The sequence below is a fragment of the Streptosporangium amethystogenes subsp. fukuiense genome, assembly GCF_042665875.1.
Lineage (GTDB): Bacteria > Actinomycetota > Actinomycetes > Streptosporangiales > Streptosporangiaceae > Streptosporangium > Streptosporangium fukuiense.
Genome location: NZ_JBHTEE010000001.1, coordinates 2,516,321 through 2,573,991, shown reverse-complemented (window position 1 = coordinate 2,573,991; position 57,671 = coordinate 2,516,321). Strand labels below are relative to the sequence as shown.

Sequence of the window (57,671 nt, the reverse complement as noted above, 5' to 3'; positions counted from 1 at the left end):
CGCCAACTGGGGCATGGCCCCGCGCGACGTGGAACTGACCCGCCACCTGGTGGAGTGCAGCGAGGAGAACGGCTACCCGGTGATGGTCTCGATGGCCGCGGCCAAGAACAAACCCGACCGGATGGCCGAGATCACCGAGATCCTCGTGCGGGGAGGACTGCTGACCAGCCAGCCCATCTCCCTGCAGTCGATGAGCTCCAGGACCCTGGAGCTGGTCGACCGCTCGAACATCAAGCCCGCGACCTACACCGAGCTGCAGAGAACGCTCAGGGAGAAGCGCATCAGCTCCTACATCGAGCTGATCTGGCCGCTTCCCGGAGAGACCCTGGAGTCATACAAGGAGGGAATCGCAGAACTGTGCCGGCTCCGTGCCGACACGCTCATCGTCTATCCGCAACTCCTGCTGCACAACACCTCGATATATGCCAAACGGGAGCTTCTCGGAGTGCAGGTGGAACGCGTTCCCAGTGACGTCACGGAGGCCGACGTGGTAGTCGGCACCAACTGGGTCAGCCGCGCGGAGTGCGAGCGTGGCACATGGTTCTACTACGCCGTCCACTCGCTCTACAACCTACGCGGCCTGTATTACCTCGCCAATTATCTGGAGAGGTCCGGAACAAGGCGGCTGGAGGATTTCTTCACCGATGCCGCGACGTATTTCGAGAGCCGCACCGACACCGAGGTCGCCGGTTTCTTCCGCGATTCCGTGCAGAAACTCTGGAACTATGACTTCCATAATTTCGGGATGGTCGCGCACCTCGTCCTGCACTCGCACCGCGAGGAGTTCGACGGACTGCTCGTCGACTTCGCCCGCGGTCAGTCCTGGTGGCGGGACGCCGGTGCGCGGGCCGCGTTCGAACTCGACCTGCTGGCCAGGCCCTACATCTACCTGGCCAGGCCCAGGCCGCCGGGCTACGACTTCACCGAGCTGCGCGTCGAGCCGCACGGGAAGACGGCCTCGGTCGTCGACATGCCCGCCGACCTGGCCGCCCTCCTCATCGACCTCGACGTGACCGGCCTGGAGGTCGGCCGGGAGCCTCTCACCCGGCTGGTGCTCGATCACCCGCGCGGGCGGAAGCTGCCCTTCATGCCCGAGCGCAGCCTGGAGCACAACGCCTCCTACTGCCAGGGCATGGTGCTGCGGCTGCGGGAGTACCTGCCCACCTGGCGGCCGGAGTCCGAGGTCGCCGCGCTGCCGGGCCGCCGCTGAGCCGCCTCGGCCGGGCCGCGTAGGGTCCGCGCACGACGAGGGCCGTGAGGATCATCCTCACGGCCCTCGTCGTGCGCGGGCATCCCGCCCGGCGGGATGCCCGCGGGCTCAGACCCCGGCCTTCGCCTCGGCCTTGGCCGACGCACCGTCCACCGCCTCGGCGAAGTCGGCGAGCACGGGGTTCTCGAACAGCACCCTGATCGGCACGTTCACGGTGAACGTCTCCCGTACCCGGGTGATCACCTGCGCGGCCACCAGGGAGTGACCGCCGATCTCCAGGAAGTCGTCCTCCCGGGCGACTCGCCTGAGCTTCAGCACCTCGGCCCAGATCCCGGCGATCGTCTGCTCCGTCGGTGTCCGCGGCGCGTCGAAGTCGTCCTCGCCGCCCCCGTCGCCGTCCATGCCGCCCTGGCCGGGTTCCGGCAGTGCCTGGCGGTCCACCTTGCCCGAGGAGGTCAGCGGCATCGCGTCCAGCGTCAGGTAGGAGGCGGGCAGCATGTACGCGGGCAGCGAGCCCTGCAGGAACCGGTGCAGCTCGCCGGTCAGGCCGCTGCGGTCGGCGATGATCCTGGAGGCGTCGTCGAGCACGACGTAGGCGACCAGCCGGTCGTCACGCACGACGACCGCCGCCTCGCGGACGCCCGGGTAACGGGTGATCGCCGCCTCGATCTCGGCCGGTTCCACCCGGAAACCGCGGATCTTCACCTGCGCGTCGACCCGGCCCACGTACTGCAGCCGGCCGTCGGGCAGGTAGCGGGCCAGGTCACCGGTGCGGTAGAGCCGTGCCCCCGGAGGGCCGTACGGATCGGGCATGAACGACCGCGCGGTCATGCCGGGCCTGCCCCGGTAGCCGTGGGCCAGACCGGCGCCGCCGACGTACAGCTCCCCGGGCACACCGGCCGGGAGCGGGTTGAGCCAGCGGTCCATCACGTAGGTCCTGAAGTTGGCCAGTGGCCGGCCGATCGGCGGGGTGTACGCCGCGGCGGGGTCGCACGCGCCCATCGTGGCGCACACGGTCGTCTCCGTCGGCCCGTAGGCGTTGACGAACCTGCGACCCGGCCCCCAGGTCCGCACCAGCCCGGTCGGGCACTGCTCGCCCGCGACCACCATCAACCTGACCGTGCCCAGCTCGTCGCCCCTGAGCGTGCTGAGGAACGTCGGCGGGAAGGTGGCCGCGGTCACGCCCTGGTCGCTGATGACCTTCGCCGTCTCCTGCGGGGTCATGCCCGAGGGGTCCAGCACGCACAGCGCCGACCCGTTCAGCAGCGCCATCGTGATCTCCCAGATCGAGGCGTCGAAGCTGAGCGAGGCGAAGAGCGCCACCCGGTCGTCGGGCGTCAGGGAGAACTCCCGTGACAGGGCCGAGGCGAGGTTGCTCACGCCGCGGTGCGGCACCTCCACCCCCTTGGGGTGGCCGGTCGATCCCGAGGTGTAGATGAGGTAGGCGATGGCGTCGGGCGCGGGCGTCACGCCGGGGCCGGTGGCCGGCTCCTCCGCCTCGATCGCGCTCCACCCGGTGTCCAGCTCGACCGTGCGCACCCGGCCGCCGCGCACCCGGCCGGCGTGCTCGGCCACGGTCAGGACCAGCCCGGTTCCGCTGTCGTCCAGGATGTGGCCGAGCCGGTCGGGCGGCAGCGCCGGGTCCAGCGGCAGGTAGACGCCGCCGGACTTGACGGTGCCGAGGAAGGCGACGAGCGCCTCGGCCGAGCGGCCGGTCATCGAGCCGACGACCTGGCCCGGCCGTATCCCGTCGCGGATCAGCCGGTGGGCCACCCGGTTGGCGCGCTCGTCCAGCTCACGGTAGGTCAGCCGCCGCTCGCCGCAGAGCACCGCGAGCGCGTCGGGGGCGGCGGCGGCGCGCGCCTCGAACAGCGCACCGATGCTCGCCCCCTCGTCGAAGGGGGTCTCGGTACGGTTCCATTCGGCGACCACCAGCCGCAGTTGCTCGGCGTCCAGCAGGGACAGGCGCGAGATGGGCCGGGCGGGGTCGCTCACGGCGTCGGTCAGGAGCGTGACGTACTGCTCGGCCCTGGTCCTGGCGCCGGGCGCGTCGAACAGGTCGAGCGCGTAGCGCAGCTCGCCCTCCAGCGAGCCGGGTACCAGGACCAGCGCCAGATCCGAGGCCAGCGGGAAGCGGTCCGCCACCAGCTCCGAGGTTCGCACGCCGGGCAGTCGCAGCGCGCTCCAGGCCGGGGCGGCCTGGTCGAACTCCGCCTGGTAGAGCGGCCGCACGCCGCTGGAGGTGTCCAGCCGCAGTTCCTCGGCGAGCCGGTGCGCCGGGTAGGAGCCGTGCGCGGCCGCCCCGTCGAGCGCGTCACGCACCCGGGCGACGACGGTGGCGAACGACGGGTCGCCCGCGCAGCCGATCCGGATCGGGAACACCGGGGCGCGGCCGTCGCCGGGCACGGGTACGCCGACCACCACCTCGTCCTGTCCCGACCAGCGGCACAGCGCGACGGCCCAGGCGGCCAGGGTGACGGCCCGGGTGTCGGTGTCGGTGCGGGGGGTGGCCGCCTCGGCCTGCCCCGACCAGCGCGACAGCGCCATCGCCCGCGCGGCCTGGGTGACGGCCCCATTGACGGCCCCGGTGACGGCCCCGGTGACGGCTCTGTCACCGAGGCCGGCCTCGCGTGCGAGGGCCTCGGCCCGCGCGACTGTCTCCGGCGGGACGCCGAAGGTCACCCGGGCGCCCGTGAGGCCCGGCACGGCGGGCCGGCCGCGGTCGGCGGGCAGGTCGAGGGCGGGGGGCGTACCGTCGAGCCGGTCACGCCAGTAGGCGAGATCGGCGGCGTCGCCGGCCTCCGTGGAGGGCGCGGCGCGACCGTTCGAACCGGCCGCGGGGGAGGCGTCGCCGGCGGCGCGTCCGCCGGAGGACGCGCCGGGGGAGCCGTGGTCGCCTGCGGAGACGCCGCCGGACGTGTGCCCGTCGGGGGAGAGGCCGTCGCGGGCGGCGGGGGAGCCGATCGCGCTCTGGTAGGCCCGGGAGATCTCCCCGGCGAGACCGGTCAGGACGCGCTCGTCGGCCACCAGCCGGTGCGCCGTCAGGACGAGCGCGTGGTCGTCGTCGGCCAGCCGGGCCAGGGCGATCCGGAGCGGCGGCCCCGCTTCGAGGTCGAGACCGCGGTTGGCCTGCTCGGAGACCAGGCGCGCCAGCGACTCCTCGCGGCGGCCCGGTTCGTGCCTGCCCAGTTCCACCGGCCGGGGAACGGCGACGGGCACGGTCGCGGGCTCGGTTGCGGGCACGGGGCCACCCGGCGGTGCCGGCCGTAGGTCCTCGCGCGCCTCCAGCACGTCCTCCAGCGCGGCGGTCAGGGCCTTCTCGTCCAGCGGCCCGCGTAGCCGTGCGGCGAGGGTGACCTGGTCGGTGTGGTCACCGGCGGATTTCGCCCGGTAGGACCTCCACTCGCTCCGCTGGATCGGCGACATGTCCGGCATGGGGTGCTCCAATCAGTGCCCTGCGTGGTCGAGTTCGAGATGGACGGGGACGCGGTCGACGCCCCACATGAGGTTCGAGCGCAGCCGCTTGACCGGCCCGGTGAGTTCCATATGGGCCACCCGGCGGGTCAGCTCCTCCAGCAGCACGCGCAGTTCGAACCTGGCCAGCGCCGCGCCGATGCACAGGTGCCTGCCGAGGCCGAACGTGAGATGCCGGTTGGGGGTGCGGCCGACGTCGAAGCGGCGCGCGTCGGGGAAGGCGTCCTCGTCGCGGTTGACGGCCGGGTGCCACACGCTGACCCGCTCACCGGCCCGGATGATCTGTTCTCCGATCCTCGTGTCGCGCAGCGCGGTGCGCATCACGTTGAGGCTGGGGGCGGTCCAGCGCAGCACCTCCTCCACGGCGGTCGGGATGAGCGAGGGGTCCTCGCGCAGTCGCCGCCACTCGCCGGGGTTCTCCACCAGGGCGATGACGGCTCCCGCCGAGGCGTGCCTGGTCGTCTCGTTGCCTCCGGTGATGAGGCCGTTGATGTTGAGCAGGATCTCCTCGTCGGTGAGGGGCGTTCCGTCGATCCGGCCGCGGATCAGCACGCTGATCACGTCGTCGCCGAGGTCGCCGCGCCGTTCGGCCAGCAGGTCGGCGTAGTACGCGAAGATGTTGGCGTTCGCCTCGGCCTTCTCCGCGTCGGAGATGACGTCGTCGGAGGTGGCGGAGCCGAACGCGGTGCGCGTCCACTGGATCATCAGGTCCCAGTCGGCACGGGGCACGCCCAGCAGTTCGCAGATGACCGAGAGCGGTAGCCTGCCCGCCACCGTGTCGACGAAGTCGAAGGAGTCCCTGGGCGCGTTCTCCTCCAGCATCCCGCCCACCGTCTCGCGCATCGCGCCTTCGAGGCGGCGCACCACCCGGGGAGTGAGCGCGGGGTTCATCACGTCGCGCAACTGGCTGTGGCGGCCGTCGGTGACGATGAGCATCTTGCCCGCGGCGGCGCGGGCGGCGGCCTCGGTCTGCCCGACCTGCATTCCCCGCTCGGAGGTGAAATTCGTCTTGTCGAGATAGACGGCCACGCCGTCGGCGTATTTGGTGAACGCCCAGAAACTCGGCCCCGCCGGCCTGGAGTTCCAGAAAATCGGCCGATGCTCCTGCAGGTAATGCAGGACACCGAGGCCGGAGTCGGGTGCCGTGTAGATGTCCGGGTCGGCGAGATCCAGCTCGTTCAGGTCAACCGTCGTGTCCACTGTCATGTGGAATTCCTCCGTGCGTACACATCAAAGATGTCCGTGTTCCTCAGCAGGGGATCCTGGCCGATGTCGACCTGGAATCCACGGCCGGTGAGATCGTCGCGTACGGATGCCAGCCTGCCGTCGATGTCATGGACCTGCATGACGATTTGGTCGACCGCGTCCCAGTCATCGGGGGCGATTCCAGCCAGCACATCGCACTCGGCTTTCTCGACGTTGATTTTCAGCAGGCCGATACGGTGCACGCCCTCGGCGGCCATCACCTCTGAGATCGTCCGCACCCGGCACTCCTGCTCCTCGGTGACGTGCCTGCCCTCGGCCATGTCCGTCACGTCCTCGGGAGCGAACCCGCTGTTGGCCAGGAAAGTCCTGGTCACCTCCGCATCGTGGCCGACGTCCGTGTACATCCCGGACATCGCGGTGGTCTCCGGATAGACGGTGAGAGTCGCCGTTCCCGGGGTATGGGAGAGCGCGCAGTCGAACGCCTTGGCGTTCAGGCCGTGGGCGGCCAGATTCGCGCACAGCGCGTCGTAAAGCGGCCGGGCAGGCTCGAAGGCAAGAATTCGAGTGCCCGGACATTCCCAGTGAAACGCCAGCGCTGCGATTCCTATGTTAGCGCCCACGTCGAACACCGTCATTCCCGGCTCAAGGCGCACGTCGTGTCTGAAGTAACTTCTGTCGCCCACGATGCTGCGATACTGCAGGCTGGTCTCGGCGGGATTGAGCTGGAATACCACATGTCCGTCCGGCAGTGTCATCTGGCGTACCCGCTGATTGTTTTCCAGGATGCCTCTCCGCTGATTTCGCATATCATCACCCTTAACAAAAAGCTTATTCCAGTCAACCAGAGGTGAAACCCGACAGGGACGGAATGATCTTATGGACACGCAGAGAACGGAAGTCAGGGCGCCGACGGAAAAGCCGCCCTCGCTCTGGCGCAATCCCGACTTCAACCGGCTCTGGGCCGGTCAGTCGATCTCGGTCCTCGGCTCCGAGCTGACCACCCTGGCTTTGCCGCTGACCGCGATCCTCATGCTGCAGGCCAGCTCCCTCGAGGTCGGTCTGCTCAACACCATGCGCACGATCGCCGCGCTGCTGCTGACGCTGATCGCCGGTGTGCTCATCGACCGCTACCGGCGCAGACCCCTCATGGTCGGCGCCGACATCGGGCGGGCCGTGGTCGTGGCCCTGATCCCGATCACGGCCTTCGCCGGGTTCATGGACATGTGGGTGCTCTACGTGGTCGCCGTGGTGGTCGGTGGCCTCTCGGTGGTCTTCGAGATCGCCTACGCCGCCTACATGCCGACGCTGCTGAGCGAGGAGCAGCTGGTGGCCGGCAACAGCCGGATGGCGGCGACCGAGTCGGTGGGCGCCATCGCGGGCTCCAGCGCCGGAGGCGTGCTCATCGACCTGTTCCGGCCGGCGTACGTGATGCTGGGAGACGCGATCTCCTTCCTGGTCTCCGCCTTCGCCCTGTCGCGCATCCGTCACGTCGAGCCGCCCGTCGAGCGCCAGGACAGCGGCGGGCGCGGCGCCGTCGCGGCGATGCTCCACGACATCAAGCACGGCCTGAGGGTCACCTACCGCAACGCCTACGCCCGCCCGCTGATCCTCAACTCCGCCGGGGCGAACTTCGGGTCGATGATGATCCTGACCCTGTTCATCCTCTACGCGGCCAGGGAGCTCCAGCTGTCGGGCACCTGGATCGGCTTCATCTACGCGGTGGGCAGCATCGGCGGCGTCATCGGCGCCGTCTTCGCGGGCAAGCTGTTCGAGAAGCTCGGCTACGGGCGCGGCATCATGACCGCCCTGATCGCGTTCCGGGTGCTGTGCTTCACGCCGTTCGTGGCCGGTCCGCAGTGGCTGCAGATCACCCTGTTCTCGGTGATCTGGTTCGTCACGGTGTTCGGCGTGGTGGCCGGGAACATCGGCCAGCTCACGCTCTTCCAGTACGTGATCCCCAACCACCTGCGCGGCCGGGTCATCGGCGCGAGCCGCGCGGTCTACCTCGGCATCCTGCCGCTGGCCGCGATGCTGGCCGGGGTGCTGGGCGAGCTGATCGGGGTCAAGCCCGCCATCTACGCCGGTGCCGCGTTCCTGCTGCCCTGGATCATCCTGCTCTTCCTGTCGCCGGTGCCGAACCTGCGCAGGCTGGAGGACGCCGAGATCCTGCAGGACATCGAGGAGCCGGCAGCGGAGCCCGCGGGAGAGCCCGCCGGGAGGCCCGGCGGGCGCGAGGACACCTGAGGTCAACCCGGGACGCGCGCGGACATGCTCCGCGCGATCTCGTCGAGCAGGGCGGCGGGCGCCTGGAGGTAGCTCCAGTGCCCGCCGTCCAGCACGGTGTGGCGGGTCCGGCCGTAGAACTCCCAGCCGCCCATCTGCTCAGGGGGGATCTGCGTGTCCCCCGACCAGCCGATCGCGGTGATCGGGCACGGCAGCTCCACCGGGTCGGTCCGCTCGAAGCGGCCGTAGGCGGCCACGTCGGCGCGCATGACGCTCGCGGCCATCTCCACCAGTTCGGGCAGCGGCTCCGCGCCGCGGGCCCGCATGAGATCCGACACCAGCGCGCCCACCTGCTCCTCGTCGAGCCGCAGGATGCTCGGCCACGACGCCCGGTGCGGAGGGACCATCGAGGAGGCGAACAGGTGGCTGGGCAGCGGGCCGCCGCGTTCCATGAGCAGCAGTGTCGCCTCGTAGCCGATGAAGACGGTGCCGCAGTGGCTGATGAAGCCGAACGGCCGGTCCAGGTAGGGCTCCAGGCCCTTCAGCATCTCGGCGGCGACCTCCGCGTAGCTCTCGAACGACGGCTCGCGCAGCCGGTTCTCCCTGCCGGGCAACTGCACCGGGCACAGCTCGATCCCGTCCACCTCGGCCGGCCACCCGTGGTACATCGACGCCCCGGCACCCGGGTAGGGCAGGCACCACAGCCGCGCCCTCGCCTCGGGGTCGGGGGCGCGCAGCAGCCACGTGGGGCGGCTCCTTCTCCGCCTTCTCTCGGTCATCGTGTGCTTCCTTCCGCCCTGATGGTCTGGATGAGGGTCTCGGGCGTCGGTGCCCTGAGGAACTCGCGCAGCCGGATCCGCACGCCGTAGCGGTTCCCGACCGCCTCGACGAGACGGGTGGCCGACAGGGAGTCGCCGCCGGAGCGGATGAAGTGGTCGCCCAGCGCGCCGCGTGCGCCGAGCGCCCGCTCCCACAGCTCCAGCACTCCCGCCGTCACCGGGTCCGCGCTCCTCTCACGTCCGCGTGTGGCCTCCCCCCACGAGGGCGCGGGCAGGGCACGGCGGTCCACCTTGCCGGCCGCGTTCAGCGGCAGCCGCTCCAGTGCCGTCCAGGCGGTCGGAACCATCGGCTCGGGCAGCCGGGCCGAGGCGAAGGCGCGCAGTTCCCCGATCTCGAACCGGGCACCGTCCGCGGTACGGCTCGGAGCGCCGGCCTCCGGAGTGACGGGATGAACGACGTAGGCGCACAGCCGCAGGTCGCCGTCGGGGCCCGGCACGCCCGTGACCACGCACTCGCGCACTCCGGGGTGCCGGAGCAGCACGGCCTCCACCTCCGCGGGTTCCACCCGGTGGCCGCGGATCTTGACCTGCGCGTCGACGCGGCCGTGATGCTCCAGCCGCCCGTCAGGCCGTTCCCTGACCAGGTCACCGGTCCGGTAGACGCGGCCTCCCCCACCGGCGGGGTCGGGCAGGAAGCGCTCGGCGGTGTGGGCCGCCTCGCCCAGGTAGCCGCGGGCCAGCTCTGGGCCCGACACGAACAGCTCGCCGATCTCGCCCGCCGCGACCGGCCGCAGGTCCGAGGTCAGCACGCCTGCGCCGACCTCGGGCCAGGCGCGTCCGATGGGGGGACGGGCCCGCCTGGCGGCCTCGTCGGCGGTGGCCGAGGTGCAGCGGTCCTCCAGCGGTACCAGGCAGCTGGTCACGCCGTTGGCCTCGGCGGAGCCGTACTCCACCGCGACCTCGAAGGGCAGGTCGGGGGCGGGCCACACGCGCACCGCGTCGCTGCCGACCGTCATGAGCCGCAGCGACGTCTCCGCCGGCCACGGCAGGCCGTACAGCGGCTCGGCGAGCGGCATGTTCACGTACGCGCGGGTGATTCCCGAGGCGACCATCCAGTCACGCAGCTCGGAGGGTGAGCCCGAGGTCGCCGGGTCGGCGACGTGCACGCTCGCACCCGAGCAGAGATAGGGCCACAGTTCCACCACCGAGACCGACGAGGCCGGGGGAGCCAGCCAGCTGGAGCGGTCGGCGGGGGTGATGCGGTAGGCCTCGGTGTGGGTGGCGACCCGGTGGGCGATCGCCCGGTGGGTCACCCCGACGAGCTTGGGCCGCCCGGTCGACCCGGAGGTGTGCACCGCGTACGCGAGCTGGTCGGGGTGCGCGGGGATGCCTGGCCCTTCATTGGAGGGGGCGGCGCCCAGGGGGCCGTCGATCACCACGGGACAGTCGTCGAGCACCGGGGCGAGGCGGTCCTCGGGCCAGCCGGGGTCGAGCAGCACCGCCGTGCCGCCCGCCTTGCAGACGGCCAGCAGCGCGACGAGCAGCTCGGGGGAGCGGTCCAGCCGTAGCGGGACCGGCGTCTCGGGGCCGACGCCGCCGCGCAGGAGCGACCGGGCCAGGCCGTTGGCGCGGGCGTCGAGTTCCCGGTAGGTAAGCAGCACGGCCCCGGAGACCAGGGCCGTGCTGTCCGGCGCCTCGAGCGCCCGCCTCTCGAACAGGGTGTGGACGACGTCCACCTGTCCCTCCGTTCACCCGGCCTTGGCGTCGTGGACGCCGCGGACGGGGATCTCGCCGGTGGCGACCTGGTTGAGGATGAGCCTGGCCCACTCCTCCACGCTGCGGTTCATCCGGCGGGCCGCGTCACGCCACGACTGCTCCTGGTCGGCGGGCACGTCTATCTGGATCACGGCCTTCTGCCTGGCGGTCTCCGCGGTCCGGCCGGAGAGTGCGGCGGCACGGTGCGCCTTGATCTGGCTGCGAAGACGGTTGCGGGACCAGTTGAAGCGTTCCGCACGGTCCAACCAGAGCGTCTGCTCGTGCTCGGGGAGCGCGGCCACCTCCGCGTGGTGCTGGAGGCTGAGCCTGTCTCGCCGGCGGGATACCGGGAAACGCCGGGCGACCCAGGCGTAGTTGCGCAGGGTCTGGATGTCGAGGGAGCTCTCCTCGACCGCCCTCTTGTAGCGGTCGGTGTACTCGTTCTCGCCGTAGACCAGCCAGTCGCCGAGCCACCAGGCGGAGGAGTCGGCGATGAGGGAGATCTGGTGGCCGATCCGGCGCCAGGTGTCGAAGGGGAGGCTCACCGGGAGCTGGAGCCCGGTCCGCCGCGGCTTGGCGGACGCGTCCAGGGCGAGTTTGGAACCCTGGGAGGGGGTGGCGCGCGGGCTGGGGACGGGTGGTCTGTCATCACGTGGGGGCGGCGCCTGGCGGTTCGCCTCTCGGTTGGGGGAGAGCACCTGCATGCGACTTTTCCTCCGGATTTCTGTGCATGTGGAGTGAGTCAGGTCGGTACCTTACCCACGGTTTTCGGTAGCGCACTTTCGATCATGAGTAATTTCCAGATGTCCTTTCCGGGGTGCGACGGAAAGCTGGAACCGGGTCGATGACCAGCGGAATCTTCATTGTTCTTGGCGATTATTTTTGTTCTGTGATATGCGCGCCCAGGAAAAACGCGACCTCTCGGAAACGGAATTGGTTCATGACTTATCCAGGGTTTCGGTCCACTGATAAGCGCACGGTGCGTCATTTCGTGATCGCGTACGGTCTCGCCGTCGTGCTGCCCGCCGTGCTGGCGCTGCTGATGCTGGGGTTCGACGCGGGGACGGCCACCGGCCCCGTCCCGACGCCATCGGTGGGGGTGGGCCGGCAGCAGCAGGTGCCGGCCACGCCCCTGCTGCTGTTCTCCATCACCGTGGTCGTCGCGCTGGCCCATCTCGGCGGGGCCGTGCTGAGGCGGCTCGGCCAGCCCCGGGTGATCGGGGAGATGGCCGCCGGCATCGTGCTCGGCCCCTCCCTGCTCGGCGCCGTCTGGCCCGAGGCGTACCGCGTGCTGTTCCCCGGCGCCGTCATGCCCTACCTGAACCTGCTGGCCCAGTTCGGACTGGCCTTCTTCATGTTCCTGGTCGGGCTGGAGCTCCGCGGTGACCTGTTGCGCGGACGGGGTCGGATCGCACTGCTCTGCGGCCAGGCGAGCGTGGCCATCCCGTTCGCGCTCGGGGTCGCGCTGGCCCTGCTGATCTACGCGCCGCTGGCGGCCGCGCCCGTCGGGTTCCCGGTCTTCGCGTTGTTCGTCGGCGCCGCGCTGAGCGTCACCGCCTTCCCCGTGCTGGCACGGATCCTGCTGGAACGCGGGCTCTTCCACACCCCGACCGGGGCGCTGACCATCACCTGCGCCGCCATCGCCGACGTGACCGCGTGGTTGCTGCTGGCCGTGGCGATCACCATGGCCAGAGGCTCCTCACCCGCCGAGGCGCTGCGCACGCTCGGTCTCACCGCGGCCTTCGCCGCCGTCATGGTCGGGGTGGTACGGCCGCTGCTGGCCCGGCTGCTGCGCCGGGGGCTCTCCCAGGAGGCGACGCTGCCCGTCGTCATCGTGGGTCTGCTCGTCTCGGGGCTGCTGACCGAGCTGATCGGCATCCATCTGATCTTCGGCGCGTTCCTGTTCGGTGTCCTGTTCCCGCGCGACGGTGACGTGCGGCTGAGGCGGGTCCGCGAGCGCACGCAGGACTTCACCACGTCATTCCTGCTGCCGCCCTTCTTCGCCTTCGTCGGGCTCAACACCCAGATCGGGCTGCTCGGCCAGGAGGCGACGAGGTGGGGCTGGTGCCTGCTGATCCTCGCGGTCGCGGTGGCGGGCAAGATCGGCGGAGTGGCGGCCGCCGCCACGCCGCTGGGCGTGCCCTGGCGGGAGTCCGCGCGGCTCGGGGTGCTGATGAACTGCCGGGGCGTGACCGAGCTGGTGATCCTGAGCATCGGCCTCGGTCTCGGCATCATCACCCAGGCGCTCTTCACCATGCTGGTGATCGTCGCGCTGGTCTCCACCGCCGCGACCGCGCCCCTGCTGGAGTCGCTGGACCGCCGGGACGCACGGCGCGATCGGAAGGCGGGGGAAACGGCTGAAGCCAGGGTCCGCCGGTCCGCCTGAGCGGCCTTCAGGAGGCGCGGGGCAGCACCCGGGGCTCCGCGCCCAGCTCGCGCAGCTTGGCGCGGACCTCGCCGGGACTCTCCCCGGCGACGGTGAGCCGGGAGGTGGCGAACACCTCGCCGTCGGCGTCGGTGATCGGGGCGCCGCTGTAGGGGACCTCGCCGCTGAAGCGGGCGGCGCAGAGGTGGTCGCGAAGCTCGGGCCTGGCGTGCAGGGAGAAGATCGGCAGCCGGGTGGCCATCGCGGCCAGCCGCATGGTGCCCGACACCCGGGGGTTGATCTCCAGCAGGTGCACCTCGCCGGCCGGGGTCAGCAGGAACTCCGCCTCCAGGTAGCCGTGCGCCTCGGCCAGGTCGGCCAGCCGCTTGCCCACCGCCCGCAGCTTGCGGTCCCAGGTGCCGCCGAGCGCCGGGTCGGGACAGAGCCGCAGCCGCTGCCACGGCGGCACCAGGTCCTGGGTGGTCGGCCCCTTCCACACCGGCGGGAAGGTCGCCGTGCCGTGCTCGTCACGGTAGATCAGCACCGAGTACTCGACCCCGTCGACGTACAGCTCGCCCAGCTCGTTGGGGGCCAGACGGCACTCGTCCGCGCGGGCCAGCCGGGTGCCGACGCTCTGCGTCCCGTGCCGGTCCTTGATCACCACGGGGGTGTCGGGGCCGGCCTCGGGCAGCGGCTCACCGGCCCGCGCCCACGGTGGGGAGACCAGGCGGTAGCGGTCGAAGAACTCCTTCATCAGGATCTTGTCGCTGCCCAGCGAGGCGCAGAGCCGCGACTGGCACTCGGCCCGGTGGCCGAGCTCGCGGAGCCGGAACGCGAGCAACTGGTCGCGGCCGAGCGTCGCGTGGCTGGAATGGAAGATCACCGTCGCCCGCGGGGCCCGGCCGATCGCCTCCAGCAGCGGGGCCACGTCCACGCCGGCGTCCTCCCCGGTGAAGACGGTCCGGTCCCCGGGGGCGAGGTCGACGAAATGGCCGAACCAGCTCTCCAGGCTGGCGGGGGCGACGGCATGAATGACGGGAAACGTCTGTCGGCTCATTTGGATTACTCCGGAATCGACGCTGGAAACATGGGCGACGTTACGCGGTACGGGCCATCGAGAATGCGTCGCCGTAAGCCTCCAGATACGCGTCGACCAGCGGCGAATTCTGTTCCCAGAGGAAATTCACCGGCAGTTTCATCCATCGGGCGAACAATTCCGCGGAACGCGGGAACGGGCGGTCGTTCACCGTGGCCGCGGCCCGGACCGCGGCGGCGACCTGGGGTGACCAGTCAGGCGCGGTGCCCTGGAAGAGGGGGAAGACGTGCAGCGGCCGGGTGGCCGGGGCGCGCACCTTCAGACCGCGCTCCTGGCCGGCCGCCACCAGGCCGTCCCTGCTGAACGGGCACTCCGGCGTCACCTCGACGACCCCGTCGTACCACGCGCCCATCGTGACGCCCTCGGCGACGGGGGAGGGGCGCACCCCCGGCAGCTCGCCGAGCCCCGAAGACAGGGCCGACACGTTGGCCACCCGGTGCTCCACCAGCTCGTCCAGCCGGTCGAGGTGGCTCTGGGCCAGCACCGCGCCGGGCGTGGAGATGCGGAAGTTGCCGCCGAGACCGGTCAGCAGGAACGGCCGGTAGCGGACGGCGTCGATGGTCAGGTCGGTGCGGTGCCGGAAGTTGGTCAGCAGGCAGGCGCGGGCGAAGACGTCCTCGGAGTCGGTCAGCAGCATGCCGCCCATGCCCCCGGAGACCAGCTTCCTGCCGCCCACACTGAAGATCGCGACATCGCCCAGGGAGCCCACCGGCCGGGAGCGGAAGGTGGAGCCGTGGGCGTGCGAGCAGTCCTCGACCAGGGCGAGCCCGCGCCGGGAGGCCACCGCCCGCAGGGCGTCCATGTCGCAGCTGTGGCCCCACAGGTGGGTGACGACGATCGCGACGGTACGCGGCGTGACCAGTGCCTCCACGGCCGAGGGGGCCACGTTCCCGGTGGCGTCGCCCGCGTCGCAGAGCACCGGCACCGCGCCCAGCAGGAACAGCGGCGAGGCGGTGCTGAAGAACGTGAGGTTCGGGACGATCACCTCGTCACCGGGGCCGATGCCCAGCGCGAAGTAGGCGGCCAGCAGTCCCGCGGTACCCGAGGTGAGCGCCAGAGCGTGGGCACGGCCGTGCCGCTCGGCGAACGACCGCTCCAGCCCGGCCAGTTCGGGCCCGTAGTCGTAGTCGAACGTGCGCCCCCGCGTCACCAGCTCGGCGACCCTGGCCGCCACGCCGTCGTCGTAGACCGGCCATTCGAGCGGGTGCGGCGGGCCCGCGAGTCCACCTGCCGGCGAGCTCACGCGTCCACCCCCCGGCGCGCCACCAGCCTGGTCACCGCGTGGGTGTGCGGCTCCTCATGGCCGGTGTGGGTGTGGGTGGAGTCGGTGTCGGTGGCGCTCAGCACGGTCCATCCGTCGTACCTGGCGAGGTACCAGTCGTGGGGCAGCAGGACCGGCAGGCGCATCTCGCCGGCGGGAGGCCGATAGGCGTGGCCGCCGTTGAACATCAGCAGGGCGTTGACCCCTCCCGGGGAGGTCGCGGCCTGGAGCCTGGCGATGACGTCGGCCACCTGTCCCTCGTCCCGCAGCCAGTGCAGGACGCTGCACGCCAGCACCCCGTCGAACGAGCCGGGCGCGAGCCGGGTGGTGCGCGCGTCGCCCCGGCGCCACTCGATCCCCCCGGCCCCACCGCCGGTACCGCCCCAGGCCCGCGCGCCGTTCTCCAACGCGGCGGCCGACATGTCCATCGCCAGCACCCGCGCGCCCCGCTGGGCGAGCCGCACCGCGTTGCGCCCCTCGCCACACCCCACGTCGAGCACCGTGGGCGCGCCCGCGCCAGGTGGAGCGGAGGGCGGAGCGATCTCCTCGGGTGCCGGGGGCAGCGAGAGCGCGTCCGCCAGGGTGTCGGAGATCCCGTCCGGCCTGCGCCCCCACAGGCAGGTGGTCCGGGTGTAGCGGGCGTCGCAACCACCGTCGTCGTAGCCGTTCGTTTCTGGTTCTTGGCTCATCTGGCGGAGGCTAGGCGCGGCCCTGAGCACCGTCAACGGAGGCGGGCGGCCGCCGTGCGCCGCGGGGCCGGCACGGTTACGAGCCTCGACTTGTCGCGCGCCGGGCTCACCCGGGTGGGGTAGTCGCCGGTGATGCACCCCTCGCAGAGACCCTCGCCCGCCGCGCTCCCCAGCGTGTGCCGCATGCCCGCCACCGACAGGTACGCCAGGCTCGTCGCGCCGATGATCCGGCACACCTCCCCGCTCTCGCGCCCGGTCGCCACCAGCTCACCGGTGTCGACGAGGTCCACCCCGTAGTGGCAGGGCGCGATCAGCGGCGGCGCGGCGATCCGCACGTGCACCTCGCTCGCCCCCGACTCGCGCAGCAGTGCGACGATGCGCCGCATGGTGGACCCGCGCACCATCGAGTCGTCGACCACCACGACCCTGGCCCCGTCCACCGGCGCGCCGACGGAGAACTTGCGCCGCAGCTTGCGTTCACGTCGTCGCAGGTCGGGTTCGATGAACGTCCTGCCCACCTGCTCGTCACGGACCAGCGCCCCGGCCAGCGGCAGTCCGGCGGCCCGCGCGTACCCGCGGGCCGCCGGCACGCCGGAGGCCGGGACGGCCACGACCAGGTCGGCGTCCGCCGGGGACTCCAGCGCCAGCCGCTCGCCGAACGCCACCCGCGTCGCGCCGGTTCTGGTGCCGCCGATCCTGGAGTCCTGCCTGGTCAGGTAGAGGTGCTCGAAGACGCAGAAGCTGCGCGGGGCGGGCTCCGCCACGCGGTGCGTCCCGGCCGGGCGGCCGTCGCGCAGCACCAGTACCTCGCCCGGTTCCACCTCCCGCTGCTCGGTGCAGCCGAGCGCGTCAAGGGTGCAGGTCTCCGAGGCGACGACGGCCCTGCCCTCGGCGAACCCCGCCACCAGGGGACGCAGGCCGTGCGGATCCCGGAAGGCCACGAGATGGTCGCCGACGGCGCACACCACCGAGTACGCGCCCCGCAGCACCCGCGTGGCCCGCGCGACCCCGGCCACGATCGGGCCGGTGTCCGCGGGGTGCCGGTCCTTCGGGCCGGGTGCGGTGCCGAGGAGCGTGCCGGGTGTCTCGCCCGTGCCGGCGAGCAGGGCGAGGATGATCTCGGAGTCGCTGGTCGAGCGGAACCCGTACCCTTCGCGGCCGAGCCGGGCGCGCAGCTCGGCGGCGTTGGTGAGGTCCCCGTTGTGCGCCACCGCGATGCGCCGTGCCTCGTGCACGAAGGGCTGGGAGTTCTCCGGCACCGTGGCGCCGGTGGTGGAGTACCGGGTGTGGGCGACCGCCACCCTTCCGGCCCGCCAGGCGGACAGGCCGTCACGGGCCGGGTCATCGTCGGGCGGGTCACCACAGGCCGAGCGCGAGGCGAAACCGAGCGCCCGCCGGACCCGCACGCCGCCGGGGCCGGCCACCGCGATGCCCCAGGACTCCTGGCCGCGGTGCTGCAGGGTGACGAGCCCGTCGAAGGCCGGTTGCCCGGCCGTTCCTTCGATAACGGATACGCCGACTATTCCGCACATACGCCGCCCCTTCAAAACCCTAACATTTCCCGAAAAATGTGTTAAATCGCTTCTGTCTGGCCATGGCATTGTTCTGATGGCAGGCCCTATCGAATGATGAATGAAGCGAAGGAGACCAGAATGGCGGAGAACGCCGAGTACACGGTGGTGCGCAATCACGAGGAGCAGTACTCCATCTGGTGGACCGACCGTGACATTCCCGAGGGCTGGCGGAGCGTCGGCCACAGCGGCACCCGCGAGGAGTGCCTGGCCCACATCGAGGAGGTCTGGACGGACATGCGCCCGCTGAGCCTGCGCCGGTGGATGGACGGCGAGCGGTCCTGACCCGCGGGCGCACCGACGAACAGTCCCGGAAGGAACGGTCCCCGAAGGAGGAGCCGATGGACACGATCCAGGAGCACGACGCGCGCCTGGTCGTCGAGGAGTGGAACCGCACCGAGCTGGCCGACGAGCCGGCGACCGTCATCGAACGGTTCGCCGCCCAGGTCGCCAGGTCGCCCGCCGCCACGGCGCTGACGGACGAGGAGGGCACGACCCTCAGCTACGACGAGGTGCGCCGCGCCGCCAACCGCCTGGCCGGGCACCTGCTCGGCCTCGGCGTGCGCCCCGAGGACCGCTGCGCCATCTACCAGCGCCGTTCGGCCGGCATGGTGGTGTCCATGTTCGGCACGCTGGCCGCCGGGGGCGCCTACGTTCCGATCGACGAGGGCAACCCGCCCGAGCGGGTCGAGGCGATCCTGCGCGACGCCGGAACCGCCGTGGTGCTGGCCGACTCCACCACCGAGGCCGAGGTGCCGCCGGGTCCGTGGTGCGTGGTGAACGTCGACGACCACCCCGGGGGCGACGAGGACGACCCGGGGGTGCCGCTGCACCCGGCCAACCTCGCCTACGTCATGTACACCTCAGGCAGCACCGGGACGCCCAAGGGCGTCCTCATCGAGCACCGCGCGGTCACCGCGTTCGTCCGGGGCGCCCAGCACCTGTACGGGCTCTCGCCGCAGGACCGCCTCGTGCAGTTCTCCTCGATCGCCTTCGACGTCTCCACCTTCGACGCCTTCGGGGCGCTGCTGTCGGGGGCCGTCCTGCACGTCGCCGCCGCCGAGACCCGTACCTCCGCCGAGCGGTTCCGCGACCTGCTGCGCGAGCGGCGCATCTCCGTCTACATGGGCACCCCCGGCATGCTGAGACTGCTGGAGCCCGGCGACTTCCCCGACCTGCGGGTGCTCGCGGTCGGCGGCGAGAGCTACTCGGGTGACTTCACCACCCGCTGGGCGGCCGGACGCAGGTTCGTCAACAGCTACGGGCCCACCGAGACCACGGTCGGCGTCATCACCCAGGAGTGCCGGGGAAGCTGGGACACCTCACCGCCCATCGGGCGCGCCATGCCCAACCACCGGGCCTACGCCCTGGACGAGTCGATGCGCCCGGTCCCGATCGGCACGGTCGGCGAACTGTACGTCGGCGGTCCCGGCCTCGGCCGCGGCTACCTGGACCGCCCCGGCGCGAGCGCGCTCTCCTTCGTCCCCGACCCGTTCGCCACCACGCCGGGCGAGCGGCTCTACCGCACCGGCGACCTGGTGCGCTGGACCGCCGACGGCGAGCTGGTCTTCGCCGGACGGGCCGACCGGCAGGTCAAGGTGCGCGGCGTCCGGGTGGAGCTGGAGGAGATCGAGCAGACCCTCCGCAGGCACCCGGCGGTCGCGCACGCCGTGGTCGAGGCGGAGGCCCTCGACGACGGCGACGCCCGCCTGATCGCCTACGTCGTCTGCACGACGGGGGAGCCGCCCGGCGTGACCGAGCTGCGGGAGACCGCCGCCCGGTGGCTGACGGCCCCGCTGGTCCCCAACGAGTTCGTCCACGTCCCGGAGATCCCGCTCACCCCGGCAGGCAAGGTCGACCGCGGGGCCCTGGCCGCCGCCAGGACTTCGCGCGGCGGCACCGACAGCGATACCGACAGCGACACCGACAGCGACAGCGGCACCGATGGCGGCGCCGACTGGACGCCGACCAGGCGCAGGGTGGCCGAGGAGATCGTGAAACCGCTGCTCGGCGTGGACTCGCTCGGTCCGCACGACCACTTCTTCGAGCTGGGCGGCACCAGCATCCAGGTCATCCAGCTCCTGGGCCGAGTTCGCACGATCTTCGGCATCGAGGTGCCGGTCGCCGACTTCTTCGACCGGCCGACCATCGCCGGGGTCGCCGACGCGGTCGACTCCGAGGTCCGCTCCGATCTCAAGGACATCGTCCGCGAGGGCTGGGACGACATCGCCGACCGCTATGCCGCCTTCCAGGCCGAGTTCTCCGACGGCCCCCGCACGGAGTGGACCGGCCACCTGCTCGGGATGCTGCCCGAAGGCGGTTCGGTGCTGGAGCTGGGCGTCGGCAGCGGCCACGAGTCCTCGCGCCGCCTGGCCGAGGCGCACGCCCTCACCGCCGTCGACATCTCCGCCGAACAGCTCAAACTCGCCGAGAGGACACTGCCCGGCGCCACGCTCGTGCAGGCCGACATGGCCCAGGCGCGGTTCCCCGACGCCTCCTTCGACGCCGTCGTGTCCATCTACACCCTCACCCACCTGCCGCGCGAGGAACTGCCCGGCCTGCTGGGCGGCATCGCCCGCTGGCTGAAGCCAGGCGGTCTGCTGCTCGCCACCCTGATGACCGAGGACATCCCCGGCGCGATCGAGGAGTGGTTCGGCTCGACCATGTTCTTCTCCGGCTTCCCCACGGAGGAGAACCTTCAGCTGCTGCGCGCGGCGGGCCTGGTACCCGAGCGCGAGGAGGTCGTGGCGCAGCGGACACCGCTCGGGGAGTCGCGCTTCCTGTGGGTGATCGCCAGGAGGACGGAGACAGCGCCGTGACCGGCCTGCCCGACCGCACCGCCCCGCTCTCCTACCTGCAGGAGCAGCTCTGGTTCGTCGAGCAGGACGATCCCGGCAACGGCTCCTACAACGAGCTGAAGGTACTCGTCCTGGACGGCACGCTGGACGCCGCCCGGCTGGGCCGGGCGCTAAACGAGGTGGTGGCCCGGCACGACGTGCTGCGCACCACCTTCGTCTACCAGGGAACCGAACCGGTCCAGGCGATCTGGGCACGGGGCCCCGTACTGCGCGAGGCGTCCGCCGGCGGCGAACAGGCGCTCATGGAGTACGCCCGGGAGGTCGCCGAGGCCCCCTACGACCTGGCCGCCGGGCCGCTGCTGCGCGCCTCGCTCGTCACGCTCGGCCCGGAGCGGCAGGCGCTCGTGCTCGGGGTGCACCACATCATCAGCGACGGATTCTCGATGAACCTGCTGCTCGACGAGCTGGACGCGGCCTACCGGGGCGAGCCGGCCAACGGTGCGCCCGCCCAGTACGGCGACTTCGCCCGCTGGCAGCGCGAGCGGTTCGCCGGCGGCCGCCTGGCCGCCGACGTCGACCACTGGCGGCGGACGCTCGACGGCGCGCCCACCGTGCTGGAGCTGCCCGCGGACCGGCCCCGGCCGCGCCGGCGGGCCGGCACCGGCAGGCGCGAGCGATTCCCGCTCGACCCCGGCCTGACCGGCCCGCTCGGCGAGGTCGCCGAGCGGGTCGGCGGCACCCTCTTCACCGTGCTGCTCTCCGCCTTCGCCACCACCCTCTACCGCTACACCGGACGCGGCGACATGGTGTTGGGCACCGGCGCCCCCGGCCGCCCCGGGCGCGAGTTCGACGGCACGCTCGGTTTCTTCGCCAACATCGTGCCGGTACGGCTGCGCCCTGCGGGCGAGATCCCTTTCACCGAGCTGGCCGACGCGGTCAGCGAGGCCGCCTTCGACGCCTTCGACCACCAGTACGTACCGTTCGAGAAGCTCGTGGAGTTCCTGCAGCCCGAGCGCGACGCCGGGCACACCCCGCTGGTGCAGGTCGTCTTCACCATGTGGGACGCGGGCGCGGCCGAGCGCTCCATCGGCGGCGTGCCCGCCGCAGAGGTCGAGGTGACGCGCGGCAGGTCCCGCTTCGACGTGGCGGTCGAGGCGGTACGGCGGGGCGAGCGGGTCGACTTCTTCGTCGAGTACGACGACGCCCTCTTCGACGAGGTCACGATCGCCCGCCTGATGCGTCACCACGAGCGGGTGCTGCGGGCGGTCGCAGCAGACCCCGCCCAGCCCCTGTCGGAGATCCCGATGATCTCCCCGCAGGAGTGGGCCACCCTCACCCAGGGCGACGTGACCGTGCTCGACCCGGACGGCAACGTGCTGCCCGCCGGGGCCGTCGGCCAGCTGGTCCGTCACTCCGGCCGGCACGGACCCACCGGCCGCCTGGCCGTCCGCAGGCCCGACGGGCGGGTGGTCGAGCGCGGGCGCGAGGACCGGCTGGTCGGTTTCGGTCCCTTCCAGGTGCAGCTGGAGGACGTCGAGGAGGTCCTGCGCGCCCACCCCGCCGTACGCGACGCCGCGGTCATCGCGGTCGAGGGCGGCGCGGGACGCGAGCTGGTCGGCTACGCCGTCGCCGGGCAACCGCCCGACGCGTTGCGCGCCACCCTCGTCGAGCGGCTGCCGAACTACATGGTGCCCGCCGTCATCGTGGCGGTGGAGGAGATCCCGCGCGACGAGGAGGGCCGGGTCAGGACCGCCCTGCTGCCCGAGGCGGCCGAACTCGGCGAGCGGAGCGAGCTGCCCGCTCTGGAGGCCGCGCTCTGCGCCATCTGGGCGCGCGTCATGAACCTCGACGTGGTGGAACCCGATGACGACTTCTTCGCGCTGGGCGGCCACTCGATGCTGGCGGCCCGGCTGGTACGCGAGATCGCCTCGGTGCTCGCCGTGCGTGTTCCGCTGACGGCCCTCTTCGAGCACTGCGTCCCCGCCGACCTGGCCGACTACCTGGCCGCCAGGCACCCCGCGCTGGAGCACACGCTCGCCGGCGCGAGCCGCGCCGATCGCGCGGGGCGGCCCGAGCCGAAGCCCGAGCCGGAGTGGGCGCCCGCCGGGCAGGCCGTACCGGACGGCACGGAGCCGGACGGCTGCGCGCTGTCCACCGCGCAGCTGCAGATCTGGATCAACGAGCAGCTCGCGGGCGGCGACGCCCGGGACTTCATCGCCGCCGTCACCTACCGGATACGCGGCCCGCTCGACGTGGACGCCCTGCGCGGCGCGTTCGACGCGCTCGTCGCCCGGCACGAGAACCTGCGCGCCCGGGTGGCGCTGGTGGGCGACGTGCCGGTGCTGCGTTTCGACGCCGACGCCCGCGTCGAGCTGCCCGTCGAGGACCTCACCGGCCTGCCCGAGGCGGGGCGGGCGGCGGAGGCGGCCCGCCGTACGGCCCGCGACGCCGAGCGCGGCTTCGACCTGTCCGTCGCCCCCCTGGTGCGGGCCGGCCTCTACCGCCTTGGCGACGGTGACCACGTCCTCGCGCTGGTCCAGCACCACCTGGTCACCGACGGCGTCTCGATGGGCCTGCTGATCGGCGAGCTCGGCCGCCTGTACTCCGACCGCGACACCGCGCCCGCCGCACCGCACCTGCGCTTCTCCGACTACGTGGCCTGGGAGCGGGCCTGGCTCGGCGGCCCCGAGGCCGCCGCCTCGGAGCGTTTCTGGCGGGAACGGCTGCGCGGGGCCCCCGAACTGGTCCTGCCCAGGACGCGCGACGGGCGGCGGGAGAGTCGCGACACCGAGATGATCGCCCATCATCTGCCGCCCGCGGACTCGCGTCGGCTGCTCGCGCTGGCCAGGCGGAGCAGGACCACGCCCTACATGCTGGTGACCGCCGCCTTCGCGGCGATGCTGGCCCAGTGGAGCGGTCAGGACGACGTGGTGATCGGCACCACCGCCGACAACCGCCCGCTGCCCGGCCTGGAGGGCGTGGTCGGCTGCTTCGTCAACATGGTGGCGCTCCGCCTCGACTGCGGCGGCGACCCCACCTTCACCGAGCTGGCCGGGCGGGTACGCCGGACCGTCCTGGAGGCGTACGCGCACCAGGGCACCCCGTTCAACGAGGTGGTACGGGCACTGAGGATCCACCCCGACCCGCGCAGGATGCCGCTCTTCCAGGTCACCTCCGACTGGGCGGGCGACGGCCCCGCGGTGCCGGAACTGGCCGGATGCGAGGTCGGCTTCGACTACGTGCACACCAGGGCCAACCGCTACGAGCTGGAGATGTACGCCGGGATGGCGGGGGAGCGGGTGGTGCTCGACCTGGAGTACGCCGTCGAACTCTGGGACCGGGAGGAGGCCGAGGACCGCCTGGCCCGGGTGGCCGCGCTGCTCACCCGTGTCGTGCTGGCCCCGGACACGAAGCTCTCGGCACTGCTCAGCTGACCGGCGGCCCGCGGCGCGGAACTCACGAGCGGGTGCGAGGGAGATCGGTACCTCGCATCTCCTCTTCGATGTCACGGGTGGTCAGGGCCAGGGCGCTGACCAGGTCCGAGAGGCGATCCCGGGAGAAGCGGCTGGTGGGCATCGACACCGAGACGGCTGCCTGAGCGCGGCCGTCCTCGCCGCGCACGGCCCGGCCGATGGCGGTGACGCCCCTTTCGGTCCTGCCGGCGTTGATGGCGAAACCTCGCTCGCGGACGGTCCGCAGCTCGCGACGGAGTGTCGCGAGGTTGGGGCGCTGGTCCAGGCGATCAGCCCATTTCGCCTCGCTGTACAGTGCGTCGAGCCGCTCGGGCGGCAGGTCGGCGAGCATGACCTTGCCACCGGAGGCCAGATGCGCGGGGAAGACCATGCCCTCGCGGTTGCCGACCCGCAGCGCCTGGGTGCATTCCACCGATCCGATGAACCGTACGTGGTCACCGGCCAGGATCTGCAGGTTGGCGCTCTCCCGGATCCGCTCGACCAGGCCGGCCAGGTGCGGCATGGCGACCGAGCGCAGCAGTGCGGTACGGGACTGGGAGCTCCCGCCCAGCGAGAGGACGGGCCCGGCCGCGTACCGGTGGTCTTCGCGCCGGATCGCGAAGTCCCGGTAGACGAGCATGGCCAGCAGCCGGTGGGCGGTGGAGGGCGCCACCCCGAGACGCTCGGCGGCCTCGCCCACGCCGAATGGACCCTCGACCTGGAGCATGACCGCGAGCTGGAGCGCGTGGTCGACGCTTCGCACGGAGTAGTTCGGTGGATTCTTCATAGCAGAATCTCCTGTTCTTCTCTGGCACTCAGGATACAAGCTGGCAACACGGCGAGGCCGGCGATCACCGCTGTGTCACGCCACGTCGAAGGAGCCAGAGATGACCGAGACCGCGAACTCCCCGGTTCGCCTCGCCGTGGTCGACTCGCCGGACCAGCCGACGCCGTCGGTGGCGTTGGAGGAGTTGTACCGCGGCTTCGAGAAGGAGCTGCTGGTCCCGCTGTGGACCGAGATCGGCGACCTGATGCCGCTACACCCGCGATCCAAGGCGGCACCGCACCTGTGGCGGTGGGAGAGCCTGCTGGCCCTGGCGGACCGGGCCGGGCATCTGGTGCCGGTCGGGCGGGGCGGGGAGCGGCGGGCGATCGCGCTGGCGAACCCGGCGCTGGGCGGCCGGCCGTTCGCGACGCCGACGCTGTGGGCGGCGATCCAGTACCTGATGCCGGGTGAGGACGCCCCGGAGCACCGGCACACCCAGCACGCGTTCCGCTTCGTCGTCGAGGGCGAGGGGGTGTGGACCGTGGTCGGCCGTGATCCGGTGCCGATGCGCCGCGGGGACCTCCTGCCCCAGGCGGGCTGGAACTGGCACGCCCACCACAACGCGGCCGACAGGCCCATGGCCTGGATCGACGGCCTGGACATTCCATTCCAGTACGTCACCGAGTCGCAGTTCTTCGAGTTCGGCCGTGACGAGATCAGCGCGGCCGAACGCACCACCCCCGAACGTTCCCGCTCGGAGCGGCTGTGGGGGCACCCCGGCCTGCGCCCGGTCTCGGCCCCCGGCTCTCAGCCCAGCACCCCGTTGCTGGCCTACCGGTGGGTCGACACCGACCGCGCGCTGGCGGACCAGCTCGATCTCGAGGCCGAGGGCCATGCCGGGACGGTCGAGCCCGGCCACGCGGCGGTGCGTTACACCAACCCCACCACCGGAGGCGATGTGCTGCCGACCATCCGGGCGGAGATGCACCGGATCCGCAGCGGAGCCGAGACCTCGCCCCGCCGGGAGGCCGGCTCCTCGGTGTACCAGGTCTTCGACGGTGGTGGCCGGGTCACGGTCGGCGACGCCTCCTGGTCGGTCACCCGCGGTGACCTGTTCGTCGTCCCGTCCTGGGTGCCGTTCTCGGCGAGGTCGGAGGCCTCGGCGTCCGACTCCGACTCGGCCGCCCTTGATCTCTTCAAATTCGGTGACGGACCGATTTTCGAGGCGCTGCACCTGGACCGCGCCCACGTGGAAGGACGAAACGCATGAAGCTCGCCACCATCCGCACCGCCGACGGTGCCACCCGGGCCGTACGTGTGGAGGGGGAGACCCTGGTCGACCTCGGTCTCGCCGACGTCGGTGAGCTGCTGGCCCAGCCGGACTGGGCCGAGTACGCGGCCCGGACCCAGGGAGGTGCGGTGGCGGGCGTCGGCTACGCGCCGGTCGTCCCCCGCCCCGGCAAGATCATCTGTGTGGGCCTGAACTACCGCAACCACATCCTTGAAATGGGGCGGGAGCTGCCGCGGTACCCGACGTTGTTCGCCAAGTACCCCGAGGCGCTCGTCGGGGCCTATGACGAGATCCAGCTCCCGCCGGAGTCCGAGCAGGTGGACTGGGAGGCCGAGCTCGCGATCGTCATCGGCAGGACCGTGCGGCGGGCCACCGAGGCCGACGCCGCCGAGGCCATCGCCGGGTTCGCCGTCCTCAACGACGTCACCGCGCGCGACTGGCAGTACCGCTCCCCGATGTGGCTGCAGGGCAAGACCTGGGAGGGCAGCACGCCGTTCGGCCCCTACCTGGTCACCCCGGACGAGCTGCCCGGCGGCACCCGGCCCTCGCTCACCCTGACCGGATCCGTCGACGGTGAGGTGGTGCAGCGGGCCGACACCTCGGATCTCGTGTTCGACCCGGTCGCCCTGGTGCGGTACATCTCCACGATCCTCACGCTCAGCCCGGGCGACGTCATCGCCTCCGGCACCCCCGGCGGGGTGGGTCACGCCCGCAAGCCCGCCCGGTACCTCGCCGACGGCGGCGTCCTGACCACCGAGATCACCGGCCTGGGCCGGTCCGAGGCCAAGGCCGTCGCCGAGCCGGTCGCCTGATGGCGGCCGACAGGAGCCGCGCCGACACCCTGCGCTGGATGGCCCAGGGCACCAGGACCTTCTTCGACGCCCTGATCACGCTGCCGGACGACCGGCTGGCCCGGCCCACGGCGCTCGACGGCTGGACCGGCAGGCACCTGCTGGCCCACGTCGCCGCCAACGCCGACGCGCTGGTCAACCTGGCACATTGGGCGCGCACCGGCGAGGAGACACCGATGTACTCCTCGCCGGCGCGGCGCGACGCCGACATCGAGGCCGGTGCCGCGCGGCCGGCGGCCGAGCTGCGCGCCTGGGCCGCGCGGGCCGCCGAGACCCTGGAGGCACGGCTCGCCGAGCTGGACGAGCGGCAGTGGGCCCGCCAGGTCCGCACCGCCCAGGGCCGCCACGTCCCCGCTGAGGAGATCCCCTGGATGCGCGCCCGCGAGGTCATGGTGCACGCCGTCGACCTCGGCGCCGGGGTGGGCTTCGACGATCTCCCGGCCGACTTCCTCGCCGCCCTGATCGACGACATCACCGCCAAACGGTCCGGCAACGGCGCCGGGCCCGCGCTCACCCTCACGGCCACCGGCCACAACGGCACATGGACCGTCTCCGGCACCGGGGACCCCGCTCCGGTGACCGGCACCCTCGCCGGCCTCACGGCCTACCTCTCCGGCCGCCGGACGGACGGCGTCACCGGCGCGGAAGGCCGGCCGGCACCCGAACTTCCGCACTGGCTCTAGGCAGGCGCGGCGTGATGAAAGGAACGACAGACATGGCTGAAGACGGCGACGATGTCGACGTCGTGGTGGTGGGCGGAGGCATCGGCGGTCTGGCCAACGCCCTCGCACTCACCCGGAAGGGCCTGCGGGTGCGAGTGCTGGAGCAGGCCTCCCGGTTCGGCGAGGTCGGCGCCGGTCTGCAGATCGCGCCCAACTGCACCCGCATCCTGAGCCACTGGGGTCTGCTCGACGAGATCAAGTCGCTCGGTGTGCTCCCCGAGAGCATCGTCATGAAGGACGCCGTCGACGCCGAGGTCATCACCAGGCTCGACCTGCACGACGTGGAGCGGCGCTACGGCTTTCCGTACATGGTGATCCATCGCAGCGATCTGCACGGCACGCTGCTGCGCGCCTGCCGGCGGGCGGGGGTGGATCTCGTCAACGACGTCGCGGTGACCGGGTACGAGCAGGCCGAGGGGGGCGCTGTCGCCGTTCACGAGGGAGGGCGCGAGTTCGGCGAGGTCGTGCTCGCCGCCGACGGCCTCCACTCCGTGGCCCGCGGGATCCTGAGCGATGACCGGCCGGTCAGCTCCGCGTACGTCGCCTACCGGGGCGCCATGCCGATCGACAGGGTCGCCGACCTCGATGTGCACCTCAAGGACGTGGTCGTCTACGTCGGCCCCAGGTGCCATTTCGTCCAGTACTCGCTGCGCCACGGCGAGATGTTCAACCAGGTCGCGGTGTTCGAGTCGCCGAAGGCGCTGGCCGGGGAGGAGGACTGGGGCACGCCCGACGAGCTGGACGGAGCCTTCGAGGCCACCTGCGCCCAGGTGCGGGCCGGTCTGCCGCTGATGTGGCGCGACCGCTGGTGGCGGATGTTCGACCGCGAGCCGATCATGGACTGGGTGCGGGGCCGGATCGCCCTCTCCGGGGACGCCGCCCACCCGCCGCTGCAGTACCTCGCGCAGGGCGCGGTGATGGCCATCGAGGACGCGTGGGTGCTGGCCGAGCACGTGGGCGCGCAGGGTGTGACGGGCTCCGCGGCCGCGGGGACCCCGACGGGCGTCGACTGGGACGCCGCCCTGGCGGCCTACAACGCCGTCCGCCCGGAGCACTGCCGTCGCGTGCTGACCACGGCGCGGGCCTGGGGAAACCTGTGGCACCACGACGGGGAGAAACGGAGGTGGCGCAACGAGGTGCTCCGTGACCGCGACGTCTACGACTACGACTACGTGGACTGGCTCTTCGGGCCGACCGCTCTCACGCCCGGGCAGCTGCCGCCGATGTTCCCGGCGCACGACACCGGCGGCACGGCCCGGAACCGGGCGCGGGGGTGACGCGCCGGGGCCATGTCCGGCGCCACCCGGCACGGCTCCTCGGCCGGTAGGACTTCCCGGCTCGGAGCGGCTACGAGACGTCACCCACCCAGGTGATCGAGAAGATCTCCTACTCGCCGGGGGCTCTCCGGTACGTTCCCCGAGAACCCTCGGTGGGGGTTCTTCGAGCTCGTCCAACCCGGCTCCGCCGCCGGAGACGATACGAGGGGGCAGACCGATGGCCGATCACAAATTGGCGTTCACCCACGAGACGCTCGGCCAGCGCGTCATTCTGGACGCCGGCGGCGCGCGCCGGCACCTGGCCGAGGAGGTCGAGCGGCTCGGCGCCTCGCGGGTGATGCTGATCGCGGGCGACGGCGAGGCGCGGATCGCGGACGAGGTGTCGGCCGGACTGCCGGTCTCGCTGCGCTGGCGCGAGGTCGTCCAGCACGTGCCGGTCGAGGTCGCCGAGCGGGCCAGGTCGGCCGCCGCGGAGGCCGGGGCCGACCTCCTCGTGTCGGTCGGCGGCGGTTCGACGACGGGCTTGGCGAAGGCCGTCGCCATGACCACGCACCTGCCCATCGTGGCCGTGCCGACCACGTACGCCGGGTCGGAGGCCACGAGGATGTGGGGCCTGACCGAGAACCGGGAGAAGACGACGGGGCTGGATCCGGCGGTCCTGCCTGTCACGGTGATCTACGACTCGGTGCTGACCCTGTCCCTGCCCGTCGCGCTTTCGGTCGCGTCCGGTTTCAACGGGCTCGCCCACTGCGTGGACTCGATGTGGGCTCCGGGCACGGACCCGATCAACCAGGCGCTCGCGCTCGAAGGCATCCGGGCCCTGACCACGGGGCTGCCGAAGGTGGTCGCCGAGCCGGAGGGCATCGACGGACGTGACCGGTGCCTGTACGGCGCGTACCTGTCCGCGGTGTCCTTCGCGTCGGCGGGCTCGGGCCTGCACCACAAGATCTGCCATGTGCTCGGCGGCGCCTACGACCTGCCGCACGCGCAGACCCATGCGATCGTCCTGCCGCACGTGCTCGCCTACAACGCGCCCGCCGTCCCGGACGCCGCCCGCCGGATCGCGCGGGCGTTCGGCGCCCGGCCCGGCCAGAAGGACGATCCGGCCGAGGCGGCCGTGACCGCGTTGGAGCGCCTCCGCGGCGAGGTCGACGCACCGCGCGCGTTGAAGGACGTCGGCATGGCGGAGTTCGACATCCCCGGCGCGGCGGCCCGGGTCATGAAGGTCGTGCCGCCGTCCAATCCCGCACCCGTTTCCCGGGAGTCCGTCGAGATCCTGCTTCGCGCGGCGTGGGCGGGCCGCACACCGGGGAGTCGGTCATGAGTGAGGTGCTCTACGGCCTCCGGACAGTCCGTCACCTGGCCGCCGCCCGCTCCACTGCGGATCGGCCGGCAACGGCCGCGGCGCCGCCAGTAGATGCTCCACCTCGACTCCCCCCGTCCACGGCATCGGCTCCTGCTTTCCCTCCTGGGACTGGTCTTCGCTTGGTTCCGGCCCGCGCGGACACTGTTCTTGTCTTTGACCGCGTCAGCCGGTGGCGTGAGACTGCCTGGCGCATCCAACCCACGACCGGAAGGCGTCACCATGCGTCTGCGACACGCCGCACTCTCGGTACTGGCATCACTCACGCTCGTCCCGCTGACGGGCATCGCCGCGGCAGGCCACACATCCACCGCGTCCGCCGCTCCACCGGCGCCCCAGGCGGTATCGGGCGAGGCCGGGGCCAGGAAGGAACTGCGCACGCTGGAGGCGTCCTTCAAGGGCCGCATCGGCGCGTACGCCGTCGACACCGCCACCGGTAAGACGGTCACCTATCGCGCGGGCGAGAGTTTCCCGATGCTCTCCACCTTCAAGGCGATCGCCGCCGCGGCCGTACTGCACAGGGCCCGCACCTCAGAGCCCGGCCTGATGGACAAGGTCGTGCGCTGGACGGCCGCCGAAGTGAAGGACAACTCCCCGGTCACCAAGGATCACGTCAAGGACGGGATGACCGTCGCGCAGCTGTGCGAGGCGGCCATCACCCGGAGTGACAACACCGCGGGCAACATGCTGCTCAGGCAACTCGGCGGCCCGGCCGGCCTGACCGGCTACTTCCGGACGCTGAAGGACCCGATCTCCCGGCTGGACCGGTGGGAGACCGAGCTCAACGACTGGAACCCCAAGGAGAGGCGCGACACCACGACGCCCGCGGCCATGGGCCGTGACCTGCGCGCGGTCACGGCAGGGACAGCCCTCGACGCCAAGGACCGGGCGCGGCTGAACAACTGGCTGATCGCGAACCGGACCGGCGACGCCCGCATCCGCGCGGGCCTGCCCAAGACCTGGAAGGTCGGCGACAAGACCGGCACGACCTCGCAGTACGCGGGCGCGAACGATGTCGCGATCGTCTGGCCCGGCACGTCGGCCGCGCCCGTCATCATGTCGATCTACACCAACGGCAGGGCCGCGGACGCCGTCGCCGACAACAAGGTGATCGCGGACACCGCGACGATCCTCGCCCGGGGCCTCGGCAAGCTCTGAGGCGCCTGGTCCTCGCCGCTCCCGGAACCCTCCGAGCCGGCGGACGGGCGCCCGCCGGCCGGCGCCTGCTCGGCTCGCGCCGGGCGGGGAGTCCGTATGCCCGCAGGTGGGCGGTGTTCGGTGAACAGCGCGGATGGCCGCGGCCTCCGCGCGAGATCGCGAACCGCAGGTCGAGAGTTTGCATGACCATGCAGCGCAGTGCATACTCTTGTTCTATGTCCAAGGTTCTCACCTCCCTGCCCGCCGGCGAGCGCGTCGGCATCGCCTTCTCCGGCGGCCTCGACACCTCGGTCGCCGTCGCGTGGATGCGCGACAAGGGTGCCGTTCCGTGCACCTACACCGCCGACATCGGCCAGTACGACGAGCCCGACATCGCCTCGGTGCCCGGCCGCGCGGTGGCGTACGGTGCCGAGATCGCACGCCTGGTCGACTGCCGTGCGGCGCTGGTCGAGGAGGGCCTGGCCGCGCTCACCTGCGGTGCGTTCCACATCCGCTCGGGCGGGCGCGCCTACTTCAACACCACGCCGCTCGGTCGTGCCGTCACAGGGACCCTGCTGGTCCGGGCGATGATCGAGGACGACGTGCAGATCTGGGGCGACGGCTCGACGTTCAAGGGCAACGACATCGAGCGGTTCTACCGGTACGGCCTGCTCGCCAACCCCCACCTGCGCATCTACAAGCCCTGGCTGGACGCGGACTTCGTCTCCGAACTCGGCGGCCGCAAGGAGATGTCGGAGTGGCTGCTCGCCCACGACCTGCCCTACCGCGACAGCACCGAGAAGGCCTACTCGACCGACGCCAACATCTGGGGCGCCACCCACGAGGCCAAGACCCTGGAACACCTTGACAACGGCATCGAGACCGTGGACCCGATCATGGGCGTGCGGTTCTGGGATCCCGCGGTCGAGATCGCCGCCGAGGATGTGACCATCGGCTTCGACCAGGGCCGCCCCGTGACGATCAACGGCAAGGAGTTCGCCACCCCGGTCGACCTGGTGATGGAGGCGAACATGATCGGCGGGCGGCACGGCATGGGCATGTCGGACCAGATCGAGAACCGGGTGATCGAGGCCAAGAGCCGGGGCATCTACGAGGCGCCTGGGATGGCGTTGCTGCACGCGGCGTACGAACGGCTGGTCAACGCCATTCACAACGAGGACACCCTGGCGAGCTACCACACCGAGGGACGGCGGCTCGGCCGGTTGATGTACGAGGGCCGCTGGCTCGACCCGCAGGCGCTGATGCTGCGAGAGTCGCTGCAGCGCTGGGTCGGCACGGCGGTCATCGGTGAGGTGACGCTGCGGCTGCGGCGCGGTGAGGACTACTCGATTCTGGACACCTCGGGCCCGTCCTTCAGCTACCACCCGGACAAGCTGTCGATGGAGCGCACCGAGGACTCGGCGTTCGGCCCGGTGGACCGGATCGGCCAGCTCACCATGCGCAACCTCGACATCGCCGACTCGCGCGCCAGGCTGGAGCAGTACGCCAGTCTCGGCATGGTCGGCACCACCCATCCCGCGCTCGTGGGCGCCGCCCAGGCGGCCTCGACCGGACTGATCGGCGCGATGCCGCAGGGCGGTGCCGAGGCCATCGCCTCACGCGGCGAGGTCTCCGGCGACGACGAGATGCTCGACCGCGCCGCGATGGAGTTCGGCACCGACTGAGCGGCTCTTCGAGTGGGAGGTCATGGATTCGGGTTCTCGGCGGACAGCTCGCTGAGGACCCGGGCCCAGCACCGCCACAGCCTGTCCACCCGCTTTGCGGAACGTCGCACTAGCATGCCCTGACGTGAGAGATCTCCGCCTGCTTCCCAAGGCCCACCTGCACGTCCACCTGGAGAGCACCGTACGTCCCGGAACCGTGCGGGAGCTGGGTGGCCCGCCGGAGCCCGAGGGCCCGTTCGCGAACTTCCGCGCGTTCGCCGACCAGCGGGCCAAAGTGCGCGAGTCGCTGCGCACACCCGAGCACTTCCGCCGGATCGCGGTGGAGTTCTGCGAGGACGAGGCCGCTCAGGGCACTCGTTACGTCGAGGTGACCTTCACCGCAGCCGCACACGGGGAGCGACTCGGAGCGCCCGAGATGCCGCTGGAGGCGGTGCTCGACGGGCTGGCCGAAGGCCGCGCCAGGTTCGGGATCCGGAGCCGGGTGCTGCTCGACCACTCCAGACGGCGTTCGGTGGAGCGGTTGTGGCGGACGTACGAGCTGGCCGCCCGCTACGACGAGGTGATCGGCATAGGGCTGGCGGGCGACGAGAACCATCCGCTGACGCCTTTCGCCGAGGTGCTCGACGCGGCCAGGGAGGCCGGGCTGCACCTGGTGCACCACGCGGGGGAGGCGGCCGGCCCGGCCAGCATCCGCGAGGCACTGGACGTCGGGCACACCGAGCGGCTCGGGCACGGCATCCGGGTGCTCGACGACGACGCGCTGGTGACGCGGGTGCGCGAGAGCGGAATTCCGCTGGAGGTCTGCCCCACCTCCAACGTCCTGCTCGGGCTCGTTCCTTCGCTGGCCGAACACCCCCTGCCCAGGCTGCGCGCGGCCGGGCTGGCGGTCACGGTCAACACCGACGGCGAGACGGCACTGGCCGACGAGTACGCGCGGTTGCGCGAGGTCCTCGGATACGGCGACGACGTCATGGCCGAGTTGGCTCGCGCTTCGATCGAGGCCTCGTTCGCCTCCCGGGAGCTCAAGGCGGCGCTTCTGGTCGAGGTCGACGCCTGGCTGGCCACGGCATCGCCGGCCACGGGGGGTTGACCCGGGGCGGACCGGGAAGTGCCGGGCGACCGGCCGGTTTCGCGTTCTCGCTGCCAGGCGGTGATCCTCGCCGATCACATGTCCGCGCGGGTGAGCCCGCCTGCGGCATCTCCCCGGCCGATGAGACCGGCTGCTTGGCGGGGTGAGCCGTTCTGACCAGCTTTGGAAAGTACTTGACGATATGGAAACCAGAAAGTACTTTCCAGATAGGAAAGAGCGAGGGAGCAGCCATGGACATCACCCCGGAAGAAGCCGCGCGGTCGCTGGCTCAGGTCCACGAGACGCAGCACAGGGTCCTGCGTGCCGCGCCGCCGATGTTCCCCGCCTGGTACCCGGTGGCGGTCTGGATCTTCGTCACCGGGATGCAGTTCGTCACCGAGATCGCACCCGCCTGGTGGTTCTGGATCGCCGTGGCGGCCCTGTCGGCCGGCCTGGTCGCCGCCGTCCTCAAGTTCGTGAGCGACGTCAGGAACGCGAACCTGCGGCCGCACTCCTCCATGACGGATCCATGGGCATGGGTCGGCTTCACCGTCTGGCTGGTCACCACCGGTCTCGCGGGCTCCGTGCTGGCGTTGTGGTTCAAGGAACTCGGCGTCGCCTATCCGCGCACCGTGATGGGCGTGACCATGATCGTGATCGTGGCGGTCACCGCGCCGCTCCTGGCCCGGTGGATGTCCGCGCGGACCGCTCGGCGGGCGGAGACGCCGAAGCGATGACGTCGCGACTCGACCCGGCGATCCACGCGCCGACCCGGCTGCAGATCGTCTCCCTGCTGGCCGCCGCCGAGGAGGCCGAGTTCGCCTTCGTACGCGACAACCTGGGCGTCAGTGACTCGGTGTTGTCCAAACACGCGAGCGCCCTGGAGGCGGCCGGCTATGTGAGGATCCGCAAAGGGTACGTCGGCAAGCGACCCAGGACGTGGTTCAGCCTCACCCGCGAAGGACGCGCGGCCTACACCGGCCATGTCGCCGCGCTCCAGGCCATCGTCGCCCGGTCCGGCCTCTCGGTCCTCCCCGACTGAGCAGGAACTCGGCCGGTGAGCAGACTCTCGCGCGGATGATCTGTTGACCGCGGACCGGGGCTTTCGCCGTGGCCGGCGCGATGCCGCGTGGGGCGAGCCTGCCGCGGTCGGCCACAAGCAACTGACGCGCGAGGCCGTGACCGACCGGGCCGGCGCGAGAGCCGTGTCCAGACCTCCCTGCCGCCGCCCGGATACGCCGAATTATTCGGAAAGCCTCCGAAAATTTCACCGACCGATCTCGAACTCGATCGACCGGGATTGGCTACCTGAGCAGGCACAATGTTTGCTCAAGACGTCCTTGGCTAAGATCAAGCCTTCATGGGCCCTCGGGAGTTGTTGACAGCGCACGGACTCAGGCCGACACTTTCGTCATCACGGCGATACTTTCAGCATCGTTAGGCCTCAGTCACCGTCGATTCGAGTCACCCGCCGCGACCTGCTCCTCCGGTCGCCGACCGCACGACGACCGGCCAACCCCCCACGTCGTACGACGCCGGCGCGCGGTGGTCGCCGTCCCCTGGCCGCCGACAGCCCCGCCGGGTCGTATCACGCCGCCCGGCCTCCCGGCCGATCCTCACGAGGAGGAAGCACGCGCATGAACGACGCCCCCGCCCGCCCGAGGAGCCGCGGACGCGGCCACACCAGGCTGCTCATCGGCCGCGCCTGCGCCGCAGCGCTGGCCGTGGTCGTGGCGATGTCGCCCAGCACCGCCCACGCGGCCGTCACCACCAATCAGACCGGCACCAACAACGGCTACTTCTATTCGTTCTGGACCGACAGCCAGGGTACGGTCTCCATGGAACTGGGGTCCGGCGGCAATTACAGCACCTCATGGAGCAACACCGGGAATTTCGTCGCCGGCAAGGGCTGGAGCACAGGCGGCCGCAGGACCGTGAACTACTCGGGCAGCTTCAACCCGTCCGGCAACGCGTATCTGACGCTCTACGGGTGGACGAGAAACCCACTCGTGGAGTATTACATCGTCGACAACTGGGGCACTTACCGGCCCACCGGGACCTACAAGGGCACGGTCACCAGCGATGGCGGCACGTACGACATCTACCAGACGACGCGAACCAACGCCCCCTCCATCGAAGGCATCAGAACCTTCAATCAGTACTGGAGCGTACGGCAGTCAAAGAAAACGGGCGGAACCATAACCAGCGGCAACCACTTCGACGCATGGGCCCGTTCTGGCATGAGTCTTGGCAGCCATGACTACATGATCCTCGCAACAGAGGGATATCAGAGCAGCGGGAACTCCAATATCACGGTGGACGGCTCCTCCTCCGGTGGCGGTGGCGGCGGCGGTGGCGGCTGCACCGCGTCGCTGTCCGCGGGTCAGCAGTGGAGTGACCGGTACAACCTCAACGTCTCGGTCAGCGGTTCGAGCAACTGGACCGTGACGATGAACGTCCCGTCCCCGGCGAAGATCATGGCCTCCTGGAACATCAGCGCGAGCTACCCCAGCGCCCAGGTGCTGACCGCCAGGCCCAACGGCAACGGCAACAACTGGGGTGTGACGATTCAGCGCAACGGCAACTCGACCTGGCCGACGGTCTCCTGCAGCGCGAACTGACCTCCGAACCCCCGAGACACCGCACCCGTGGCGCGGCGGCCCATGGCCGCCGCGCCACACCGCTGCCGGCGCGCGGCGGCTCGATTGGATGGCCCTTTAGTGCCGACGTGCCGGGAAAGACCGACATATCACCTTGTAAAGCCTTCTGATGCATTTTCGAGAATATAGACATATGTAATAAGAATGTCATGTTAATGGGCTCGTCTGTCGAGGTGGCGGTCTCGAATTCCGGGTTCGCCCCAGATTTGCGAGAAAAACTCATAAGCCCTAAAACGGTTGAGAACCGCCGAAAATCCTCCATCTCAATCGCCGTGTGCAAGTAACTGTGGCCGGAATCTGTCACTCCACCTGCATTCGAGGTCTTGCGCCCCCCTGGCATCAATGGTTAGCTCACTTACATGACAGGCGCGCCAACGTATACGGCGGATGAAATTCAGGTCGAATTAATCGCGATTCGTCCACGCTAGGTCTCCTTCAGGTCCTGATCGTCGGCGACATCACCGCCGGACTGATCCGAACTGCTTGAACAAGGCGTGAACAGGGGGCAACGAGGCCCTCTCGTGCCATCTCCCACCATCGTCGGTCGACATTCTCCCTTGAAGTTGGACCGTTCCAATCCGTCAGGACGGCTCAGCAGCGGCACGTATGCCGCCCCGTGCCCCCGCATGCCGAGGATCCCTTTCCCGTTCGACGCATCACCGCAGATCACGCGTTTATTCGCGAGAACCTTCATGTGATCGCCTGGGAATTCAACGCACCATGTTCGAATTCTCGCCCAGGCGCGACCACATGGGCGTTCTCGACGCCGGATCATTGGAGTCTGCTCCATGACGAGTTCACTTTCCGATGTCCAGAGTTCCCTTCCAGAGCCGACGACCGGCGAAGGCTCCCGGTCGCCCACGCCGGGTCTCGCCGCGGCCTTCGACCCCGAACGTTTCCACCACGGCGCCGTGGACATCGTCGGTCGCCTGACGACGTATCTGGGCGACCGGTCGGTCCGGGGGCTCGACCTCCTCGATCCGGCGGTGCTGCTGAAGGCCGCCCGGGAACTGATGACCCCGGAACGGCAGCGCATCGCCGACTTCGACGCCGACCGGGTGAACCAGATCGTCGACCTGTACACGGGGACCGGCATCCCGGTCTACTCACCCGGCTACATGGGGCGGCAGTTCTCCGGCGTGGTGCCGCTGGCCAGCCTTATCGACCTGGTCGGTTCGGTGGTCAACCAGCCCTCCTCCTTCTACGAGGCCGGGCAGCTCCCCAGCGTCGCCGAGCGGCTCATGGCCGAGGAGCTCAACCGTTTCATCGGCTGGGACCGCGACCGGTTCGCCATGGTGACGACCTCGGGGGGCTCCCTGGCCAACCTGACCGCGCTGCTGGCCGCCCGCAACCGCGCCTTCCCGCAGATCTGGACGCGCGGAGCCGGCGGCATGCCGGATCCCCCGGCCATCGCGGTCAGCGAGGAGGCCCACTACAGCGTGACCCGGGCGGCCGGGGTGCTCGGCATCGGGGAACGGCAGATCGTCCGGCTCCCGGTCGACCGGGCCGGGCGGATCCGCCCAGATCTGGCCGGCCCGGTACTGGACGAGGCGCACCGGCGCGGCCTGCGACCGTTCTGCCTGGTGGCCTCGGCCGGGACCACGTCGATGGGCGCCTTCGACCCGCTGGAGGAACTCGCGGCCGTGGCGCGCCGGTACGGGCTCTGGCTCCATGTGGACGGGGCGCACGGGGCGAGCCTGCTGCTGTCGGACCGGCACCGGGACAGGCTGCGCGGCATCGAGCAGGCCGACTCGCTGACCTGGGACGCCCACAAGATGCTGTTCATGCCGGCGCCGTGCACGCTGCTCTTCTACCGCGACGGCACGGCGGCACGCGGTGCGTTCCGGCAGTGCGCCAGCTACGTCTTCGACGAGGAACCGGACGTCTACAGCGCCTACGACAGCGCGGACAAGAACCTCGAGTGCACGAAGCGCCCGATGATCATGCCGCTCTGGACGGTCTGGTCGGTCTACGGCCCGGCGCTGTTCGCACAGAAGGTCGACCGGTTGTGCGCGGTGACCCTGCAGGCGTACCAGATGCTCGCCGCCGAGCCGGACTTCGCCGTGGCGCACGAGCCGGAGTCCAACATCCTGTGCTTCCGGTACCGGCCGGACGGCCTGGAACCGGCGACCGTGCACCGGCTGCAGCTGGAGATCCGCAACCGGATCCGGGGCGGCGGGCGCTTCTTCATCTCCAAGGTCGACATCGACGGGGTGGCGGCGCTGCGCGTGGTGGTGATGAACCACCTGATCGACGCCGACCACCTGGCCATGCTCATCGCCGAGATCAGAGACATCGGGCAACGGGTGCTGCGCGCGAGCGCCGCGGCCCGGCACGACCAGCGGAACGGGAGTCATTCATGACCATGACGGATTTGGACATCGCCGCCTCGGCGGAGCTGGCGGCACGGCTGATCCCCGAGGAGGAGTTGCGGCCCCGCTCGGTGGACGACGTCACCCGGTTGCCGTCGTTCGCGGGGAAACTGGAGGAGTGCGGGCGGCTCACCGGAGTCCCGTACTGCGAGTCCCCGCTCGACCTGCAGAACGCGCTGGTGTTCCGCCGGCTTCAGCAGCTCGTCGGCCTCGCCCTGCTCAACCCGCTGTGGCGCGAGCGGCTGCACTACTTCGGGATCCGCGGCGCCCCCGCCGACATGTCCGAGTGGGAGCGGATCCCGCTCTCGGACAAGACCGTGCAGCGGGACATGTTCATGGGCGCGCGGGCCGGGATGGTCGTGCCGCTCGAGTTCGGCGGGTTCGAGGTGGTGGCCAGCGGCGGCACCGGTGACGGCATGCCCCTGGAGATCGTGTACTCCCTGCGGGAACTGCGCGACACCTACCGCATCTCCGGGGCGTTCATGGGCGCCTACCAGCTCGGCCGCTACCTGCGCGGCCCCGCGCCGCGCTGGCTGTTCACCACCCTGGCCGACTACCAGATGTGGAGCAGCGGGACCATGGTCGGCGGAGTCCTGTCCCACGTCCCGGGGGTCAACTACATCGGCGCGGGACCGGTGAGCGCGCCGGTGCTGGAGCACATGTTCTCCTACCCGGGCCACAAGGCGCTGATGGGCATCACCGCCGGCATCGCGCTCCTGCCCGAGCTGGGCGCGGGCCTGCCCTCGCACGCCAGGGCGAGCTTCCGGGTCGCCATGTACGGCAGCGGCTCCCTGCCGCAGCGCAAGCGCGACGAGCTGCAGGCCTTCTTCCCCAACGTGTCGATCCTCAGCTACTTCGCCGCGACCCAGGCCGAGTGCGTCGGTCTCCAGCTCGACCACACCTCGCCGGCGCTCTCCGCGGTGCCGGGGCTGCACCTGGTGGAGATCGTGGACGAGCACGGCCGCGCCGTCGCCGAAGGCGAGGAGGGCGAGCTGGTCGTCACCCGGCTGCACGCCGACGAGACGCCGCTGCTCCGGCTCAAGCTCGGCGATCGGATGATCCGCCGCCCCGCCCTGACCGGGCCCGGGCTGCGCACCGAGCGATTCGAGTTCGCCGGGCGCACCGCCGACGTGCTGCACCTCAACGACAGCCAGTATTCGGCGACGCTGGCCTACGCGGCCCTGCGCGGGCGGCTGCGCTCGACGGCCGGCGTCGACCTGGACCTGGTCGCGCACGAGGTCCAGTTCCACAACCACCGTGAGGACCGGACCCTCACCCTGCTGGCGGCGGTGGACGACGCCGAGGGCACGGCCGCGGCCGTCGAGCACGCCCTCGGCCCGAGCGGGACGCGGCAGCTGTTCACCCAGGCACTGCCGAGCTCCCTGTCGCTCTTCAACGACCGGGAGGCCAACGCGGCGGCCATCGAGCAGACCGGATACGGGTTCCGGCTGGTGTTCGTGCCACCCTCCTCACCCCAGATCGAGCGGACCACCGTCGGCAAGACGCCGCTGGTCAGGGACCGGGGCTGAGCGCCTGATGGCCCGTACGCCCGAATGACATCCGACAAGGGAGGATCATGAAAGACAGGATCAGCATCGTCGTGATGGTCGACGCCGTCGGGGCGTTGTCCGACCGGACGCTGCACAACGGGAACCTCTCGCTGGTCGACGACAGCTCGGCGGGGAGCAGGCACCAGGGGACTCCGGAACTCATCACGGCGGTGGTCCCGGGACAGGTCGTCCAATGGACGCCCATCCATGTGGACGTGCAGACTCCGGTCGAGATCAAGGCCATCGAGTTCCTGTCCGGTGCGACCGCCTCGCCCCCGGCCGACCAGGCCGTGCCGCCGCATCCGGTGGAGCCCTCCACCGTTCCGGCACCCGCCGCCGTGTCCGGGACGGGGGCCGACGCCACCGATTCCAACGGGCACGAGAACTACGACCTCCTGGTCTGGGAGGGCGTCGTGCCCTACGACATGACGCCCGGTGTCCCGTACCGGTACCGAATCTCCCTCCAGCTCCACGAAGGACCCAACAGCGTGCTGCACATCGACTCGCCCGCGCTGCTGCGCGTGTGAGCCACGTTCTGCGAAAGGCGGTTTCATGGCCCAGCAACACGGGATCATCGTGCTCTTCGACGTCGAGAACGCGCTCCGGACGCGGTCGCTCGACGGCAACACGTACTGGTTCGACAACATGAAGTTGCTCGGCTCGGTCGGGGTGGGCACCGAGCAGCTGGTGACGATCGTGCCCGGCACCCACTTCCTCGACGGGTCGCAGGCGACCGAGCAGGTGCTGAACTGGTTGCCCGCGGCGCTGGGGTCGATCCCCCCGACGGTGCCACGCAACTACCTGGCCGAGCAGGAACGCGCCGACGACCGGCGCACCCTGGAGGAACTGGCCGCGCTCGGCAGCGAGGGCAGCGTGAGCGACGCCGATCTCAAGCGGCTGCAGCGGCGGGTCGGCAAGCGCGCCCGCAAGTCGGGCAGCGGACGCGGCCTCACCGAGGCCAAGCTGCTGGACGTCACCGGCAGGACCACGAGCAGCCCCGGCGCTTACAACTACCCGGCTCCGGTGATCACCGATATCACCGGCCAGGCCGTCAGCGAGAAGATCATGTACCCGGCCCAGTACGGGTCGCCCGACATGATCTACGACGGCTGGTACTGGGCCGCGACCGTGGACACGAGCCGGCCCGGGGTCTACCCGTACACCATGCACGTCCAGCTGCACGAGCTGGTCGAGCAGGACGACGAGCTGGTCTGGCAGTCCGTGGACCTGACCTGCCAGTCCAGTCTCAAGATCATCAACGATCCGAAGCGCAACGGGTTCACCGGCGCCGGACTGGGCGTGCTCCCTCTCCCGTCCGTCCCGGCCGCCGGCTGACCCGGCCCGAGCCGGAGCATTCTCGACTGGAGGAGCAGTATGCCCCCGAGGAACAGACAGTCCGAACGCCGGCCCGCCCGGCCCGTCCGGCCCGTGACGATCACCGCGGTGGTCGACCCCGTGGCCGCGCTGGCGTCGGAGAACCTGGACGACAACCTCTACTTCTATGACACCAACAAGGCCGCAGGATCCACCGGTTTCGGCACCCCCGAGCTGCACAGCCGGGTCCGCAAGGGCGACACCCTGCTGTGGAACGTGATCCCGCTGGAGTGCGAGACCTACGTGGCCCTCGCCGACATCGAGATCGACCCGCGGATCGCCGAGCCCACGCGGAAGGTGTATCCCGGCACCGACATCGTGTTCTGGACCGCCGAGGTCAAGCAGGACCTCACCGAACCGGTCCCGTACCGGCTCTCGTTCCTGCTGGGCACCGTCGGCACGCCGTTCACCCCCACCGCCCGGCCGGCCCTGGCCGGTCCCGCCAACGAGGGAAAGGGAGGCCGATGACCCAGGAATACGCGGCCGCGGACTTCGCCGATCGTGGTCAGCTCAACTCCGTCCAGCTGAACGTGGTGACCCTCGTCGACATGGAGAAGGCCGCCGCGACGAAGTCCCTGGACGGCTGCCTCTACATGATGGACAACAGCGTCGGCGGGGTCGGGCAGGGCACCGACCATCTGGAGACCATCTGCAAGCAGGGGCAGGTGATCAACTGGATCATCCGCCCGATCGACATGCAGCGCCGTACGGACGGCACCTGGCCCCCGATGCCGAAGATCAACAACCTGGTCTTCCTCGACATCGAGAAGGGTGACGAGGACGACGTCGCCGAACGCCGGATCATGACCGAGCTCAAGATCTACGGCGCTCCCGACCGGATGCGCGACCAGTACACCGCCGTCTACTACTACTGGGCCGGGGCGGTGATAAGCGAGGCCCGGCCGGGGCTCTACCGCTATCGGTTCGTCCTGGAGCTGGAGAAGGAACACGGCACCGACAAGCTGTACCTGAACTCGGCCCACTATCCCGCCCTGCGGGTGACGCCCGTCTGACGGTTCTCCCCTCCAGGGGACTCCCCGGTCAACGCTCGGCGTGGGGCCACCGGCCCCACGCCGAGCGTGCCAGGTCGTTGCGGGTCGGCGGATGTATCTGATCTACTACTGCGAGTGATCATCCCGGGTCGATCGGGTCACGTGCGGAAGACGGGTCCAGATGATCCGGACGATGCCCGACCGCGCAGCGAACGGAGCCGTCCATGACGACCACCATCACCGTGATCGGCGGCCCGACGGCCCTGCTGGAACTCGGCGGGCTGCGCATCCTCACCGATCCGACCTTCGATCCGCCGGGAGATCACCCCGCCGGGCCGCTCACGCTCACCAAGACCACCGGCCCGGCCCTTTCCCCTGCCGACGTCGGCCCGGTGGACCTGGTACTGCTCAGCCACGACCAGCACCCCGACAACCTGGACGGCCTGGGGCGCCAGATGATGTCCGCCGCGCCGCTGACCCTGAGCACGCCCGAGGCCGCCGCGCGCATCGGGGTCACCCCGCTGCACCCCTGGCAGCACCACGACGTCGGCCGGGTTCGCGTCACCGCCGTTCCCGCCCTGCACGGCCCGCCGGGATGCGAGCCCGTCGTCGGCCAGGTCACCGGCTTCGTGCTCACCGGCGACGGGCTGCCCACCGTCTACATCAGCGGGGACAACGCCTCGCTGGAGTACGTGGAGCTCATCGCCGGGCGGTTCCCGGTCGTCGACATCGCGCTGCTGTTCGGCGGCGCCGTCCGCACGCCCATGATCGACGGGCGGCTCACCCTGAACGCCACCGAGATGATGATCGCCGCACGCCTGCTGAAAGCCCGGCAGGTCGTGCCGCTCCATGTCGAGGGCTGGACCCACTTCACCGAGGACCGGACGGACGTGCACGCCGCCTTCTCCGAAGCCGGCCTCGACCACCTGCTCGTTTCCTTCACCCCAGGACGACCGGTCTCCCTGGGGTCCGCACGGTCAGGCGCCCGGTGATGTCGTCGTTCGTACCTGCCCGACGCCCCGCGTCCACCACATCCGTAGGCGCGGCACCGGCTACGGGCCGATGATTCCGGCTGCGGCGCGTTCGGGCGGGCAATAGCGGGTCATCGGCGCGGTTGATGCTCCGTTCCTCGGCGGAGGTTGCGAAGGCGCTGCGGGGAAACCGAGATTGCCGGTCCCGCCTTCCTGACAGTGGATCTGTACTTCCGGTGCGGAACGTCGTATTAGGCGCCTGACCTGGAGCTACCTCGAACTCGCAGGTGAGGTGGCATAGGCTTCCAGAGCCTGACGGATCGCCCGTGGTGTGCTCGGTTCACCGTCGCGGCGCCTGTGGTGAGACCACAGGGCGCTGAGGGAGGAGGTGTCGATGTCCGATCCGGTGCCGTGGCCGTTCAGGCTGCCGGTCGTGCAGGCTCCCATGGCCGGCGGGGCGTCCACGCCCGAACTGGCCGCCGCTGTGTCCGAAGCCGGTGCTCTGGGGTTTCTCGCGGCCGGCTACAAGACGGCCACGCAGATGCGCCAGGAGATCAAGCGGGCGCGCGAGCTCACGTCCCGTCCGTTCGGGGTGAATGTGTTCATGCCTACGGCCGATGAAGTCGATCAGGCTGAGATCGACGGCTATGCGCGGGTCATAGAGCGGGAGGCGCAGCGGCTGAGCACCACTTTGGGAGTCCCGCGCGGAGGCGATGACGATTTCACTGCCAAGGTCGCGGATCTGTTGACGGATCCGCCCGCGCTGGTGGGGTTCACGTTCGGTTGCCCGGAGAACGAGCTGATCCAGGCGTTCCGCCGTAGGGGGACCACCGTGGTGGTCACGGTGACGTCGGCGGCCGAGGCACGACTGGCTTCGGCGGCCGATGTGCTGTGTGTCCAAGGTGAGGAGGCGGGGGGCCACCGCGGCTCGTTCACCAATGCGGACGCCGAGGCCATGAGCTTGGAGCGCTTGCTGTCCCAGGTACGGGAGGTGTCACGGCTTCCCCTCATCGCGGCCGGCGGTGTCGCCTCGGCCGCCGACGTCTCCCGGGTCCTGTCCGCGGGAGCGGTCGCGGCTGTGGCGGGCACTGCTTTCCTGCTCTGTCCCGAGAGCGGCACCGGCGTGGTCCACCGTGCGGCGCTGACCGATCCCCGCTTCACCCGCACCGCCGTTACCAGAGCCTTCACCGGACGCCCGGCGCGCGGCCTGGTCAACCGATTCATGACGGAGTACTCCAGCCGGGCACCTGCGGCCTACCCGCAGGTCCACCACCTGACGGCACCGCTGCGGCGCGCCGCGGCGGTCCGCGGGGACGCCGAGACGCTGCACCTGTGGGCCGGGACCTCCTGGAACCGGGCACGGAACACGCCGGCGGCGAACATCACTGCGGGCCTGGCCGCGATCTGAAAACGGCCTCCGAAGACTACGACCCACCTGAAGATCCGAACTTAGTGTGATCGTTTTCTGACGGCTACGAAGTGGGGCCGTCGTCTACGCGGTGAGCGGCGACCGGTGCCGATTTCGCCTCGCGGGACGGATGCGGGGGACCTCGGAGCCTGGCCGGGCGGCCTTATCTCCCACCTCCGTGTCGCAGAACGGATGGCGGGGGTCGTGTCCGCAGCCGGGGCAGGCGGTGCCGTCGGCGATGTCGGCGGCCAGTTTTCTGAGCACGTCGTCGAAGCGGCGCAGATGCTCGTAGTCGCCGAAGGCGGGATCATCGACGAACTTGGCGCAGTAGTCGGCGATGGCCGACGGGGAGTGCCGTAGAAGAGCCTCGGAGATCCTTTTCAGCAGCCGGGAGCGTAGCCAGGCCGGGGCGCGGCGGTAGTGGTCGGGCAGCTTGCCGAGCAGTTCGGCGGCCGTTCGGGACAGTTCTTCCGGGTTCGCCGCAGGCGTCGGTGCGGTGCCCGGCCCTCTACGGTCCGCAGGCTCGCCTACGGCGAGAAGAGAGGGGTTTTCGCTGATCTTCTCGGGGGTCTGGTCTTCTTGCTTTGCTGGTCTTCTTATACGGGCGGGTTTCCCCGCGTTGGTTTTCCCGGCGTAGGTCGCGGCCTGGGGTTTTAGGGTGTTCGTGCTGGTCGGGGCCAACAGCGGGTTTTCCGGCGCGGACTCGTCGGCGGTGGGTTGTGGTGACCAGGGGTCGCAGATGATGTAGGTGACGCCGCCGAGTCTGCCGTCGTGGCCCCGTGCGCGTTCGCGTACCAGGTAGCCGTACGTCTCCAGTTCCGCGATGGCGGTCCGGGCCGCGTCCCGGCCGTCCGGGGCGGCGCAGACGATGGTCTTCTCCGAGACGCGGAAGCCGGTCGCGTGCGAGGTCAGCCAGGCCAGCAGGCCGCGCGCCTTCCAGGACAGCCGCAGGTCACGGATCCAGAGGTTGGAGATCCGGGTGAAGTGGTCGGAGGGCGGCTTCGCCTGCCGGATGCTCATCGCCCGCCCTCCGAGACCGAGGAGACGGTCGCCTGGCGGGAGAGGATGTTTGATACGGGCGCGGGCGCGCGGGTACAGTCGAGCATGGATCTTTCTCCTGTGCTAGCAGGGTGAATGGATCAAGGCCCTGAGACGGTGTTGGTAGCACCGGCTTGGGGCCGTCTTTCTTTCTCCGGGTGACCGGCTCTGGGCGCCGTGGCATGGCCTGTCGTGCTGGCGCGCTTGCTCACCCGGGCTTGCCGATCTCTGGGAAATCCCTCATGAGCTGGGCCGACGCGCCTTTTCTAGCACACACCGCCCTGAGGTTTCCGCTGCTCTTGGAACATCTCCGAGTGTTGTATCCGGTGCTCGTCGAGCAGCGCTGGGGGAGGAGTGTTCAGCTGCCGAAGGGCGTGCCCGCACCTGACGATGCCGGCGGTCGGCTTTCTGCGCACGTGGTCGAACCGGCGCGGGCGCTCGTAGTCGCCGAACGCCGGATCCGTAGTATTTGGGATCTAGCAGGATATTTAGGCAAGCTGGTTGTCTTGATGCTGGCAACCACCTTGACTATGCTGAATGAAACGGAACGAGCTGCTTAGTCGGATGGCTCGCCTGGCCAAGCGGTACGGCTTCGAGTTCTCGAAGACGCCCGATGTGCATGGTGGCAGCCATGACAAGTGGTATGTCCGAGGAGACGCGGTCATCGTGCCGCGTCATGCCGAAGTCAACGAGTTGACGGCCAAGGGCATTCTCAAGGAGTGGGACGCACTACTCGCCGAAGCTCAACAGGACATGAGCCAGGATGACGAGGAGGAGGCCAAGTGAATGAGTTCCGGGTCACGGCCCAGCGGTCCGGTGGCTGGTGGGCGCTGGAGATCGAAGGGCCGGGATTGCGGCGCCCGGCGCATACTCAAGTGCGGCGGCTCGATCAGGCCGAGGAGACGGTGCGCGATCTACTGGCCCTTCGCTTCGACATCGACGACCCGGCCGTGGCCGCTTGGCGGATCACGGTGGTTCCCGTCCTGGGGGAGGAACTCGCCGCGGAGGTCGCGCGGACCAGGGAGATTCGCCGGGAGGCGGACCGATTGCGTGATGACGCGGTCAGTCGTTCACGCGAGGCCGCGCGCCGTCTGCACGAGCAGGGGCTTCCCCATCGGGACATCGGCTTGCTACTTGGAGTCTCCCACCAGGCGGTCAGTAAGCTCCTCGCTGGTTAGATCGACACTTACGGGCCAGAATTGACGGGTGCCTTCCGGCGTTCGACAGGATGACGAGAAGGAAGCCAGGAAAGCGGGTTCCGGGTCACCTGGCTCGCCGCTATCCAGCGCCTCGCTGAGCTGATAGGTCACCTTTGAGACAGCACGTCTCCAGCGCGCCTGTCGTCGCGAAGCTGCCCCGCCAGTAACGCGTCGTGCGGCTGGTCTCGACCCGCCTACCCACTTCGAGACGATCGCTCTGGCCGCGAGGCTGCTCCAAGTGCTGCGGGAGAATCCGAGCGCGACCCGTCAGCGACACCGGCGGGCGTTGAGCCGGGCGGCCTGGCGCGTCAGGTGGCCGCGCTCGGCGAGGTTGGGTGCCTTGTGGGCCGCCTCGGCGTACAGCCGTGCCGCCGTCGCCAGGTCGCCGTCGCGCTCGTGGAGGTACGCCGCCACCGCGGTGTGGCGGGGCAGTGAGTCGTCCAGCGCCGCGAGCGCCGCCAGGCCGGCGCGCGGTCCGTCGGCCTCCCCGACGGCGACCGCGCGGTTGAGCCGGACGACCGGGCTGTCGGTCAGGCACGCGAGTTCGTCGTACCACTCGACGATCTGCACCCAGTCGGTCTCCTCGGCGGTGGGCGCGTCAGCGTGGAGTGCCGCGATGGCGGCCTGGGCCTGGAACTCGCCCAGCCGGTCACGGGCGAGGGCCGCCTGCAGGATCCCGACGCCCTCGGCGATCAACGCGGTGTCCCACCGGCCGCGGTCCTGTTCGGCGAGCGGCACCAGGCTGCCGTCGGACGCGGTCCGGGCGGTACGCCGGGCGTGGTGGAGCAACATGAGGGCGAGCAGCCCCGCCACCTCGGGGTGGTCGATCGCGGCCGCGAGCCGCCGGGTGAGCCAGATGGCCTCGGCGGCGAGGTCGACGTCGCCGGAGTAGCCCTCGTTGAAGACCAGGTAGAGGACGCGCAGCACGGTGGCGACGTCGCCGGGCTGGTCGAACCGCACGCCGGAGACGGTGCGCTTGGCCCGGCTGATGCGCTGCGCCATGGTCGCCTCGGGCACCAGGTAGGCCTGGGCGATCTGGCGGGTGGTCAGCCCGCCGACGGCGCGCAGCGTGAGCGCGACCGCGGACGACGGCGTCAGCGACGGGTGGGCGCACAGGAAGTAGAGCTGGAGCGTGTCGTCCACCGCGGGCGCGGGCCCGGGCGCCGGCTCCTCGTCGACGAGGTCCTCACGCCGGCGGCGGGCGGCGTCCGCCCGGGTCGCGTCGAGGAACTTGCGCCAGGCCGCGGTGACCAGCCAGCCCTTCGGGTCCCGCGGTGGGTCGGCCGGCCAGACGCGGACCGCCTCGACCAGCGCGTCCTGCACGGCGTCCTCGGCCGCCGCGAAGTCTGCTCCGCGGCGGACGAGGATTCCGAGCACGCTCGGCGTGAGGCTCCTCAGCAGGGCCTCGTTCATGATGAGGTCATTCCGTGATGGTGGGCGGCGCGGTCAGGAACGGGCGCACCTCGAGCCACTCGTGGATCGGCTTCCCGCCCGCCCCAGGGGCGGCCGACAGCTCCCCGGCCAGCTCGACGGCGCGCTCGTAGCTGTCGACGTCGATCACCATCCAGCCGGCGATGAGGTCCTTGGTCTCGGCGAACGGTCCGTCGGTGACCGGCGGGCGCCCCTCGCCGTCGTAGCGGACCCACGCCCCCTCGGGGGCGAGCGCCTGACCGTCGACGAACTCGCCGGTCTCCTCAAGCCGGGCCGCGAAGTCGTTCATGTACTGCACGTGGGCCGAGATCTCCTCTGGCGTCCACTGGTCCATGCGCACGTCGTTGACCGAAGCCGGGGCGCCGCGGTAGTGCTTGAGCAGTAGATATTTGGCCATCGTGGTTCTCCTCGGTGCTGGTGCGACCCATTGTGGTCGCGTTCACTGCGGGGACGGAACCGGCCACGAATTCTCGACATCGCCGTCCGAATCTTTTTTGGGTCTCGTAGCTGCCCCCGGGTGAGCCGTCTCGCGGTGTCCGGGTCCACGCCGTGGCGCGAGGGCGAGACGGAGCGAGACATTCCAAGCCGCACGTAACGTGTCGGCCGGTGGGAAACGCGGCGATCGTTGCCGAAGGGCACGGACAGGTCGGCCCGTGGTCGTCCGGCGGATTCGAGGATGGCCGGATGCCCGTGGCCCCAGCCGAGGGGGCCGAGGACTACGGACGTGTCAGTCTCAGCCGCTGACGCGGATGACGCCGCTCACCGGTGAGGGCGAGGTGCTGTTGTCGTAGATGAGCTCTCCGTTCTTCTTCCAGACTCTGACCAGCAGTTTGTCGGTGCGGTCGGCCGGTTTGCCGGAGTCGACCGCGGTGATCTCGTAGGTGACGTCGACGGTCTTGTTGACCTTTCCCTCTCCGCGCAGGATCGCGGTGCCGCCGGAGGCGACGAGCACGGTGTAGGCGGTGTCCCGCAGGTCGAACCCGGGGGCCTTGTAGTGCAGCACACCACTGGGGACGGTGTCCTTGTGGCGGTAGCAGGCAGTGACGGTGAAGGTCGCCTTGCCCTCCTTCGCGCACTCGCCGCCGAGCTTGCACGCCCCGGCGGGAGAGACCGTCTGACCGGCCCCGACCAGCGACCCCGCCGGGCCGTAGACCAGCACGTACACTACCTTTCCGCCGATGGAGTCGGCGGTGGCCGCACCGCCGTCGTCGTCGGCCACGGTCACCGAGATCGGGTAGCGCCCGGCCTTGGTGAACACGTGTGACCCGCTGACGGTGCCCGTGCCGCCGTGTTCGGCCACCGCACCGGTCACCTGCCGCCCGCCGACGGTCCAGGTGGCGGTGTGGGTGTCGGCGGCGCCGGGGTCGGTGAACGACGCGCTGAGCGGCACCGCCTTGCCCGCCGGCACGACCTTCTCCACCGCCGGTTCCTTCAGGGTCACCTGCGGCGCGGCGTTGGTCACCTGGAGTTTCAGCGTCGCGGTGCCGGTCGCGCCCTTGTCGTCGGTCACCGACACCGTGACGGTGCGCTCACCGTCGTCGGCCGCGGTGTGCTCCAGCTTCAGCCGCTTGCCCTCCAGCGTCAGCTCTCTGGGCCCGGTGCCGTCGCCGTAGTCCACCGTCGCCGTCCAGGAGGTGGAGTCGCCGTCGTCGAACGATCCCTCCGCCCGCCACGCCGAGCCCTCCGCGATGGTGTCCGGCCCGGTCAAGCTCACCGCAGGGGGCTGGTTCGGGGTCTCCACCGCCTTGACCGTGGCCTGGAAGGCGGCCGCGGTTTCCAGGCCGCCGTCGTCGGTGATCTTCACCGTGACCGGATAGGTCCCGGGGGTGGCCCACTGGTGCTCCAGCGTGATCTGCTTGGCGGCGGTGGGCGTCACCGGCCGCGGGCCGGACCCGTCGCCGTAGTCCACCGTGATCGTCCAGGAGGTGGAGTCCGGGTCGGTGAAGGTCACGGTGCGCCGCAGCGTCTCGCCCACCGTGAGCTCAACATCGGATTCTCCGTCGAGCACCCTCGGCGGCTGGTTGGGGGCCGCTTCCTCGATCACATATGGCACCCCGGCCGTGCCGGTCTTACCACTGCCATCGGTGACCATCACCAACGCGTTACCGGTACGTGAATCGTTGAACGTCCGGGTCACTCGGACGATGCCCCCACCGGGCCGCCGGACCACCTCCGCCGGCACCGGCTGCCCATCACCCCAAGCGACCTCAGCGCTATGAGTCTCCGCGGCATCGGAATCGGCATCGGAATCGGAATCGGTGAAGGAAACCTCCAAAGTGAACGGTTTGCCCACCTGACCCCGCACCGGTTCGGCCGGCACCTGCACCACCGGCGTGCTGCCCGCCTTGGCACCCTGACCGGTCAACGGCACGGTGAACGCCGGCTGCGCATCATCAGCGGTGGTGAACGTCAGCGCCCCACTGGCCGCCCCCTCCACAGTGGGAGCGAACGCGACCTCCACCGCGCACACCTGACCGACCGCCAACTCCACCGGACAGGCGTTGGTCTGGGTGAACGGCCCACTGACCGCGATCCCCTTCAACGGAATCGGGTCGTTCAGCCGGTTGGTCAACTTCACCACATAAGAATGGCTGACCTGACCCACCTGCACCGGCTCCGGCCAGTTGACCCCCACGGTGTTCAACAGCGGACGAACCTTCGAGACGACCTCCGTCCCATTGTCGTCGATCTCGGGGTCGGACACCGCCAGGCTGGCCGCCATCACCTTTGTCTTCAACTCGGTGCCCTCAGCGGCACCGGCCGGGACGATCGCACTCACCTCAACGGTGGCCGACCACCCCGGCTCCAGCACCTTGACCGCGTTACGGAACCCGCCTTTGATCGGCGCGCACACGCCCCGCCAGGTCTCACAGGCCGCGCCGGTGACCCCTTGCGGAACGAACACATCCAGTCGGACATCGGTCGCGCTGTCATTCCCCTTGTTGGTCACCGTGGCCGTCCAGGTCACCGTCGAGGTCGGCCCCGGCTCACCGGCCGACACCGTCGCGCTCACCTCCAGATTCGCCCGCGCCGTCGTCGGGGTCAGCAGGAACGACCGCGGAGACTGGACAAACCCCTCCTGCGAGGCCGAACGGTCACGGACGAAACCCTGCGCCACGATCTGCCCCGAGGAATTGACGTCGTACAACCACGACAGGCCCACACACGGCACCTTCGTGTCGGCCTCCTCCTGCGGGCACAACGGCCGAGGCAACAGATCCGCCAACGGGAACTTGGCGCCCTCCAACCACGCCACCGGCTCATAGACCGTCCTGGCCGGAGTGGAGGCGTCCGGATCGATCGCACGACCGACCACCAGACCACTGTCGCTGACCGCGCTCGCATCCCCCGCGCCCAGATCGGTCGCCCGGCCGTCCCGCCACACATAGGCGTGCTGCTGAGTGTGAACAGCGCACATCATCGCACCCACCGCGACACCGGCATTGTTGATGTCATACGCGACGCCGTGGTTGTGCCGGCAATCCGAGGTCTGCGGCGCCAGTTCGGTGGTGACCCCGTCCTGGTAGACCGCCGGACTCCAGCCGACCGGATCCCCGAAGACGCCCGTCTCATACACATACGCACCGGCCACGGCGCCACGCGCGTTGATCCGCGGCAACGCCGGGCTGGGATAGCCCGGAGTATTACGGTAAACGTTGTCGTAGAACGGCGGTGAGGCCGGCAGCTGAACCGCGCTCCCCCTGTCCCACATCACCAGCTCACCGTCCTTGGCGCCGAACACCTGACCGTTGTCGTTCACGTCCACGGCCACGCCGGACCCGGACCGTTGCAGATCGGTGACCTCGCCATCCTTGCCGAACAGCACGGCGCGCTGCGCCTTGTCCTCTCCCACCGAGGTGACCGCGAAGCCCGAGACATCCCCTGCCTCGTTGATCCCCGTGGCCTCCACATGACACTGCTCAGGGGGAGGGGAACCATCGGTGCAGGGCAGGCCACCCAGCTCGGTGAACTCACCCCCCTGCCAACGCACCGCCCGGCTCTTTTGCGCGTGCGTCCCGTACATCACCGTGGCCGCGACCTGACCACGATCGTTCAACGCCACCGCGCGTGTGGCCCACGCCCCCGCGCCCCCGGCACCGCCCAGCTCGGTCACCGTATAGGACCCGAACCGCGCCACCACCGTATGCGGGCCGTCCATCACCAGTTTCAACGTCCCGGCAGGGCGCTCTTCACCATCAACGGTCCACCCCAGCGGCATCCGCCCCGCATCCGCCGTCGCGCTGATCGTCACCTCGCTTCCGGACCGGTGGACATCCCGCGCCGGCGACGCCGACACCGAACCTCCCGGCTGCGCCGACAGCGTCAGCTCGAACTCCCGCAGGTCCGGCTTCTTCACCTCGACCACACCACGCGCGCTCCGCAACCCCGCCGCGGTGTCGGCCCTGACGGTGATGGCGTACACGCCGTCGGCCAGGGGTTCGGATGTACCGCCGTACACGCCGTCGTCGTTGTTCCCGTCGTCCTCCAACGCCACCTCATGGCGTGTGCCGTCCATCCCGAGCAGGATGGCCTTCACCGGCGCACCGGTAACCGGCGCACCGGCGTCGGTCACACCGGCGATCACCCGCACCCGGCCCTCGTCAGAGGACTGCTCGGCCTTCATCACCGACACTTTCACCGGGTTACCCGTGATCCAGGCTCCCAGGGTGGCCGTGACCGGCTCGGCCGCGGAATTCGTGATCTCCAGCTTCCACGTGCCCGCCTGCGGATCGGCCACGCTCAACCCCTGAATCGGCTGCTTGGCCTGCTCGCTGCCCGCCGCGTACTGCGCGGCCGGCTTGCCGGACGGATCACGCAACACCAGCCCCACCGTCGACGGCAGCACCCCCGTCACACCGAACGCCGTGCCCTGCGGAACGTTCAACGGCACGCTCACCGTCTGGCCCGGCTCCACCGCGGTCGACGATGCGGCGAACGTCGACATCACGTCCGCATCGCCGGTGGCCTCGGCTGCGGTTTCCGCGCCGGGCTTCGCGGTCGACTTCATGCCGGACTCGACGGTGGCGTCATTCCTCAGTCCGGGGCCGGTCGGCTCCGCGGTGCCGGTCGTGCCCGGCGCCATGGCGAGCCGCGGCTTGATGTAGGAGAGGAAGTCCTGCTCTGAGGAGGTCATCGACGTGTGCGCCGTGTCGGTCCTGGGGATGTCCGGGTAGATGAACCGTGAACTGAACACCGGAACGATTCCGTCACCGTCAGGGGGAGTCAGGCCACAGAGCACCGCCCTGCCCACGCCCACCAGGTTGGAGGGCCGCACGTCTTTGAGATCCAGATACTCACGATTGAACACACCGTCCATGTAATCCGTGGTGAGCTCGTACGTGGCCGGGAAGTACGGAACGGGAGCGCCCCACAGGTTGGCCGCCTCCACGAGTATGTCCGCGAGACAACTTCCCATGTTGGGGGTGCCCATCTGCAGCATCCGGTTCACCGCGGGCCGGCCGGTTGTGAAGGATGGTGTGCCTCCCACGCGCGGCATCTTGGTCTGGATGTACTGCCGGGCGATCAGTCCGCCCATCGAATGAGCGATGACATCGACCTGGAACGCGCCCGTCCGCTTGCGCACGTTCTCGATGTACTTTGCCATCTCATCGACGTTCTCCCAGAGCATTTTGGTACGCTTGAACGGCTCCGAATCTGTGCCGGTGTCGAGTGTGCCGCCGTGCTCGTCGAACTGGCCGTCGCCGATCGCGAACACCCCCATTTGAGGATGTATCTTTTTGAGGATCTCGCCGGTGTCGTTCCAGGCGGCCTGGGCGTCACTCTTCCAGCCGTGCACCAGGACCGTCGGCTTCGGTATGACGTCGAAATGCTTTTCGACGTAGGCTTTCTCGACACCGCCGACGAGGAGCTGTATTTTCACGTAGCGGCGTGAGACCGGCTCGCCCTTTTCCCAGGCGATTCCGGAGGTCTTCTTCGGTGACCATTTCAAATACGTGTCTCGTGAGGCCAGCGGCGGGATGGATTCTTCCTGTGGTTCATCCAGTATGGGCGTTCCCAGGTTGTCATGCCCGGGATCAGGAGAATGATATGCCTGCAGTTGTACGGTCACGGGGTGTGGACTTGCGTTCTTGAGGGCGATGCCGATGCGCATCGCGTTGCCGTCGACAACTGCACCATTGACTTCCGAATAATCGCTTTCATTTGGATATCTCGCGCTTTGGATATCTATCCACTTGACTTCCGGGAAGGGGGCTCCCAGGTCGAGCAGGAAAGCATGGGCGACGTTGTCGGAATCCTTTGCGATGCCGGTGACCTGGTTGGCGTCGTTGATCCCGGTCGCCGCCGTCAATGTCAATCTGGTATTTCCCCTCACGAAAGTGTTCAGGTCGATGCCGCGCCCCTCCGTGTATATCGCGGCCGTCAATGTGCGATTTTGTTCGTACATCCTTCCGACCCCGATGCCCGCGTTGTTGATCGCATCCACCATGCCGCCCCAGCTTGTCTGTTGAACCTCGGGCGTGCCGTTCGCATCCCAGATCAGCGGGACGTAGCCATCGTCCATATCCGTCCCGTAGCCTGCGACCTGTCCTTTGTCGTTGATGTCGAACGCGATCGTGCTTCCCATGTACTCCAGGCGGTCTCGTGTGGGGTTGACCGGCTCGCCGGGTCTGGTGCGGAAGGCCCGGTAGTCCACCACTTTTGGATCGGGGTTCATGTCCGCGCCACCGACCACGGAGCCGGAGTTGTTCAGCGAAGAGGCCTCGATGCGCTGATTTTTCCAGGATTGAAGTCTCAGCACGGAGCCGTCGGCGTCCCGTATCCATCCCGGGCCCACGACTTGCCCCTTGTTGTTGATGGCCGTCGCCAGCGGCGGGTCTATGCGCGTTACCGCACCGTCTTTGAAGACGAAGGACTGCGAATGGGCACCATAGGTGCCGACCACGGTGCCGTCGTCATTGACGTCCCGGGCGCGACTGTAGCCGACGTCGCCAAGGCTCGCGTGAATGTCCGTGAAAGAGCCCCCGGAGAACAGCACGGCTCCGAGCTTCGCCTCTATCGGGTTCGACGTGCGGTTGATCGCCGAAGCGACCTGCCCCTTGTTGTTGATGCCTCCGACCAGGCCCTGGATCGTTTTAAGGCTGCCGAGATCGATGAATGGGCTGTTGGAGGCGGAGGCTGCCGCCTCCTTACCCGGAGACGGTTCCGGCGGGGATACGGCGATCGCGTGCGCGGGTGGGGCGAGAGCGCCGACCATCGCAGTGGCCAGCGACAACGCCACCCATCGCGCGAAGGCGCGCCTGATAAGGCTCTTCAAAATAAATTCCTCATTCCAGGCCGTACAGTCGGCGCGGTTCGGTGATGTGCGGTAGGGTTCACGCCGGGCTTCGGGCCCCTGTGCGGGTGAAAAAATGTCAAGACGGTTCGCGCTCGGCCCTTCTGCCACTGCGGTTCACGTGGCCGTCGGGGATCGCTCCTGCCGGGTTTACTCCATTTCGTGCCCTCCTCGCAGCATGCTCCTTCATAAGAAATGTCCGAAATGCCGGATTGGTCACCGATGGTGATTGTTCGCCCTTGTGGCGCACTTGGCCCCACTTGTGATGGTTTTGTCGAGGACTCGTGGGCCTCTGCGGCATGACGGGTCGCGACTGCTCACGGCGTAGTTCCAGTGCGACTGCCGAGGAGAGTCCGGGAGGAGCTGACCGAGGGGCCAAGCCGCCCCGGTGTTGCGCTCCGCTATGGGGAGAGAGCGAAGACCAGGCGAAGAGCCTTGCTGACCTTGTCCAGCTCATAGCGAGAGAGGCGCCCGGCGAAGTCTCCAAGGCGGATCGGGTCGATCGCCACGGTCTGTTCGACCATTACCCGGGTCGTGGTGCCGTCGAGTTCTATCTCCGGGCGGAACTGGGTGGTGACGGGCGCGGGCACCGGAGCGACCTCGGCCACCCTCGGTCAGTGGATCCAGTCCCACGGTGAGAGCTGCCGGGTCGCGGTGGCGGATCCCGAGAATTCGGCCTATTTCCCGGGATGGACCCTCGACTTGCCCGACTACGGCACCGGGATGCCGTCGCGGATCGAGGGCATCGGACGGCCACGCGTCGAGCCCGGCTTCCGGCCCGACCTCGTGGACCTGGTCGTCCCCGTGCCCGACGCGGCCAGTGTGGCGGCGGCCCGGCACGTCCGCGAGGTCACCGGGCTGCCGGTTGGCGCCTCGTCGGGCACCGCGTTGTGGGCGGCGCTGGAACTGGTCGACCGCATGCGGGCCAGGGGCGAGAACGGACAGCGGCGACTGGCCGACTCGGCCGGTCGATTCGTCGGCTCTCAGGCATCGGCAGCAGAAGGCGCGGGCGAACTCGGCTTGGGATTGACCATCGGGCAGCGGACGCAGGCTTCGCTGACCAGGAGCGTCTGGCTGGGCTTCGGTCAGAACTCGTCGTCGAGCCGGCGGCATAACTAAGAATCCGCCTGAAGGTCCGAAGTCCGTACAGGCCCTAGAGGCGCCTGGCCTCACGCTCTGCGGCGCGGGCCTCGCGGTCGCGACCGAGGTGCCTGAGCTGCTTGCCGAGCCAGGTCAGCGCGTCCGCGAGGCTGGCGCGATGAGCGCCGGGGTCGGAGGCGGCCAGCGGGCGCAGCAGGTTGATGGCTTCCTCGGCCGCGGTCACGGCCTCGCGGTGGCGCCG

At 70.1% G+C, this 57,671-nt stretch carries 46 protein-coding genes (2 of these 46 running past the window's edge); 29 read left to right on the top strand and 17 right to left on the bottom strand.

Features of this window, described 5'->3' with window-relative positions; genetic code table 11:
* On the top strand, positions 1 to 1,210 hold the 3' portion of the coding sequence (locus ACFQVD_RS11215; RefSeq protein WP_343982238.1) for a B12-binding domain-containing radical SAM protein. It extends 716 nt beyond the left edge of the window; only the last 1,210 of its 1,926 coding nucleotides appear in the window; the start codon falls outside the window, past its left edge; the stop codon is at positions 1,208 to 1,210.
* Between the two features lie 108 nt (positions 1,211 to 1,318).
* Here the strand turns inward: ACFQVD_RS11215 and ACFQVD_RS11210 are convergent, their stop codons facing one another.
* From ACFQVD_RS11210 to ACFQVD_RS11200, 3 genes are read right to left on the bottom strand one after another with little or no spacing between them, the layout of a single operon-like run.
* Entirely contained in the window at positions 1,319 to 4,645 is a 3,327-nt protein-coding gene (locus ACFQVD_RS11210) for a non-ribosomal peptide synthetase (protein ID WP_364153474.1), read from the bottom strand.
* 12 nt (positions 4,646 to 4,657) lie between these two features.
* On the bottom strand, positions 4,658 to 5,890 hold the full coding sequence (locus ACFQVD_RS11205; RefSeq protein ID WP_343962638.1) for a cytochrome P450: 1,233 nt from the start codon (positions 5,888 to 5,890) through the stop codon (positions 4,658 to 4,660).
* Positions 5,887 to 6,696, bottom strand: coding sequence for an FkbM family methyltransferase (locus ACFQVD_RS11200; RefSeq protein WP_343962640.1), 810 nt, complete (start codon positions 6,694 to 6,696; stop codon positions 5,887 to 5,889). The genes ACFQVD_RS11205 and ACFQVD_RS11200 overlap by 4 nt, the downstream gene beginning before the upstream one ends.
* Positions 6,697 to 6,766: 70 nt before the next feature.
* On the opposite strand from ACFQVD_RS11200, the gene ACFQVD_RS11195 reads away from it, so the two are divergent.
* Positions 6,767 to 8,134 (top strand): MFS transporter, encoded by a 1,368-nt coding sequence (locus ACFQVD_RS11195; RefSeq protein ID WP_343962642.1) that lies wholly within the window; start codon positions 6,767 to 6,769, stop codon positions 8,132 to 8,134.
* 2 nt (positions 8,135 to 8,136) lie between these two features.
* On the opposite strand, the gene ACFQVD_RS11190 is transcribed toward ACFQVD_RS11195, so the two are convergent.
* Genes ACFQVD_RS11190 through ACFQVD_RS11180 form a run of 3 tightly spaced genes read right to left on the bottom strand, consistent with a single transcriptional unit; the run spans position 8,137 to position 11,351 of the window.
* Positions 8,137 to 8,892, bottom strand: coding sequence for a thioesterase II family protein (locus ACFQVD_RS11190; protein ID WP_343962644.1), 756 nt, complete (start codon positions 8,890 to 8,892; stop codon positions 8,137 to 8,139).
* On the bottom strand, positions 8,889 to 10,628 hold the full coding sequence (locus ACFQVD_RS11185) for a non-ribosomal peptide synthetase (protein ID WP_364153480.1): 1,740 nt from the start codon (positions 10,626 to 10,628) through the stop codon (positions 8,889 to 8,891). Before ACFQVD_RS11185 ends, ACFQVD_RS11190 begins: the two co-directional genes overlap by 4 nt.
* A gap of 12 nt (positions 10,629 to 10,640) precedes the next feature.
* Entirely contained in the window at positions 10,641 to 11,351 is a 711-nt protein-coding gene (locus ACFQVD_RS11180; protein WP_343962648.1) for an LmbU family transcriptional regulator, read from the bottom strand.
* A 275-nt stretch (positions 11,352 to 11,626) separates the two neighbouring features.
* Here ACFQVD_RS11180 and ACFQVD_RS11175 point away from each other — a divergent pair, with 275 nt between their 5' ends.
* Entirely contained in the window at positions 11,627 to 13,033 is a 1,407-nt protein-coding gene (locus ACFQVD_RS11175) for a cation:proton antiporter domain-containing protein (RefSeq protein WP_343962650.1), read from the top strand.
* A 7-nt stretch (positions 13,034 to 13,040) separates the two neighbouring features.
* On the opposite strand, the gene ACFQVD_RS11170 is transcribed toward ACFQVD_RS11175, so the two are convergent.
* The 4 genes from ACFQVD_RS11170 to purF are packed head-to-tail and all read right to left on the bottom strand — an operon-like array spanning position 13,041 to position 17,590.
* Positions 13,041 to 14,069, bottom strand: a complete 1,029-nt coding sequence (locus ACFQVD_RS11170) for a hypothetical protein (protein WP_343962652.1) — start codon at positions 14,067 to 14,069, stop codon at positions 13,041 to 13,043.
* A 40-nt stretch (positions 14,070 to 14,109) separates the two neighbouring features.
* Positions 14,110 to 15,351 carry a DegT/DnrJ/EryC1/StrS family aminotransferase gene (locus ACFQVD_RS11165; protein ID WP_343962654.1) on the bottom strand — a complete coding sequence of 414 codons (1,242 nt, stop codon included), beginning with the start codon at positions 15,349 to 15,351 and terminating at the stop codon, positions 14,110 to 14,112.
* Positions 15,348 to 16,058 (bottom strand): class I SAM-dependent methyltransferase, encoded by a 711-nt coding sequence (locus ACFQVD_RS11160; RefSeq protein ID WP_343962656.1) that lies wholly within the window; start codon positions 16,056 to 16,058, stop codon positions 15,348 to 15,350. The genes ACFQVD_RS11165 and ACFQVD_RS11160 overlap by 4 nt, the downstream gene beginning before the upstream one ends.
* 32 nt (positions 16,059 to 16,090) lie before the next feature.
* Positions 16,091 to 17,590, bottom strand: coding sequence for an amidophosphoribosyltransferase (gene purF / locus ACFQVD_RS11155; RefSeq protein WP_364153487.1), 1,500 nt, complete (start codon positions 17,588 to 17,590; stop codon positions 16,091 to 16,093).
* Positions 17,591 to 17,710: 120 nt separating this feature from the next.
* Here purF and ACFQVD_RS11150 point away from each other — a divergent pair, with 120 nt between their 5' ends.
* Genes ACFQVD_RS11150 through ACFQVD_RS11140 form a run of 3 tightly spaced genes read left to right on the top strand, consistent with a single transcriptional unit; the run spans position 17,711 to position 23,861 of the window.
* Positions 17,711 to 17,914, top strand: a complete 204-nt coding sequence (locus ACFQVD_RS11150) for an MbtH family protein (RefSeq protein ID WP_030915629.1) — start codon at positions 17,711 to 17,713, stop codon at positions 17,912 to 17,914.
* 56 nt (positions 17,915 to 17,970) lie between these two features.
* Positions 17,971 to 20,448, top strand: a complete 2,478-nt coding sequence (locus ACFQVD_RS11145; protein ID WP_343962663.1) for a non-ribosomal peptide synthetase — start codon at positions 17,971 to 17,973, stop codon at positions 20,446 to 20,448.
* Positions 20,412 to 23,861 carry a condensation domain-containing protein gene (locus ACFQVD_RS11140; protein ID WP_364153492.1) on the top strand — a complete coding sequence of 1,150 codons (3,450 nt, stop codon included), beginning with the start codon at positions 20,412 to 20,414 and terminating at the stop codon, positions 23,859 to 23,861. Before ACFQVD_RS11145 ends, ACFQVD_RS11140 begins: the two co-directional genes overlap by 37 nt.
* Before the next feature lie 22 nt (positions 23,862 to 23,883).
* Here the strand turns inward: ACFQVD_RS11140 and ACFQVD_RS11135 are convergent, their stop codons facing one another.
* On the bottom strand, positions 23,884 to 24,666 hold the full coding sequence (locus tag ACFQVD_RS11135; RefSeq protein ID WP_343966014.1) for an IclR family transcriptional regulator: 783 nt from the start codon (positions 24,664 to 24,666) through the stop codon (positions 23,884 to 23,886).
* A 100-nt stretch (positions 24,667 to 24,766) separates the two neighbouring features.
* On the opposite strand from ACFQVD_RS11135, the gene ACFQVD_RS11130 reads away from it, so the two are divergent.
* The 19 genes from ACFQVD_RS11130 (at position 24,767) to ACFQVD_RS11040 (ending at position 45,367) form a co-directional block, all read left to right on the top strand.
* Positions 24,767 to 25,915 carry a cupin domain-containing protein gene (locus tag ACFQVD_RS11130; protein WP_343966012.1) on the top strand — a complete coding sequence of 383 codons (1,149 nt, stop codon included), beginning with the start codon at positions 24,767 to 24,769 and terminating at the stop codon, positions 25,913 to 25,915.
* A complete protein-coding gene (locus ACFQVD_RS11125; protein WP_364153497.1) occupies positions 25,912 to 26,748 on the top strand; it encodes a fumarylacetoacetate hydrolase family protein in 837 nt (278 codons plus the stop codon). The genes ACFQVD_RS11130 and ACFQVD_RS11125 overlap by 4 nt, the downstream gene beginning before the upstream one ends.
* On the top strand, positions 26,748 to 27,470 hold the full coding sequence (locus tag ACFQVD_RS11120) for a maleylpyruvate isomerase family mycothiol-dependent enzyme (protein ID WP_364153500.1): 723 nt from the start codon (positions 26,748 to 26,750) through the stop codon (positions 27,468 to 27,470). Before ACFQVD_RS11125 ends, ACFQVD_RS11120 begins: the two co-directional genes overlap by 1 nt.
* Positions 27,471 to 27,502: 32 nt before the next feature.
* Positions 27,503 to 28,786, top strand: a complete 1,284-nt coding sequence (locus ACFQVD_RS11115) for an FAD-dependent monooxygenase (RefSeq protein ID WP_343966004.1) — start codon at positions 27,503 to 27,505, stop codon at positions 28,784 to 28,786.
* Between the two features lie 217 nt (positions 28,787 to 29,003).
* The gene (locus ACFQVD_RS11110; protein WP_343966002.1) at positions 29,004 to 30,110 is read left to right on the top strand and encodes a maleylacetate reductase; all 1,107 of its coding nucleotides are present in this window, start codon (positions 29,004 to 29,006) and stop codon (positions 30,108 to 30,110) included.
* Positions 30,111 to 30,371: 261 nt separating this feature from the next.
* The gene (bla, locus tag ACFQVD_RS11105; RefSeq protein WP_343965999.1) at positions 30,372 to 31,307 is read left to right on the top strand and encodes a class A beta-lactamase; all 936 of its coding nucleotides are present in this window, start codon (positions 30,372 to 30,374) and stop codon (positions 31,305 to 31,307) included.
* Between the two features lie 215 nt (positions 31,308 to 31,522).
* Positions 31,523 to 32,971: an argininosuccinate synthase gene (gene argG / locus ACFQVD_RS11100; RefSeq protein ID WP_343965996.1), complete on the top strand. Its 1,449-nt coding sequence runs from the start codon at positions 31,523 to 31,525 to the stop codon at positions 32,969 to 32,971.
* A 124-nt stretch (positions 32,972 to 33,095) separates the two neighbouring features.
* Positions 33,096 to 34,061 (top strand): adenosine deaminase, encoded by a 966-nt coding sequence (add, locus tag ACFQVD_RS11095; RefSeq protein ID WP_343965994.1) that lies wholly within the window; start codon positions 33,096 to 33,098, stop codon positions 34,059 to 34,061.
* A gap of 230 nt (positions 34,062 to 34,291) precedes the next feature.
* The gene (locus ACFQVD_RS11090) at positions 34,292 to 34,777 is read left to right on the top strand and encodes a hypothetical protein (RefSeq protein WP_343965992.1); all 486 of its coding nucleotides are present in this window, start codon (positions 34,292 to 34,294) and stop codon (positions 34,775 to 34,777) included.
* Positions 34,774 to 35,082, top strand: coding sequence for a transcriptional regulator (locus ACFQVD_RS11085; RefSeq protein WP_343965989.1), 309 nt, complete (start codon positions 34,774 to 34,776; stop codon positions 35,080 to 35,082). The genes ACFQVD_RS11090 and ACFQVD_RS11085 overlap by 4 nt, the downstream gene beginning before the upstream one ends.
* A gap of 595 nt (positions 35,083 to 35,677) precedes the next feature.
* Positions 35,678 to 36,661 carry a glycoside hydrolase family 11 protein gene (locus ACFQVD_RS11080; RefSeq protein WP_343965987.1) on the top strand — a complete coding sequence of 328 codons (984 nt, stop codon included), beginning with the start codon at positions 35,678 to 35,680 and terminating at the stop codon, positions 36,659 to 36,661.
* Between the two features lie 827 nt (positions 36,662 to 37,488).
* Positions 37,489 to 39,063: a pyridoxal phosphate-dependent decarboxylase family protein gene (locus tag ACFQVD_RS11075; RefSeq protein ID WP_343965985.1), complete on the top strand. Its 1,575-nt coding sequence runs from the start codon at positions 37,489 to 37,491 to the stop codon at positions 39,061 to 39,063.
* Positions 39,060 to 40,601, top strand: a complete 1,542-nt coding sequence (locus ACFQVD_RS11070; RefSeq protein ID WP_343965983.1) for a hypothetical protein — start codon at positions 39,060 to 39,062, stop codon at positions 40,599 to 40,601. Before ACFQVD_RS11075 ends, ACFQVD_RS11070 begins: the two co-directional genes overlap by 4 nt.
* 47 nt (positions 40,602 to 40,648) lie before the next feature.
* Positions 40,649 to 41,149, top strand: coding sequence for a hypothetical protein (locus ACFQVD_RS11065; RefSeq protein ID WP_343965981.1), 501 nt, complete (start codon positions 40,649 to 40,651; stop codon positions 41,147 to 41,149).
* Positions 41,150 to 41,174: 25 nt separating this feature from the next.
* On the top strand, positions 41,175 to 41,957 hold the full coding sequence (locus ACFQVD_RS11060) for a hypothetical protein (RefSeq protein ID WP_343965979.1): 783 nt from the start codon (positions 41,175 to 41,177) through the stop codon (positions 41,955 to 41,957).
* 93 nt (positions 41,958 to 42,050) lie between these two features.
* Positions 42,051 to 42,464 carry a hypothetical protein gene (locus ACFQVD_RS11055; protein WP_343965977.1) on the top strand — a complete coding sequence of 138 codons (414 nt, stop codon included), beginning with the start codon at positions 42,051 to 42,053 and terminating at the stop codon, positions 42,462 to 42,464.
* Entirely contained in the window at positions 42,461 to 43,009 is a 549-nt protein-coding gene (locus tag ACFQVD_RS11050) for a hypothetical protein (RefSeq protein WP_343965975.1), read from the top strand. The genes ACFQVD_RS11055 and ACFQVD_RS11050 overlap by 4 nt, the downstream gene beginning before the upstream one ends.
* Before the next feature lie 203 nt (positions 43,010 to 43,212).
* Positions 43,213 to 43,980: an MBL fold metallo-hydrolase gene (locus tag ACFQVD_RS11045; RefSeq protein ID WP_343965973.1), complete on the top strand. Its 768-nt coding sequence runs from the start codon at positions 43,213 to 43,215 to the stop codon at positions 43,978 to 43,980.
* 373 nt (positions 43,981 to 44,353) lie between these two features.
* Entirely contained in the window at positions 44,354 to 45,367 is a 1,014-nt protein-coding gene (locus ACFQVD_RS11040; protein ID WP_343965971.1) for a nitronate monooxygenase, read from the top strand.
* A gap of 84 nt (positions 45,368 to 45,451) precedes the next feature.
* Here ACFQVD_RS11040 and ACFQVD_RS11035 read toward each other — a convergent pair whose 3' ends face one another.
* Positions 45,452 to 46,387 carry a hypothetical protein gene (locus tag ACFQVD_RS11035; protein ID WP_343965969.1) on the bottom strand — a complete coding sequence of 312 codons (936 nt, stop codon included), beginning with the start codon at positions 46,385 to 46,387 and terminating at the stop codon, positions 45,452 to 45,454.
* Positions 46,388 to 46,647: 260 nt separating this feature from the next.
* On the opposite strand from ACFQVD_RS11035, the gene ACFQVD_RS11030 reads away from it, so the two are divergent.
* Genes ACFQVD_RS11030 through ACFQVD_RS11020 form a run of 3 tightly spaced genes read left to right on the top strand, consistent with a single transcriptional unit; the run spans position 46,648 to position 47,583 of the window.
* On the top strand, positions 46,648 to 46,965 hold the full coding sequence (locus ACFQVD_RS11030; RefSeq protein WP_343965967.1) for a hypothetical protein: 318 nt from the start codon (positions 46,648 to 46,650) through the stop codon (positions 46,963 to 46,965).
* A gap of 4 nt (positions 46,966 to 46,969) precedes the next feature.
* Entirely contained in the window at positions 46,970 to 47,191 is a 222-nt protein-coding gene (locus ACFQVD_RS11025; RefSeq protein ID WP_386271010.1) for a hypothetical protein, read from the top strand.
* Complete coding sequence (locus ACFQVD_RS11020; protein ID WP_343965962.1) at positions 47,188 to 47,583, top strand: hypothetical protein; 396 nt, start codon at positions 47,188 to 47,190, stop codon at positions 47,581 to 47,583. Before ACFQVD_RS11025 ends, ACFQVD_RS11020 begins: the two co-directional genes overlap by 4 nt.
* Before the next feature lie 288 nt (positions 47,584 to 47,871).
* Here ACFQVD_RS11020 and ACFQVD_RS11015 read toward each other — a convergent pair whose 3' ends face one another.
* From ACFQVD_RS11015 to ACFQVD_RS11000, 4 genes are all read right to left on the bottom strand, one after another.
* A complete protein-coding gene (locus ACFQVD_RS11015; RefSeq protein ID WP_364153539.1) occupies positions 47,872 to 49,017 on the bottom strand; it encodes an RNA polymerase sigma factor in 1,146 nt (381 codons plus the stop codon).
* A gap of 7 nt (positions 49,018 to 49,024) precedes the next feature.
* A complete protein-coding gene (locus tag ACFQVD_RS11010) occupies positions 49,025 to 49,432 on the bottom strand; it encodes a YciI family protein (protein ID WP_343965957.1) in 408 nt (135 codons plus the stop codon).
* Between the two features lie 336 nt (positions 49,433 to 49,768).
* The gene (locus ACFQVD_RS11005; RefSeq protein WP_343965955.1) at positions 49,769 to 56,311 is read right to left on the bottom strand and encodes a PKD domain-containing protein; all 6,543 of its coding nucleotides are present in this window, start codon (positions 56,309 to 56,311) and stop codon (positions 49,769 to 49,771) included.
* A 419-nt stretch (positions 56,312 to 56,730) separates the two neighbouring features.
* Positions 56,731 to 56,937 (bottom strand): type II toxin-antitoxin system PemK/MazF family toxin, encoded by a 207-nt coding sequence (locus tag ACFQVD_RS11000; protein WP_386368479.1) that lies wholly within the window; start codon positions 56,935 to 56,937, stop codon positions 56,731 to 56,733.
* On the opposite strand from ACFQVD_RS11000, the gene ACFQVD_RS10995 reads away from it, so the two are divergent.
* On the top strand, positions 56,864 to 57,448 hold the full coding sequence (locus ACFQVD_RS10995; protein ID WP_386368477.1) for a pyridoxal-phosphate dependent enzyme: 585 nt from the start codon (positions 56,864 to 56,866) through the stop codon (positions 57,446 to 57,448). The genes ACFQVD_RS11000 and ACFQVD_RS10995 overlap by 74 nt on opposite strands.
* A 34-nt stretch (positions 57,449 to 57,482) precedes the next feature.
* Here ACFQVD_RS10995 and ACFQVD_RS10990 read toward each other — a convergent pair whose 3' ends face one another.
* A protein-coding gene (locus ACFQVD_RS10990; protein WP_343965951.1) for a tetratricopeptide repeat protein crosses the window boundary here: on the bottom strand, positions 57,483 to 57,671 show its end. It continues 1,116 nt past the right edge of the window; only the last 189 of its 1,305 coding nucleotides appear in the window; its start codon lies beyond the right edge, outside the window; its stop codon occupies positions 57,483 to 57,485.

Excerpts from the sequence above, each read along its gene's own strand:
- ACFQVD_RS11025 (WP_386271010.1), top strand. The coding sequence starts at position 46,970 with ATGGCTCGCCTGGCCAAGCGGTACGGCTTCGAGTTCTCGAAGACGCCC.
- ACFQVD_RS11150 (WP_030915629.1), top strand. The coding sequence starts at position 17,711 with ATGGCGGAGAACGCCGAGTACACGGTGGTGCGCAATCACGAGGAGCAG.
- ACFQVD_RS11205 (WP_343962638.1), bottom strand. The coding sequence starts at position 5,890 with ATGACAGTGGACACGACGGTTGACCTGAACGAGCTGGATCTCGCCGAC.
- ACFQVD_RS11120 (WP_364153500.1), top strand. The coding sequence starts at position 26,748 with ATGGCGGCCGACAGGAGCCGCGCCGACACCCTGCGCTGGATGGCCCAG.
- ACFQVD_RS11035 (WP_343965969.1), bottom strand. The coding sequence starts at position 46,387 with ATGAGCATCCGGCAGGCGAAGCCGCCCTCCGACCACTTCACCCGGATC.
- purF (WP_364153487.1), bottom strand. The coding sequence starts at position 17,590 with ATGTGCGGAATAGTCGGCGTATCCGTTATCGAAGGAACGGCCGGGCAA.
- ACFQVD_RS11030 (WP_343965967.1), top strand. The coding sequence starts at position 46,648 with ATGAGCTGGGCCGACGCGCCTTTTCTAGCACACACCGCCCTGAGGTTT.
- ACFQVD_RS11060 (WP_343965979.1), top strand. The coding sequence starts at position 41,175 with ATGGCCCAGCAACACGGGATCATCGTGCTCTTCGACGTCGAGAACGCG.
- ACFQVD_RS11160 (WP_343962656.1), bottom strand. The coding sequence starts at position 16,058 with ATGAGCCAAGAACCAGAAACGAACGGCTACGACGACGGTGGTTGCGAC.
- ACFQVD_RS11170 (WP_343962652.1), bottom strand. The coding sequence starts at position 14,069 with ATGAGCCGACAGACGTTTCCCGTCATTCATGCCGTCGCCCCCGCCAGC.
- ACFQVD_RS11015 (WP_364153539.1), bottom strand. The coding sequence starts at position 49,017 with ATGAACGAGGCCCTGCTGAGGAGCCTCACGCCGAGCGTGCTCGGAATC.
- ACFQVD_RS11125 (WP_364153497.1), top strand. The coding sequence starts at position 25,912 with ATGAAGCTCGCCACCATCCGCACCGCCGACGGTGCCACCCGGGCCGTA.
- ACFQVD_RS11135 (WP_343966014.1), bottom strand. The coding sequence starts at position 24,666 with ATGAAGAATCCACCGAACTACTCCGTGCGAAGCGTCGACCACGCGCTC.
- ACFQVD_RS11070 (WP_343965983.1), top strand. The coding sequence starts at position 39,060 with ATGACCATGACGGATTTGGACATCGCCGCCTCGGCGGAGCTGGCGGCA.
- ACFQVD_RS11075 (WP_343965985.1), top strand. The coding sequence starts at position 37,489 with ATGACGAGTTCACTTTCCGATGTCCAGAGTTCCCTTCCAGAGCCGACG.
- ACFQVD_RS11045 (WP_343965973.1), top strand. The coding sequence starts at position 43,213 with ATGACGACCACCATCACCGTGATCGGCGGCCCGACGGCCCTGCTGGAA.
- argG (WP_343965996.1), top strand. The coding sequence starts at position 31,523 with ATGTCCAAGGTTCTCACCTCCCTGCCCGCCGGCGAGCGCGTCGGCATC.
- ACFQVD_RS11110 (WP_343966002.1), top strand. The coding sequence starts at position 29,004 with ATGGCCGATCACAAATTGGCGTTCACCCACGAGACGCTCGGCCAGCGC.
- ACFQVD_RS11090 (WP_343965992.1), top strand. The coding sequence starts at position 34,292 with ATGGACATCACCCCGGAAGAAGCCGCGCGGTCGCTGGCTCAGGTCCAC.
- ACFQVD_RS11085 (WP_343965989.1), top strand. The coding sequence starts at position 34,774 with ATGACGTCGCGACTCGACCCGGCGATCCACGCGCCGACCCGGCTGCAG.
- ACFQVD_RS11080 (WP_343965987.1), top strand. The coding sequence starts at position 35,678 with ATGAACGACGCCCCCGCCCGCCCGAGGAGCCGCGGACGCGGCCACACC.
- ACFQVD_RS11040 (WP_343965971.1), top strand. The coding sequence starts at position 44,354 with ATGTCCGATCCGGTGCCGTGGCCGTTCAGGCTGCCGGTCGTGCAGGCT.
- ACFQVD_RS11050 (WP_343965975.1), top strand. The coding sequence starts at position 42,461 with ATGACCCAGGAATACGCGGCCGCGGACTTCGCCGATCGTGGTCAGCTC.
- ACFQVD_RS11130 (WP_343966012.1), top strand. The coding sequence starts at position 24,767 with ATGACCGAGACCGCGAACTCCCCGGTTCGCCTCGCCGTGGTCGACTCG.
- ACFQVD_RS11190 (WP_343962644.1), bottom strand. The coding sequence starts at position 8,892 with ATGACCGAGAGAAGGCGGAGAAGGAGCCGCCCCACGTGGCTGCTGCGC.
- ACFQVD_RS11210 (WP_364153474.1), bottom strand. The coding sequence starts at position 4,645 with ATGCCGGACATGTCGCCGATCCAGCGGAGCGAGTGGAGGTCCTACCGG.
- ACFQVD_RS11195 (WP_343962642.1), top strand. The coding sequence starts at position 6,767 with ATGGACACGCAGAGAACGGAAGTCAGGGCGCCGACGGAAAAGCCGCCC.
- ACFQVD_RS11200 (WP_343962640.1), bottom strand. The coding sequence starts at position 6,696 with ATGCGAAATCAGCGGAGAGGCATCCTGGAAAACAATCAGCGGGTACGC.
- ACFQVD_RS11145 (WP_343962663.1), top strand. The coding sequence starts at position 17,971 with ATGGACACGATCCAGGAGCACGACGCGCGCCTGGTCGTCGAGGAGTGG.
- bla (WP_343965999.1), top strand. The coding sequence starts at position 30,372 with ATGCGTCTGCGACACGCCGCACTCTCGGTACTGGCATCACTCACGCTC.
- ACFQVD_RS11115 (WP_343966004.1), top strand. The coding sequence starts at position 27,503 with ATGGCTGAAGACGGCGACGATGTCGACGTCGTGGTGGTGGGCGGAGGC.
- ACFQVD_RS11180 (WP_343962648.1), bottom strand. The coding sequence starts at position 11,351 with ATGCAGGTGCTCTCCCCCAACCGAGAGGCGAACCGCCAGGCGCCGCCC.
- ACFQVD_RS11010 (WP_343965957.1), bottom strand. The coding sequence starts at position 49,432 with ATGGCCAAATATCTACTGCTCAAGCACTACCGCGGCGCCCCGGCTTCG.
- ACFQVD_RS11065 (WP_343965981.1), top strand. The coding sequence starts at position 40,649 with ATGAAAGACAGGATCAGCATCGTCGTGATGGTCGACGCCGTCGGGGCG.